This window comes from Kribbella sp. NPDC050459 (assembly GCF_040655315.1).
Classification (GTDB): domain Bacteria; phylum Actinomycetota; class Actinomycetes; order Propionibacteriales; family Kribbellaceae; genus Kribbella.
In genome coordinates this window covers 395,659-452,783 of record NZ_JBFAJQ010000001.1, presented here as the reverse complement: position 1 = coordinate 452,783, position 57,125 = coordinate 395,659, and the positions used below count along the sequence as shown (strand labels likewise).

Here is a 57,125-nt window from a genome sequence, read left to right as displayed (position 1 = left end):
GTAGAACTTCTTCGCCCGGTCCACGTCCGTCACCGGCACGATCACGAGCTCCAGTTTCCAGTCCATCTGCGTCATCTCGGGGCCTCCGCGGTCAGGTCGGTCCCAGTCTGACCGACGTTCAATGACCGTGTAACGACGCCCGGGCCGAAAACTCATCGGTCGATCGATGACTACTTTCCGGACGCCTCGAAGACCTTCGCGAACCAGTCGAGCTGCGCGAGCTGCTGGTATGTCTGGCCGCCCTCGTGCTCGTTGTAGTGGTACACCTCGATGTCCTTCTGCTCGCTGCCGGTGGCGCCGTAGTGGTTGAAGGCGGCGAACACCGTCGAGGGCGGGCAGATCGGGTCCATCAGCGCGACCGAGAACAGCGCCGGCGCCGTGGCGAGCCGGCCGAGGTTGACGCCGTCGAAGTAGCCGAGCGTGGTGAGCGCCGCGTCGACGTCCTGGCGGAACCCCTTCAGGTACCGCGTGATCTCGCCGTACGGGTCCTTGTCGGTGATCTGCAGCGCCCGCTGGAAGTGGCACAGGAACGGTACGTCGGGGGCGCAGCCGAGCAACTCGATCCCGGCGATCGGCGCCAGGCCGGCCGCCGCGATCGCGATGCCGCCGCCCTGGCTGCCGCCGGTGACGACCATCCGGTCCGGGTCCACCAGCGGCGACGTCCGGGCCGCGTCGAGCGCCCGCACCGCGTCGATGAAGACACGGCGGTAGTAGTACGTCTCCGGGTCGGTGATTCCCAGCGTCATGAACCCGGGCGTGTGGTTGAGACCGGCGTACGGCGTGGCGTCCGGCGTCCCGTCGACGCCGCCGGCGCTGTACCCCTGGCCGCGGGTGTCCATCACGAAGTGGGCGTAACCGGCCTGCGCCCACAGCGTGGTCGCGTGCGGGAAGCCCCGGCCTCCGGAGTACCCGTGGTACTGCACGACGGTCGGCAACGGACCGGTTGCGCCGGCCGGAACGTGCAGCCAGCCCTTGACCGGCGAGCCGTCGAAACCGGCGTAAGTGACGTCGTAGGTGTCGATCACCGCAAGCTTGTTGTCGATCAGGGTGAACGTGGCGGACAGGTCGTCGGTGCGCGCCTTCTCGATCGAACGGCGCCAGAAATCGACCAGGTCGGCGGGCGCGGCCACCTCGGGCCGGTACTCGCGGAGCTTGTCGAGGGAAAGGTCGAACATGGCCATAACCGGCAAACCTACGCCCACCGGCGGTCCGGCGGTAAGCGATGTCCAAATCCGGCCGCGGGTGACCTAGGGTGAGGTGATGCCGACTCCGAACATCGTCTTCGTGATGTCCGACGATCACGCCGCGCACGCGATCTCGGCGTACAGCAACAACACACGTAGCAAGGTCAACAGCACGCCGCACCTGGACCGGCTGGCCCGCGACGGAGTGCGGATGGACGCGACGTACTGCACGAACTCGATCTGCTCCCCCTCGCGGGCCTCGATCCTGACCGGGACGTACAGCCACGTGAACGGCGTCGCCTCGATCTTCACCGAGATCGACTACCGGGTGCCGACGTTCGCCGAGGTGCTGCAGGACGCCGGCTACCAGACCGCTCTGTTCGGCAAATGGCATCTCGGTGAGCGGCCGGAGTCCGCGCCGCGGCATTTCGACGACTGGCGGGTGTTCCCCGGCCAGGGCGACTACGTCGACCCGCTGATGATCGGGCCGGACGGCGCGGCAATCGTGCCCGGGTATGCGACGGACATCGTCACGGACCAGAGCATCGACTGGATCCGCCGGCGGGACCCGGACCGCCCGTTCCTGCTGCTCCTGCACCACAAGGCGCCGCATCGGCCATGGGTGCCGGACGAGAAGCACAAGCACCTCTACCCGGTCGGTTCGATCCCGGAGCCGAGCACGCTGTTCGACGACCACAGCACGCGCAGCCAGGCGGTTCGCGGCGTGCGCATGTCCGTCGCGGACGACCTGGCCGCGGACGAGCTCGGCGAAGAGCTGCCGGACGAGCTGCGCGGCCCAGGGAACCGGGAGGCGCGGATGCGCTGGAAGTACCAGCGCTACCTGCGCGACTACCTGCAGTGCGTCCAGTCCATCGACGACAACGTCGGGCGGCTGCTCGACGTCCTCGACGAGGAGGGCGTCAGTGACAACACGGTCGTCGTCTACACGTCCGACCAGGGGTTCTTCCTCGGCGACCACGGCTGGTTCGACAAGCGGCTGATGTTCGACGAGTCGCTGCAGATGCCGATGATGATCCGCTGGCCGTCGGTGATCCCGGCCGGCGGCACCTGCGACGCGATGGTCACCAACGTGGACTTCGCAGCGACATTCCTCGACATGGCGGGGCTGGAGCTGCCCACGTCCCAAGGCCGCAGCTTCCTGCCGCTACTGCGTGGTGAGCAGGTCCCGGATTGGCCGACGGCGATCTACTACCGGTACTGGGAGCACGACGACCCGTACCACCACGCCCCCGCGCACTACGGGATCCGCACGAAGGACTTCAAGCTCATCCACTACTACGGCGCCGGCCTCGGTGTACCGGGCTCGTCGGAGCGTCTGTTCGAATCCGAGTGGGAGCTGTACGACCTGCAGAAGGACCCGGAGGAGCTGGTCAACGTCGCCGAGGACCCGGCGTTCGCCGAGACCCGCGCTGCGCTGACCGCCGAACTGGCAGAACTCCAAAGGCACTATGCCGACCTGCCGTACGACGGCCCGTCGACCCCGGCACCGAAGTGGTCGTGGGCGGACGAGAGGTCACTGGAGCATGCAGCCGAGCACAGGCAACGCGTGGAACAGGACCCGGAGGCCAACAGGTCCCACTGACTCGGGACCTTCGGCCCTCTACACCCCCCGTTCTGGTCCAGGACGGTTGACCCAGGGGCAACAAGGGGGTGGGGGGAACATGTCGAGAACAGTGCAACTTCTCGCGGCGCTCGCCGCGGCGAGTCTGGCATTCGGAGCCGTAACAACCCAGCCGGCGTCGGCCACGGCATCGGCCGTCTGCTCGGTGGGAGTCGGTGCGGTCACTGGTAGCGGCGAGTCCGGCAGTGCCGTCTTGGCGACCATGCCGCCGACCTGGTCGTCCGGACTCTTCGTGAACAAGCCGTATCCCGCCCCAGTTCGGCTGAGCAGCGCGATTGCTTCCTCGAAGAACGGGGAGGGCGACTACGACGTCAGCGGTTACGTCGTACTGGGCGACACGTTGTACAACACCTACTCCATCGTCCACGAGGACGGGGAGATCATGGCCCGAGCGCTCGTGCGGATCGGTGGCGGCTGGAGCAGCTACGTCGCTCTCCACCGTTCGTCGTACTCGGCGCCGGGCATGTTGCCGCGCAACACGGTCTACGGGCTGCGTCGCGACGGTGTGCTGTTCCGGTGGAACGCCGCCAACTGGGGCCAGAAGACGTCGTACCCGGGATTCTCCGCCGTCAAGTCGATGGCCCTGATCAGTGCGACCGCGACGTACGACACCTTCCTGGCCAACACCCGGGGCGGTGCGCTGTACACGATCCACATTCCGGTGACGTCGCCCATGAAACCGGTCGTCAAGCTGGTCCGCCGGTCGGGCTGGCAAGGTTACGAGGCGATGCTCGCGCAGAAGTGCGGCATCTACGGAACGCTCCTGATCGGAATTGACACCGACACCCACGCCGGATACCTGTACGCCGTCGGGCACGCCGTCGGAACGTCGACCGTCATCGAGCCGCGTGGCAAGGTCCCCGGATCGTTCGGCTCCGCCGTGTACTTCCGGTGGATCTCGCAACCCGAACCACCGCCCTTCGGTGAATAGGGGGCCGAGATGAGAATCCGCACCACTGCGCTGATGGCGGCGATCGGACTGGCGGGCAGCCTGCTCGCCTGGCCGGCCGATGCGGCGCCGAACCGTGTGACGGCGACCTGTTCGGTCACGGCCGGCTCGGTCACGAGCAACGGTGACCACCGCGCCCAGGTGGTCACAAGCACTGTGCCACCCACGCTGACGAGAGACTCCAAGGTCGCGCTGGAAGTGTTCGCGCCCGGTCTGGTCGGGCTCAGCACCTCCCTGCGTGCCGAACCGGACCCAGGCGGTTCCCACGTGTCCGGCTACGTCGTGATCGGCTCAGGGCTGTACCTCACCCGGTACCACGCCGGCTTGACCGCCGAGGTCCACCACGCGCAGCTGACCCGGATCGGCGGCGGCTGGCGGGACTTCGTCGCCGTCGAGCAGTCCGTGTCCTCCGAGGACGCTCCCTGGCGGATGAACACCTACGGGCTGCGTTCCGACGGCGTCCTGTTCCGGTGGACCGTCGACCCGAACGGCGTCTGGCGCGGCAAGACGTCGTACCCGGGGTTCGCGGCGGTGAAGGCGATGGCGCTGATCAGCAAGACGCGGACCTACGACACCTTCCTGGCCACCACTCACGGCGGTGCGCTGTACACGATCCACATCCCGACCGGCACGCCGATGAAACCAGTCGTGAAGCTCGTGCGGCGCGCGACCTGGCAGGGCTTCGAGTCACTGGTCGCGACCAGCTGCGGCAGCTACGGCACACTGCTGCTCGGAATCGACAAGGCGGCCGGCACGGGCTACCTGTACGCCGTTGGGCACGCCAATGGACCGGCCACGATCATCCTGCCGCGCGGCAAGGTCCCGGCCACCTTCGGCGATCCGGTCGACTTCCGCTGGTTCCTCCCGATCGACCGTCTGTTCGGCGAATGAGAGCCGGCTCGGGCAGTGCCCGGGCCGCGGGGGCGCGAGATGATGTCGGCGGTGACCTCTCGGTGGAGGAGCTGTCCGGATGAGTGAAGCGACTGTGGTGTCGGTGAACGTCGGTCTGTCGAAGGACGTCGAGTGGAACGGGAAGACCGTCTACACCGGCGTGTGGAAGGGGCCGGTCGACGGGCCGGTGATGGTCCGTCGGTTGAACCTGGACGGCGACGGCCAAGGCGACTTGGCCGGCCACGGTGGCGAGCAGCGTGCGGTACTGGTGTACCAGCTGGATTCCTACCGCTACTGGGCGCAGCACTTCGGGCGGGACGACTTCGGCTACGGACAGTTCGGCGAGAATCTGACGGTCGACGGGCTGCCGGACGACGAGGTCTGCATCGGTGACCGCTACCGGATCGGCGGCTCCGAGCTGGAGGTCACGCAGCCACGCGTGACCTGCTACCGGGTCGGACTGCGGATGGGTGAGCCGGAGCTGCCGGCGCTGCTCGTCAGCCACCACCGGCCGGGGTTCTACTGCCGGGTGATCACCGAAGGCGAGATCGCTGCCGGTGATCCGATCGTCAAGACGGCTACCGGACCGGGTGCCCTGAGCGTCTCCGACACGGATGCTCTGCTGTACCTACCCGACCGCGACATCGAGAAGCTGCGGATCGCCGTACGCATCCCGGCGATGAGCCCGGGGTGGCAAGGATCGTTCCACGAGCTTCTGGACAAGGAGAACGCACCAGGGCCGGCGTGGGACGGCTTCCGGCAGCTGCGCGTCACCGATGTCGTCGCTGAGGCCAAGGACGTGTTCTCCATCAAGCTCGCTGCACCCGACGGCGGTGAGCTGCCGGCGGCTCAGGCGGGTCAGTACCTGACGTTCCGGATGCCGGAGGCTGTGCGCAGCTACTCGCTCTCCACCTCGCCCGGCTACCGCGTGAGCGTCAAGCAGGAGCCGCACGGGATCGGCAGCGCCTACATGGCTCAGCTGTCGTCCGGCAGCCTGCTGGAAGTCGCGGCAGCACGCGGTGAGTTCTTGCTCGAGGACGGCACCGGACCGGTGCTGCTGATCTCCGCGGGGATCGGAGTGACGCCTGTCCTCGCGATGCTTCACAGCCTGGCAGCTAGCAGTCGCGAGGTGTGGTGGATCCATGCGGCGCGCGGACCGACGGAGCACGCGTTCGCCGCGGAGGCACACGACTTGCTCGCCCAGCTCCCGAACGCTCACGAGCACATCTACTACAGCTCCGTCGAGGGGCGGCTGACCAAGGACAAGCTGCTCGAGCTGGGCCTGCCGCCAGATGCCACGGCGTACGTCTGCGGTCCTGAGAGCTTCATGGCGGACATGCAGGCAGCACTGACCGCAGTAGGGGTAACTCGGGTCCGTACGGAGCTGTTCGGCGCGCTGGCATCGCTGAATCCCGGTGTCGTCGGCCAGACGCTCAGGCCGCCGCATCAGCCGGACGGTGTCGCCGGCAATGGGCCGCTGGTGACGTTTGCCCGCAGCGGCATCTCGACAGCCATGCGCGACGGCACCCTGCTCGAGCTGGCCGAGGCCTGTGACGTGCCGGCGCGGTGGAGCTGCCGCACCGGCGTCTGCCACAACTGCATCACCCCGGTGCTGTCTGGCGACCTCACGTACTCCCCCACCCCACTGGAACCGCCGCCGAGCGGGCAGGCACTCCTCTGCTGCTCCCGCCCGGCGACCGACCTCATCTTGGATATGTAGCGGCCGCCGCGCTACGGCAGCTTCAAGCCGAAGCCGGGCTGGTCGGTGAGGGTGATATGGCCGTCCTCCAGCGTGTAGAAGCCGGGGCCGGGGACGCCTTCGACGATCGGGATGTTGCCGAGGCCGGCGGCCAGGTGAGCGGCGTACAGGGTCTTGAGCGGCTGGCCCCAGGCGTGCGGTGAGGCTTCGGCGGACAGGTCGGGCATGGTGCGGCGCCAGGCGGTGAGGCCGTGGCCGGTGACGTCCATCAGGGCCACGTCCACGAGACCGTCGCGGGCCAGCTGGAGGACGTGCTCCACGTTCGGGTCGTACTCGCCGTCGGCGACCTTGGGCCGGACCGGCAGTTTCTGCAGGTACTCGTGGAGCGCCTCCAGGTCGGGGCGTCGCTCTGCGAACGGCTCCTCGATCCAGTACAGGTCGCAGTCCGCGACACCGTCCAGGTACTCGAACAGGGTGTTCACGCTGAAGCCGTCGTTGCCGTCGACAAGGATCCCGGCGTCGGGGTACAGCTCGCGGGTCAGCCGGGTCACCTCGATGTCCCGCTGCAGACCGCCGTCGGAGTCCATCCAGCGATGCCCGCGGCCGATCTTCAGCTTGAAGTCGCGGAACCCGAACTCGTGGTCCTGGGCGAGGTTCGCCCGGATCGCGTCCAGCCCGCCGTCGAGGTCGTCGAGGTAGATCCCGCCGCTGTAGCAGCGCACCCGGGGCGATCCGGCGCCGCCGAGCATCGCGTACACCGGCACGTCGAGGACCCGCGCCGCGAGATCGTGCAGCGGGTAGTCGAGGAACTCGGCCGCCGGGTCGATCACCCCACGGTCCGGGTCGATCAGTTCTGCGAGGTTCCGTCCGACGAGCGAGCCGGGGTCCGCGTCGTACAGCGGCAGCCCCCAGCCCGTCGCGCCGCGGTCGGTCTGCACGACGTACGCCGTGGTGCTGCCGCCGCTCCCGTGGCTCCCGAGGAACGAGTTGCGGCCGATCGTGCGGAGGTAGTCGTAGCGGATCTCGGTGGTCGTGACCGAGCTGATGACGTGCCTGGCGAGGGTCATCGGTCAACGATAGACAGAGACCAGCCGTCGGAACGCCGCCGGATTGCTGAGCACGTCGGTGTTGTCCGCGAACTGGTCGATCGACCCGATCAGCCCGTGCCGCGCCACCGCTTCGTCGGTCACGGTCGCCAGGCACGCCTGCACGAACCGGTCCGCGCCGAGCACCATCGCGGGCCGGTCGAAGTACGGCCGCGGGGCCGGGTCGAGCTCGTCGGTGATCCCGAGCGCGTTGTGCCGCCGGGCGACCAGCTCGTACGCCGTGACGAGCGCCCGCTCGCGCTCGGCGTACGACGTGGCCGCGACCGCATCGGCCAGCGCGACGTCGAGCCCGTCCGGGTGGTCGAGCCGCGCGAACGCCGTACCGAGCCACTTGCTGTACGGCGCGTAGGCCCTGGCCTGCAACAGGGCCAGGCGCATGAGGTCCCGCACCAGCCGGGCAGCCACGACCCGCGACCCGAGCTCGTCACCTACCTCGTGCGTGCGCTGGACGAACGCCTCCTCCTGGGCGACACGGGACCACTGGCAGGCCAGGGTCCACCACCAGATCTGGTCCGGGTACCAGGCCAGTGCCTCACGAACCCGGGCCAGCCGTCCGTCGTCCGTGTACACCCGGCCGGCCGCCACACCGAGGAGCTGCTGCTGCGGAGTCACCAGCCAGTCGTCGATCCCGATGCCCTGTGACGCGTCGAACCCGAGCTGCCCCCGCAACCAGTCCCCCAGCGTCGCAACGGTCACGTGGTGCCGCGGCGCGTAGCTGTCCCAACCGAAGCGCACCGGATACCCGTCGTACTCGTCGGGCAGCCCGTCGTCGACCGCCTTCCGTACCCGCTCGACGTCGGCCGCGTCCACCAGTACGGCGAGCCGCGGTCCCCAGCCGTGGTCCATCGACCGCTCGGTGTCGTACCCGAGAACGTCCGACCCCCACCCGAGGAGTCCGGCCGCGTAGCCGATGTCTCCCACGAGCGGCGCGACCACCTCGGCGTGAAACCTTTCCGCGACCTCAGCCGCCGGCCTGAACTCAGCCTTGGAACCCACTGGGCCGCCTTTCGGTTCGGTCTGCCCGTTTACAGTTGCCCAGTGCGACATGTGGTGTGGGACTGGAACGGAACGCTGCTCAATGACAATCACGCCGTCCTGGCTGCCGTCAACGAAGTTTGTGCCGGGTTCGGGCGGGCGGAGCTGAGCTGGGGCGAGTGGCAGGCGGCCTACGCGCGGCCGATGCGGCTGTCGTACGAGCAGATCCTGCGGCGCACCCTGGACGAGGCCGAGTGGGAGCAGGTCGACAAGCTCTACCACGATCAGTACGACGCGCTGCTGCACACCTGTGAGCTGGCCACCGGGACGCACGAGGTCCTGCGGTCCTGCACAGCGAGCGGGCGGACGCAGTCGTTGCTGTCGATGTGGTTCCACTCGCGGCTCACGCCGACGGTCGAGCACTACGGGCTGACGACCTACTTCACCCGGATCGACGGGCTGCCCGGCGAGATCGGCGGCGGCTCGAAGGCCGACAGCCTGGTCCGGCATCTGGAGGCGCAGCAGCTCGATCCGGCCGACGTCGTCCTGATCGGGGACGTCGTCGACGACGCAGAGGCGGCCCAGGCGGCCGGCGCCCGCTGCGTGCTCGTCACCACCGGCGCGATGACCCCGCAAGCCCTGCACTCGACGGGTGCCCCGGTCGCCGCTTCGATCACGGAGGCGCTCCAACTGCTCGACGCCTGAGACGAGAGCCGCCATGATCCCCAGGGGTACAGGCCCGTGGTTCTCCCTGGTGTGATGCACCTGCCTGCGACGAGACGGTGGTTTCACACCGAAGAGCGTCCAGGGAGGCACCCCGATGAAGCAGTACTACGGCCCAGTGGTCGTCCTACTCGACAGCCAGGACACGCTGGAGTGGGCTGCGGCCGAAGCCGCGGCCCGGAGCGCCGAGCTGCGCATCGTGCACGTGTTCCGCTGGCCCCACCTGCTCGACCCGCTCGGTGAGCTGACCGTCGACGAGCGGGACCTGAAGGCAGCCGAGGAGGTCGTCGACGAGGCGGCCGACCACGTCCGGCAGATCTTCCCGAGCCTGCGGATCTCCACCACGGTCTTCCCCGGCCGCCCGGCCACCGCGCTGCTGAACGAGGCCCGCGAGAGCACCGGCGCACTCGTGGTGATCGAGCACGGTCGCAGCTTCGAGCGGAGCGTGGCCCGGCGGTTGGCCCGCCGTACGACGGGGTCGCTGGCAGTCGTCGGGCTGACCGCGGACCACGCGGCCGGACCGTCCACGGGTCGTGTGGTCGTCGCCGTCGACGGTCACGACCGGTCGGATGCGCTGGGGTTCGCGTTCGGCGCGGCGCGGCGGCGGGGCACTGGTCTGACCATCCTGCAGACCGGTCCGGCCGACGTTACCGCGTGGCAGACGGCGTACCCGGAGGTCGACGTACGGCGGAGCGCGGTCACCGGCACCGTCGCGAGCGCCGTGCTCGCCGAGTCCGCCGCCGCGGCCCTGACCGTCCTGACGGCCGACCGGACCTGGCTCCAGCAGACCGGCAACGCGACAGTCGCCCGGCTCGCGCGCGGTCCAGTAGTACTGGTCTGACCAGTGGACCCGGGCCGGCCCGGCTAGGCTGACCGGCGTGGGGATGGGAGATCGCGAGCATCGAGAGCTGAGGGGCCGGCAGCGGGAGACCGAAGTACTGAGAGGGCTCGTCAGCGAGGCGAAGGCCGGCCGCAGCCAGGTGCTGCTGCTGACAGGCGAGGCCGGTGTCGGCAAGTCCGCCTTGCTGGACACCCTGGTCGCCGGCGCCGACGGCTGCCGGATCACCCGAACCGCAGGGGTCGAGTCCGAGATGGAGCTCGCATACGCGGGCCTGCACCAGCTCCTCCAGCCGTTCCTGGAACATCTCGAGCGACTGCCGGCACCGCAGCGCGAGGCGCTCGGTACGGCGTTCGGCCTGGTGAGCGGCCCGACGCCGGACAAGTTCCTGATCGGTCTCGCGGTCCTGAACCTGCTCTGCGACGCCGCCGGCGACCGGCCCGTGCTGTGCGTGGTCGACGACGCGCAGTGGCTGGACCTGATGTCCGCGCGCATCCTCGCTTTCGTCGCCCGCAGGCTCGCGGCCGAATCCGTGGTGATGGTCTTCGCGGTCCGCGACGGCATCGACCACGCGTTCACCGGCCTGACCGAGCTGGCGATCCGCGGCCTCGACGAGAGCGAGGCGCGAGCACTGCTCGAATCCGTGCTGCCCGGACCGATCGACCCGCGGGTCCGCGACCGGATCGTCGCCGAGACCCACGGCAACCCGCTCGCCCTGCTCGAACTCCCGCGCGCCTGGACCGCCGCGGAGCTGGCCGGCGGTCTGACTGCGGGCAGCCTGGCCGGCCGGATCGAGGACAGTTTCGTCCGGCGCCTCGAAGTCCTCGAGCCCGGCACCCGGCTGCTCCTGCTCACTGCGGCCGCGGAACCGCTGGGCGACCCGACCCTGCTGTGGCAGGCGGCCGAGCGGCTCGGGCTCGGCGCCGACCCGGCGGCCGGCGCGATCGAGTCCGGGCTGATCACCTTCGGCCGGCAGATCCGGTTCCGGCATCCGCTCGTGCGCTCCGCGGCGTACCGGATGGCGACACCGCAGCAGCGGCTGGCCGTTCATCGGGCCCTCGCCGACGTCACCGATCCCGGGACCGACCCCGATCGCCGGGCGTGGCACCGGGCGCAGGCGACCATGGCGCCCGACGAGGATGTCGCTGCCGAGCTCGAACGGTCCGCGCAGCGCGCCCGGGCCCGCGGCGGGTTCTTCGCGGCCGGCACATTCCTGGAGCGAGCAGCCGCACTGACCATCGACCCGGGCCGCCGGGCCGACCGTGTGCTGGCCGCCGCGACCGCCCAGCGGAGCGCCGGCGGGCTCGACGCCGCGCTGGACCTGCTCGGCGCGGCATCCGCCGGGCCCGCGGACGCCGTACGGGACGCGCAGATCACGCGGTTGCGCGGCGAGATCGCATTCGACCGCGGACACGCGACCGAGGCCGCGCGGACGCTGGTCGACGCGGCGCGGCAGCTCGAGCCGCTCGACCACGACCAGGCCCGGGTCGCGTACCTGGAGGCGATGTCGGCCGCGATCTGGGCGAGCGGCCCGGACGCGCCCGGGATCCTCGGTGAGGCGGCGGCCGCCGCACCGGCGCCGGCGCCGTCGGACCCGCCGGGCGACCTGCTCCTGCAGGCGCTCGCGTTGCGCTTCACCCGCGGGTACGCCGACGCCGCGGCCCAGCTGGTCAGAGCCGTCGACCACGCCCGGCAGAGCGCCGGCGAGGCCGAGGACGTCCGCGGCTGGCTGTGGCTCGCGGGCAGCCGGTCCAGCGGGATCGTCGCGATCGACGTCTGGGACCTCGACGCGGCGCTCGAACTGGCCGCCCGCCACGAACGGATCGCCCGCGACAGCGGCGCCCTCGTCCAGCTCCAGTGGGCGCTGAACTTCCGCGCCAACGTGGTGTCGATGACCGGTGACCTCGCGGCCGCGACGGCGTACGTCGAGGAGGAGCGGCAGATCGGCGCCGCGACCGGGAACCGGGTGCTCGGGATCGGCCGGATGCAGCTCGCCGCGCTGCGCGGGCACGAGGCCGAGGCGACCGGACTGATCGACGCGATGATCCGCGAGGCACGCGCCCAGGGCCAGGGCCGGATGACGGCGATCGCGACGTACACGAGCGCGCTGCTGAACAACGGCCTCGGACGGTACGAGACCGCCTGCGACGCGGCGCGGCAGGTCTTCGAGCAGGACGTGGTCGCGTACAGCGCGCTGGTGATCGGCGAACTGGCCGAGGCCGCCTCGCGGACCGGTGACACCAAGCTCGTCGAGACCGCGCTGGCCTGGCTCGACGAGCGCGTCGCCGCCGCGCCGACGGACTGGGGCCGCGGGATGCAGACCCGCACGCGAGCGTTGCTGGCCAACGACGAGGACGCGTATCGCGCGTCGATCGACCACCTGAGCCGGACCGGTCTGCGCATCGAATCGGCCCGCGCCGAGCTGCTGTACGGCGAATGGCTGCGCCGCGAAGGCCGCCGGCAGGACGCCCGCGAGCACCTGCGGACCGCCCACGAGCAGTTGGCCGCGATCGGCGCCAAGGCGTTTGCCGAACGCGCCCGCCACGAGCTGCTCGCCACCGGCGAGACCGTCCGCAAGCGCACGCCCGAAACCACGAACGACCTGACCGCGCAGGAGTCGCAGATCGCCGGCCTGGCCAGGGACGGCCTGACCAATCCGGAGATCGCCGCCCAGCTCTTCATCAGCCCGCGCACCGTCGAGTGGCACCTCCGCAAGACGTTCTCCAAACTCGGCATCACCTCCCGCCGCCAGCTCCGGACCGCCTTCGCCCGCGCCTGACCAGGGTGTTTCACGGGTGCGGCCGACCTCGCCGGTCGCGGCGTCGCGATCAGCATCCTTGCCGCGGGTCGCCGGATGCAGTTGGGTTGTCCGCAAGCCGAGAGTGAGGAGAGCCCGTGACGAGCGAGGTCCTGGAAGGCCGCACCGCCGCCGGCCGCGGTGTACGGGTGCGGTTCTCGGCCGACGGCATCGAGGAGATCACCGACCACCCGTCGGCGCCGGACCTGCTGCTGATCCCGGGGCTGGTCGACATCCAGCTGAACGGGTACGGCGGCCTGGACGTCAACGACCCGTCGCGCCCGGCGGGCGAACTGTCCGACCTCGTCCGCGCCCTGTGGGGACAAGGCGTGACGACGGTCTACCCGACGATCATCTCCGCGGACGACACGACCACGCTCACCCTCGTCAAGCGCGCTGCCGCCGCCCGCGCGGCCGACCCCGACGTCGCGTACGGCGTACCGGGCCTGCACCTGGAGGGTCCGTACATCTCGTCCGCGGAAGGTGCCCGCGGCGCGCATGACCCGGCGGTCATCCGGGACCCCGACGCCGACGAGTTCGACCGCTGGCAGGCCGCGGCCGACGGCGCGATCGCGATCATGACGCTGGCTCCCGAACGCAAGGGAGCCATCGAGTTCACCCGACACCTCCGGGCAGGTGCGCACCCGTTGGCGAGGCGACCGGTCCTCGCCTCGGTCGGGCACTCGCTCGCGACCGCCGACGACATCCACGCCTTCGCCGCCGCGGGCGGACGGCTGTCCACCCATCTCGGCAACGGACTACCGGCCCAGATCGACCGTCACCACAATCCGATCTGGGCTCAACTCACCGAAGACGCCCTGACCGCCGGACTGATCGCCGACGGCCATCACCTGCCCGCCGACACCTTCGCCGCTCTCGTGCGCGCCAAAGGTCCGCAGCGATGCGTTCTCACCAGCGACGCGGCCGCCCTGGCCGGATGCGCACCGGGCGACTACCGGACCGCGGTCGGCGGTGCGGTCACCGTGGGGCCTGACGGAAGCCTCCGCCTCCAGGGCACGCCGTACCTGGCCGGTAGCGGCGCCTCACTGCTCGACTGCCTGCGGTGGGCGACCGGTCCCGGCGGACTTCCCCTCGACATCGCCGTCACGATGGCCACCCGGACACCGGCCGACCTGCTCGGCCTGCACGATCGCGGCCGTCTGGAGGTCGGCGCCCGTGCCGACCTCGTCCAGCTGACCAGCACCCGGGACAGCGCCGCCGGCGCCGTCGGCGACGTCGCGGCCGTCGTTGTCAACGGCCGCGTGGTTGCTTGTAGCAACAGTTAAGTATTGGATCTTGCCGCCCGCAATCACTTGGCTGGCGGACCAATGCTTGCCGGTGAACCGCACCTTCCCGTATAAGCCTTACATGACGGCGATCCGGCTCGACGCGGTGTCCAAGGTGTTCGAGGGCGAACACCTGGCCGTCGACGAGCTGTCGCTGGACATCGCCGACGGCGAGTTCATGGTGCTGCTCGGGCCGTCCGGCTGCGGGAAGACCACGCTGCTGCGGATGATCGCCGGTCTCGAGCGGGTGACGGCCGGCGAGGTGTGGTTCGGGCGCACCAACGGCACCCGGCTGGCGCCGCGCGAACGCGGCGTCGCGATGGTCTTCCAGACCGGCGCGCTGTACCCGAACCGGACGGTCCAGGAGAACATCATGTTCCCGCTGCAGGTCGCCGGGCAGAACGACGTCCAGGCCGGATCCACCGCGGCGGGCCTCGCACAGATCCTCAGCATCGAGTCGGTGCTCGACCGGATGCCGCGCACGTTGTCGGGCGGTCAGCGGCAGCGGGTCGCGATCGGCCGCGCACTGGTCCGCCGGCCGCAGGTGTTCCTGCTCGACGAACCACTGTCGAACCTCGACGCCACGATGCGCACCGAGCTCCGGCAGGAGATCGGCGCGATGACGCGCGACCTGAACGTGACCACGCTCTACGTGACCCACGACCAGGTCGAGGCGCTGACGCTGGCCGACCGGATCGCGGTGATGCGCGACGGCCGGATCGAGGACGTCGGTACGCCGACGCAGGTGTACAACGATCCCGCGACCGCGTTCGTGGCCGGCTTCCTCGGCACGCCGCGGATCAACCTGCTGGCCGCCACCGTCCGCGTCACCGCGCACCACCGGGTCGCCCTGGACCTCGGTAACCAGTCGATCTCCCTCGACCCCACCGACCGCCGGTCGCTGATCCTGCGGCACCACGACGGCGCCGACGTGATCGTCGGCGCCCGCTCGAACGCGTTCAGCCTGACCGACGACGCCCCGAACCAGCTGACCGGCACCATCCGCGCCTTCGAGTTCCATGGCCAGCAGTCGATCGCCTTCGTGCACTGCGGGATCGAGGTCGTCGACCCCGACCGCGTCGGCCGCGCGGCTCCGGCCCACGCCTCTCCCGCGGCCGACCGTACGCCGTCCTTCCTGAGCAGACTCCGCTCGCGCGCCGGGCTGGGCGCACCCACGCCTCCCGCGCCCGAACCGCACGGCGCCACGCACCGCCGCGCCGACGTGGTCGTCGAACTCCCGGTCGACACCGAACTGGCCCGCGGCACCCGCGTCCACCTCGCCCTCGACACCTCCCGCATCCACATCTTCGACCAGACCGGCCACCGCGTGGACCGCATCACCCGCTGACCCGCCGCCGCGCTCAGCCCTTCAGGCCGGTGGTTGCGACGCCTTCCACGATGCGTTTCTGGAAGATCAGGAAGATGACGACGACCGGGATCAGCGCGATCACGGACATCGCGAACATCGGGCCCCACAACGAGTTGCCGCCCATGTTGTCCTGGAAGCCGCTCAGGGCCACCGGGACGGTCTGCTTGGCGGGGTCGGTGAGGTAGATCAGCTGGCCGAAGAAGTCGTCGTACGTCCAGACGAAGGTGAGGATCGCGGTCGTCACCATCGCGGGGCGCAGGAGCGGCAGGATGATGTGCCAGTAGATGCGGGCGGGACCGCAGCCGTCGATCACCGCGGCCTCGTCGAGTTCGCGGGGCAGGCCGCGGACGAACTGGACCATCAGGAAGATGAAGAACGCGTCGACGGCCAGGAACTTCGGCACCGTGAGCGGCAGGAACGTGTTCACCCAGCCGGCCCGGAAGAACAGGTAGTACTGCGGGATCAGCAGCACCTGGTGCGGCAGCATGATCGTGCCGAGCATGACGGCCATCGCGGCGCCGCGGAACCGGAAGCGCAGCCGGGCGAACGCGTACGCCGCCATCGAGCAGGACAGCACGTTGCCGATCACGCAGACGACCGCGACCAGGAACGAGTTGACGATCGCCGCTCCGAACGAGTTGCCCGCGCCCTCCCACCCGGTCGCGTAGTTCGACAGGTCCCACGATCGCGGGATCAGTGAACTGGTGGTGAAGATGTCGCCGGCCGGCTTCAGCGAGCTGCTCAGCATCCAGGCGACCGGGTAGAGCATCAGCACCACACCGGCGAGCAGGACGACGTGCTTGCCGATCCGGAAGGCGCCGCGGTCAGTGTTCGTCGTCATAGAAGACCCAATACCGTGAGAAGAGGAAGTTGACCGCGGTGAGCGCGGCGATGCCGAGCAGGAACACCCAGGCGATCGCGGACGCGTAGCCCATCTTGAACTCGACGAACGCCGCCTTGTAGAGGTACAGGCTGTACACCAGCGTCGACTCGGCCGGACCGCCCTGGCCGTCGCCGACGACGTACGCCTGGGAGAACGCCTGGAACGAGCCGATCACCTGCATGACCAGGTTGAAGAACAGGATCGGCGTCAGCAGCGGCAGCGTGACGCGGAAGAACCGGCTGACGGTTCCCGCGCCGTCGACACTGGCGGCCTCGAGCAGCGTCCGCGGGATCTGCTGCAGACCGGCGAGGAAGATCAGCATCGGCGTACCGAACTGCCAGGCGGCGAGCGCGACCAGCGTGTAGATCGAGTAGTCGGGGTTCGACACCCAGCTCGGCGCGTCGATGCCGAGGACGGCGAGGAAGCGGTTCACCACGCCGTCGCCGGTGAACAGCTGCCGCCACATGATCGCCACCGCGACGCTTGCCCCGAGCAACGACGGCAGGTAGAACACCGCGCGGTAGAAGGACAGCCCGCGCAGCTTGGTGTTCAGCACCATCGCGACCAGCAGTGCGATCGCGAGTTTCAGCGGCACCGACAGCCCGACGTACACCAGCGTGACCTTGATCGACTGCAGGTACGTCGGGTCGTCGGTCAGGAGCTCGGCGTAGTTCTTGCCGCCGACCCAGTGCGGGCTGCCGAGCAAGCCGAAGTCGGTGAACGAGAAGTACACCGACGCGGCCATCGGACCGAGGGTGAGCAGCACCAGCCCGAGCAGCCACGGAGCGAGGAACACGCCACCCCAGCGACCGTCGGCAGTACGTCGCCTGGCCGGCGGCGCCGGGACGGGGCGAGCCGGCACCTGGGTGTCCGGCTCGCGGGCAACTGCGGTCGGCATCAGCCCTTCAGCGCCTTCGTCGCGTCGGCGATCAGCGCACGCGCCGCCTCGGAGACGGACAGCTTGCCGAAGGCCACCTTGTCGGCATACGTCTGGAACGCACCTGACACGTCACCGCCGCCGGCCGGGAACACGACGTTCGCCAGCGGTGTCTGGTGCTGTTCGACCAGCTTCAGATGGGTGAACTCGCGCGCCTGGTCGGATGTCGCGGCCGCCTCGACCGCGGCCAGGTTCTTCGGGTTGTTCGGTACGCCGAGCTGGGTGCGGATCAGCATCGCCGCGTCCGGATCGTTGACCAGCCCGTCGAGGACCTGCGCCGCCTTCTCCGGGTTCTTGCTGCGGCCGTACACCGCCCACACGCGCGACGGCCGGATGTAGGCGCCCGGGCGATCGCCCTGCGGGTACGTGGTGGACCCGAGCGGCCGGCCGGCCAGGGTCTGGTTCGACAGGATCCGGTTCGAGAAGTCGAAGTTCATCGCAGCCTTGCGCTTGACCAGGTTGTTGTTGTTGAAGTCCGCGGCCGCGGTGACCTCAGCGGGTACGGCGGCGCCGGTGTCGCGGAGACGCTTCCACAGGTTCCAGAACTCCGCGACATGCTCCTCGGTGAAGCCGATCGCACCGTCCGGCGTGAACAGCTCGGCGCCGTTTCCGCGGATGTAGACCTGAAACGTCTGCAGGTCGCGCCCGGCGTCGCTGGTGCCGTACGGCTTGCGCGCGTTCGCCTTCGACACCTCCGCCGCGATCCCGGCGAAGTCGTCCCAGGTCCACGCCGGGTCGAGCTTCGTGACGCCCGCCTTGTCGAAGGCGGCCTTGTCGTACAGCAGGCAGAACGAGTTCACGCCGGTCCCGATGCTGTACTGCTTGCCGTCGACCTGCGCGCCCTTCAGCAGCTGCTGGTCCCAGTCCCCCGTCTTGATCGTGTCCGGCAGGTACTTGCTCAGGTCCAGCGCCGCGTTGCTCTTCACGTAGTTGCCGAGGTCAATGGTGTTGGCGAGGAAGATGTCCGGGCCGTCGCCGCTCGCGATCTGGGTCCGCACCTTGGTGAAGAACGCGTTGTCACCCCCGAACTCGGACTGGATCGTGACCCCGTCCAGCTTGGACTGGATCTTCTCCAGCGCGAGACCGACCTGCTTGGTGCGCTCCGCGTTCCCGTCGTACGCGACCCGGATGGTCGCCGCCTTGCCGCTGCCCGTGCCGGAGCCGCCGCACGCGGCCAGGACGCCTGACCCCAGCGCGAGTCCGCCGAGCTGGAGCACTCGCCGCCGGGAGATGTGGGTTGCCATGTCTGAAGTCCTTTACGTGAGGTGGAGGTACGGCGGGTTGCTCGCCGCTTCTTTGCTGTTGAAGGTCGTGAACGGGCCGTAGGCAGGCACCGTCGAGGCGATTGCGAGGCCGATCGGCTCCCCGTTCGCGAGCTGGGCACGGACGTACTCGGTGACGTCGACCGTGCGCCAGCCCGGCGTGTTGTCGAGGGTCATCGCACCGAGCTGCTCACCGAGCGCGGGCCGGCTGTTCCAGGTCAGGGCGGACTCGGTCCAGCCCGTCCCCGTCGCGTAGACGCCGTTGACCGTCGGCGTCGTCGAGCCGTCGGCGATCCCGCCGTACACCCGCAACGTCGCCGACTGGATGGACGCCGGGACTGTTTTCGGGTCGAACCTGAGGTAGGTGATCCGGTCGTATCCGCTGTTCAGCCCGGGATTGTTCCGGACCTCGAGCGCGGCCGCGTTGCCGTACGGCGTACCGGCGAACGAGCCGTTGCGGACGAAGCCGTCGGCCATCACGTCGATCCGCGACGGATCCACCACCGTGACCGGTACGCGGGCGACCTTCACGATCGGCGGGATCGTGACCATCGCCGCCACCGACGCCGAACCTCCCGCGGCCGCGGTCAACAGACCGCTTCCGTCGACCGTCGCCGTGGCCGGATCGCTGCTCTGCCACTCGACGGCTGCCGCTGACAGGTCTGCGTGGTTGCCGTCCGTACTGGATGCGGTCAGTGAGAGCTGCCGGCTGCTGCCGACGGACAACTCCGGCGGCTGCGAGAGGGTGACGGACCCGAGGACGACGGGCCGCGGCGGAGCGTCGGCCTTCGCGTCGGCAGGGCTCGCGTACAGCCGCACCTCGAGGATGCTGTTGAAAGTGCTCGCGGAGTTTCCGTGCCCGACGATCCGTACGTACCGCGCCGCCGCGGCCGGCAGCGCGAACACCTCCAGATCGTCGGTCGTGCCGGACGACACGATCCCGGCCCGCGCGGCACGCCACGTCGTACCGTCCGTCGACGTCAGCACGTCGAACTTCGCCGTCCGGCGGGATCCGTTGTAGAAGGCAACCGCCGCCGCACCGATCGTGCGGGTCCGGCCGAGGTTGTAGGTGAGGTACTCGCCGTCACCCGGGGCCGACCACCGCGTCGACAAGCTGCCGTCGACCGATCCCGTGGCGCCGTTGCCGTCGTCGCTGGACGCATCAGCCGACGCGATCGGGTACGACCGCCCGGCCTTCCCCGGCTGATGGAAATGGATCTCGTACGTCGGCCCGCGCCGGCCGGCCCGGTAGGTCGCGATGGAGGCGACACCGGACACTCCCGTCGCCTGGGACACGACCGCGGACGTCCCGCCGGCCGCGACACCCGCGACCCTCGGCGCGTCGGATGCGGTCCACGGCAACGTCACGTCGTACCGGAACCGGCCGGACTCGAAGCCGGCCAATTGCTTGCCCCCAACCACGATGTCGCTCAGGGCCGAAGCCTGCGTGCTGGTCCCCCACGACGCGAGCGGGACGATCGCGGGCGTGGTCGTCGGCGGCTGCTCCCCCGTCGCGAGCGGTACCGCGCGGATCGCGACCGTCGTGGTGCTGATGTTCGGGCGGTTGACCATCAGCTTGCGGACACCGGGTTGCGTGCTCTGCCCGGCCGGGCTCGGGCTGCCGGGGAGCGGCGTCGCGTCACCGACGAGGAGTTGCGCACCGGACGGACCGAGCAGCTGCACCCACAGACGCTGCCCGCCGCGGTACAGCATCGCGGACTTCCCGTCGGCGGCCACGACGATGTCGGCGCGGGTGTGCAGGAAGGACCAGTAGGAGATCGCCTGGGTCGACTCCACCTCGTCCTGGATCAGCACCTGGCGGCGATCGTCGAACAGCTGGACGCCGCGCTGCGCCCGCTGCACGCGCCCGCCGTACATCCCGGTCAGGTCGGTGATCTCGTAGAACTGCTGCGCCGACGATCCTGTCTCGACGACCGGCGCGCCGCTCGTGAGCGCGGTCTGCGGCGTCGGGCCGGAGCCGAGAACCATCGTGTTCTGTCCCTCGGGCCGCGCGACGTAGTAGTCCCAGCGGCCGCCGGAGTTCTTCTGCCAGTCGAAATACCCGGGCAGGCTGTAGCTGTCGGCGCCGAGGTCGTCGAACCAGCGGACCCCGTTCGCGTCCATCACCAGGTCGCCGGCGTCGAGGTTCTCGTGGGCGACGACCTGGTCGTACCCGGCGCGCAGCCCCTTGGTTCCGACGGACACGGCGTACGGGTCGTCCCAGGCGCTGCGGGCCGTCACCACCTCGGTCCCGCGGAACAGCCAGTCGGTGTACGCCGGGTGGGTGGTTCCCGTCGTACGGGCGGGGTCGTACCAGAGGATGTCGAGCGGACTGGCCGAGCGATCGGCGCGGGCCGCCTCCCAGGCCGCGAGGTACGAGCGGTCGAAGCGGCTCGCGAGCCACATCATCGACGGCAGGTGCCAGCCGGACGTGACCGCACCGGCCAGCTCGGTGCCGCCGTCGCCGAAGTTGAACAGCTCGCCTCCGGCACCGGACACCTGGATCGGGAAGTCTCCGGTGATCGACAGCCCCGGCAGCGCCGACAGGCCGAAGTCGGTGCCCACCGCGGTCTTGAACGCGGCGAGGTACGTGACCAGGTACTCCGTGCCGTACGCCCAGTACGTCGGGCTCTCCGCATAGCCGCCGCCCGGGTTGTACTCGCTGATCCCGTTCTGGATCGAGGTGATGCTCTTGCGCAGGATCTGGTCGGCGAGGTCGGGGCTCTCGTCACCGATCGCCAGCGCTCCGAGCGCGACCGCGTTGCAGACCAGGTTCCAGTTGTGCGACTGCGTGTAGAAGCTCGTCTGCTGGTTGTAGATCGCGAGCGCCGGCTGCAGCGCCTTGGTCTCGATCGCCTGCCGGATCGTGGTGCGCTGCGCCGCGGTCAGGTAGTCGTACAGCCAGTCGTAGCCGATGGCAACGGCATTGGCCATCTCGCCGACCTCGAGGAAGTGCGACGGGTTCCAGTCCGGGTACGCCGAGACCGCGAGCAGTTCCTGTGCCGCGCGGGCGGCGTACCGGCTGTCACCTGTCAGCCGGTACACCAGCGCCAGCGAGTAGATGCGGCGTTTCACCTCGCGACTGTTGTCGAAGTTGTTCGGCGGCGCCTTCGGTGCCGTACCGAGCATCGCGTCGGCGTCGGCGCGGACCTTGGCGAACCAGGCCTGCAGCCGGGTGTCGGACTGCAGGCGCTGGCCCGCCGTCGTGAAGTCGCCCTGGCGGGCGAGCAGGCGCGGGTGCTGGCTGGTCAGCATCGAGACCACGCTCGCCGGCGGCTCGATGGCGGCGGTTGTCCGCTCCCCGGCTGCCGCGAGGCCGGGAGTGAAGGTGATCAGGGCGGCAGCGGCTGCTGCCAATCGGGTCAGGTGGGACCGCATGGGCACGACCTTTCGTCGAGGGATCGGGCGACTCTCCATCCGCGATCTGACGAGAAAGGTAAAACGGTTGCACACCCTGGTCAAGAGGTTGCCTACGCTTGGAGCAAGCGTTTTCCGCTCGCTGAGCCTGAGGTGCTGCTACGATGTCGTACAACGCTTTAACCGATCGGAGGACGGCGTATGAGCGATGGGCGGCCGAGCATCCGGGACGTCGCGGCCCGGGCCGGCGTCTCCGTGACGACCGTTTCCCGCATCCTGAACGGCAGCTATCCCCCGGCCCCGAAGACCCGGGACAAGGTGCTGCGTGCGGTGCAGGAGCTCGACTACGTCGCGAACCCGCACGCCCGCGCACTCACCCGGCAGGGCACCGGCACGATCGCGCTGGTCGTGATGATGCTCGACGACGGGTTCCTGATGAGCCTGGTGGAGAGCATCGCCACCGGCGTCGCCGAGGCCGGCAAGCTGTGCCTGATCGGCACCAGCGGCGGCAACCTCGAGCGTGAGCTGGCCGTGCTACGGCAGATGCACGCCCAGCACGTCGAGGCGATCATCCTGGTCGGCGCCGTCGTGGAGAGTGCCGAGTACCGCGAACAGATGGGCGCGTTCGCCGCCCAGCTCCGGCAGTCCGGCACGCGTCTCGTGCTGTGCGCGCGGCCGCCGATCGACACCGGATTCCAGGACGCCTCGGTCGAGTACGACAACGAGGGCGGTGCGTACGCCGCGACCAGCCACCTGCTCTCGCGCGGCCATCGCCGGATCCTGCTGCTCGGCGGACCGGACGGCCAGAGCATCACGACCCGGCGGACAACGGGCTACCGCAAGGCGCTCCGCGACCTCGGCGGCGACCTCGACCCGGACCTCGAGATCCACCCCGCCTGGAACCGCGAGACCGGCTACGCCCGCGTCCGCGAACTCCTCGACGCGGGGCCGCCGACGTTCACCGGCATCCTGGCCCACAACGACCACGTCGCCGCCGGCGCCATGCAGGCCCTCCGTGAAGCCGGCCTCCGGGTGCCCGGCGACATCTCGGTCGTCGGTTTCAACAACGACTCGTTCGCCGCCGACCTGCAGCTCACCACGGTCCACATCCCCGCCCGCGAGCTGGGCCTCCGCGCCGCGGCCCTCGCCCTGGACCCCAGCCCGACCGAGCACCACACCACCCTCGGCACCCACGTGGTCGTCCGCGAGACCGTCGCTCAGCGCTGACTCACTGCACAGCGTTCACGAACCAGGTGGTGATCGTGGTGGGGTGAGTGATTGCCGTGCCGACGACGACGGTCCAGGCGCCGGCCGCGATGGCCTGGGCGGCTTGGTCCGGGGTGTGGATGCGGCCTTCGGCGACGACCGGAGTACGGATCGCCGCGGCCAGCCGGGCCACGAGGTCGAGGTCGGGCCCGTCGGTCTTCGTGGTGTACGGCGTGTAGCCCGAGAGCGTTGTACCGACGAGATCGGCGCCGGCCTCCGCGGCCGCGACACCCTCCTCGAAGGTCGAGCAGTCGGCCATCACGAGCTTGCCGGTGCGGTCTTGGATCGCCTCGATGGTCTCGGCGAGACTGCGTCCGTCCGGACGCGGGCGCTGCGTCCCGTCGAGTGCGACGACATCGGCGCCGGCCTCGGCGACCGCGAGCGCATGATCCAGAGTCGGGGTGATGAAGACGTCGTCGTGGCCGTCCTTCCACAGTCCGATCAGCGGCAGCTCGACCGCCGAACGGATCTCGGCGATGTCCGCGATGCCCTGCACCCGCAGACCGGCGGCCCCACCGGCTGCAACGGCCTCCGCCACCGCCCGCATGGTCGCCGGCGAGTTCATCGGCTCCCCCGGATACGCCTGACACGAGACAACCAGCCGCGCCCGGACAGCCTCCAGTACGTCACTCATCCAGCACTCTCCCCTGCAACCGTGGCGGCCAGTCTAGGCAGCACCTCACGGGCCCGGACCTGACCGCCTGAGGAGGGGGATTCAGGCGGTGAGGACTGCGACGACTGCTTCGGCGGTCGAGGTGGCGGACTGCGGGTTCTGGCCGGTGACGAGGCGGCCGTCGGTGACGGTCTGCGGGGTGAAGTTCGCGGCCGGGTGATGGATCGCGCCGCGAGCGGTCAGCGCGTCGGCGAGCAGGAACGGGACGACCTCGGTCAGACCGACGGCGGCCTCCTCGGCGTTGGTGAAGGCGGCGACGTTCTTGCCGTCGACCAGGTGGCGGCCATCGGACAGGGTCAGGTTCACCAGCGCCGACGGGCCGTGGCAGACGGCCGCGACCACGCCGCCGTTCTCATAGATGCCCGCGGCAAGCGATGCCAGCGCCTCGTCGTTCGGGAAGTCCCAGACGGTGCCGTGCCCGCCGGCGAAGAAGATCGCGTCGTACGCCGAGGCGTCGAGGCCGGCCGCGGCCGGGGTGTGCTCGAGGTCCACGGACGCGAGGAACTTCTGCTGGATCGGGTCGTGCTCGTCCAGCCCGTCGATCGGCGGACGGCCGCCGGCGACGGAGACCAGGTCGACGTCGAAGCCCGCCGCGGTGAAGACGGACCACGGCTCGGCCGCCTCGGAGGCGTAGAAGCCGGTGGTCCGGCCGGTGTCGCCGAGCTGGGAGTGACTGGTGAGAGCGATCAGTACGCGTGTCATGGCTTCATGATGCGAGCGCCGAGGCATCGGAGACCAATAGGAATCTGCGCGGTGTGCCATAGGATTTCTGATATGAGCCCGTCCCTCGACCTGCTTCGGACGTTCCTGGCCGTGCACCGCGCCGGCTCGATCACCGCCGGCGCGGAACTGCTCGGACTGTCCCAGCCGACCGTGACCGCGCAACTGAAGACGCTCGAAACCATGCTCGGCCGGCCGCTGTTCGAGCGGCTCGCCCGCGGCGTCCGGCCGACCGGCGCCGGCGACGAACTCGCCCGCCGGGTCGCCGATCCGATCGACGCCCTGCACGGCCTGCTGCTCGACGAACTCGCCGCGCCCACCGCGACCACCGTCCATCTCGGCGGCCCGTCCGACTTCCTCTGCACGATGGTCCTGCCGGCGCTCGCCGGCCGCCTCGCGGACGGACTCCAGGTCCGCGCGACGTTCGGCCTGCCGGACGATCTGCTGGACCGGCTCGTCGACCGCAGCCTCGACCTGGTGATCAGCTCGACCCGGCCGCGGCGCGCCGGCGTCCGCGCAACACCCTTCTACGACGAGACTTTCGCGCTCGTGGCCGCGCCGAACTGGTCTGCCGGTACGCCGACCAGCTCGCCGGAGCCGCTGCGGAAGATCCCCCTGATCGCGTACGCCGAGGAGGCGCCGATCATCCGCCGCTACTGGCGAACCGTCTTCTCCACCCGCCTGACCCGGACCGCCGACCTCGTCGTACCGGATCTGCGAGGAGTCCTCGCCGCGGTGCGCGCCGGCGCTGGCGCGAGCGTGCTGCCGACCTACCTGTGCGACGAGGCGCTGGCCGCCGGCGAACTGGTCCTGCTGTCCGATCCCGAACTGCCGCCGCTCAACACCCTCTACCTGGCAACGCGGTCGGCCACCGGACCGAACAACCCGGCCGCCGCGGTGCGCGACCGGCTGCTGCGAACTACCGGAGCATCAGGACCGCGGCAGTGACGCCGGCCACCACGATCAGGGCGCGGAGCAGGCCGCTCGGGAGCCGGCGGCCGATGTGCGCGCCGACGTACCCGCCGGCGACCGACCCGGCCGCGAGCAGCACGATCGCGGTCGGGTTCAGGTCGGCGACGAACACGAAGATGATGCCGGCCACGAGGTTCGCGGCCAGCAGGGACAGGGTCTTGAGCGCGTTCGCGACACGCAGCTCGAGGTCCAGGCCCAGGCCGAGCACCGCCATCATCATCACGCCCGCACCGGCGCCGAAGTACCCGCCGTACACACCGGTCAGCGCGGCGAAGAACGTCGTCGCCGGCGTCATCGTCGCCCGCGCTTCCGGCGGAGTCCCGTGCCGCGACCGCAGCCGGCGGGAGATCCACGGCTGGACGCCGACGACCAGGCAGGTGAACAGGATCAGCCACGGCGCGGCCGCCGCGAAGACCCCGGGCGGCAGGGCGAGCAGCAGCGCCGCGCCGCCGATCGCGCCGATCGCGCACGTCAGCACCACGGCGATCGTCGTCGGCCGGGACACCTCGCGCAGCTCCCGCCGGTACCCGAACGAGCCGCTGAGCGCGCCGGGCAGCAAGCCGATCGTGTTCGAGGCGTTCGCCACCACCGGCGGGATCCCCAACGCGATCAGGGCCGGGAAGCTGACCAATGACGCGACACCGACGGTGGATGTGAGCACGCCGGCGCCGAGACCGGCCGCGACGATGGCCAGATGCTCCGCACCGGTCACGTCCTGTCCCGCACGACGCCGGCATCCAGCATGATCTCGGGCGACTCCATGGCACCAGCTTATTGACGACCGGCAGCAGCCGGACAGATGGTCGGTCCGGGACGCTGTTTACGCAAACAGATCGACTCGGCCCGATCATGGGCCCACGACGGTACGGACGTCAAGAGGCCGGCACCTCCGCGCCGCGAGCACGCGCGCCGATCCGCCCAAACACCAGCAAATCAAGGGCTTCTCGAACTGAACCGGATCAGTCGAAATTCCCGGGCACGGGCTCTTGACGCCGGATCGACAGGGGCGCTCTAATCATCGGCACCTTCTGTTCACGTAAACATTCCTGGCTTTCCGGAGGTAACAATGACCCCGCCCGCCAACGTCTCCCGCCGCGCCGTGCTCGGCGGAGCACTCGGTCTGGCCGCCGCAGGGGTGCTGGGCGCCTGCGGCTCCAACAAGGGAACCGGAGCTGCTGCCACTGGTGGTGGCGGCAGCAAGGTCTCGCTCAGCCAGTGGTACCACCAGTACGGCGAGAAAGGGACGCAGGAAGCAGCGAAGAAGTACGCCGCCGAGTACACCGACGCGACCGTCCAGATCCAGTGGATCCCCGGCGACTACCCGGCGAAGCTGTCCAGCGGCCTCTCGTCCGGCAACGGGCCCGACGCCTTCGAGGGCCACCTCGAGCGCTCACTGGTCAGCTCCGGCCAGGTCGTGCCGCTCGACGACCTGATCGCCGACGTCAAGGACGACTACGCCGAGGGCGACTTGGCCGCCAACTCGATCGACGGGAAGCTGTACTCGATCCCGATGATCAACGACCCGCAGATGCTCTACTACCGCAAGAGCCTGTTCGAGGCGAAGGGCATCAAGCCGCCGCAGACTCTCGACGACCTGATCGCGGCCGCGAAGGAACTCACCGACAAGTCGGTCAAGGGCCTGTTCGCCGGCAACGACGCCAACAACACCGGCGGCGGCCTGACCACGGCGGCGATCTACTCGACCGGCGGCCGGTTCCTGACCGCCGACCACAAGATCGGCTTCGACCCCGCCAAGGTCGCCGAGGTGCTGCTGAAGCTGCGGAAGTTCGCCGCGGACAAGAGCCTGCTGCTCGGTGCGCCGACCGACTGGTGGGATCCGTCGGCGATCAACCAGAACCTGTGCGCGATGCAGTGGATCGGCATGTGGGCGGTGCCCGGGATGTCGACCGCGCTCGGCGCGGACGAGATCGGCGCGTTCCCGTTCCCGGCCGCGGCCGGCGGCAAGCCGGCGGTCGTCTCCGGCGGCTGGTCGGCGTTCGTCAGCGCGAAGTCCAAGAACATCGACGCCGCGAAGGCGTTCACCAAGTGGCTGTGGGTGGACAAGACCGACCTGCAGGAGGACTGGTCGCTCAGCTACGGCTTCCACATCCCGCCGCGGAAGAGCCTGGCCGCGAAGGCCTCGAAGCTCCAGTCCGGCCCCGCGGCCGAGTCGGTCAAGCTCAACACCGACTACGGGGTCCAGGGCGACCCGAACTGGACACCCGCGATGAGCACCGCGCTCACCGACGCCGTCACGCGAGTGATCGGCAAGGGCGGTGACCCCGAGACCGAGCTGGCCGGCGCGGTGAAGAAGATCAACACCGAGCTCAGCAAGATCTTCGGCTGATGTCGCAGCAGACCACCACTGCCCCACAGGTGCGCCCGGTCGGCGGGCGCACCTCGAGCGCGCGGAGAACGCGGGCGATCCACGGGCAGCGGCGCGCGTTCTGGCTGTTCATCGCGCCGTTCCTGATCGGGCTCGCGGTCTTCGTCTACTTCCCGATCGCCTGGAGCGCGTTCCTCAGCTTCTTCGACGCCCAGGGCACCGTGACGCCGACCAAATTTGTTGGCCTCGGCAACTACACCGCGATGTTGAGCGACAAGGCGTTCGTCTCCTCACTGGTGACGTTCACCGCGTTCGCCGTCCTCATCGTTCCGACCACCTTCGCGCTGTCGCTGTTCCTGGCGGTGCTGGTCAACCGGGTCCGGGTGGCGCGGGCGTTCTTCCGGTCGGTGTTCTTCCTGCCGACCGCCTGCTCGTACGTCGTCGCGTCGCTGATCTGGAAGCTGTCGATCTTCAACGGCGTCCGGTTCGGGATGGCGAACACGTTGCTCGGCTGGATCGGCGTGGAACCGGTCAGCTGGCTGGCCTCGCTGGATCCGCCGTGGTACTGGCTGGTCATCGTGACCGCGCGGCTGTGGCTGCAGGCCGGCTTCTACATGATCCTGTTCCTGGCCGCGTTGCAGAACATCAACCCCGAGCTCTACGAGGCCGCGTTCGTGGACGGCGCCAAGCCCGGCTGGCAGGTGTTCCGGCACATCACCCTCCCGCTGCTGCGGCCGACCTCGATCTCGGTGCTGCTGCTGTGCCTGATCGCGGCGTACCAGGCCTTCGACGAGTTCTACAACCTGCTCGGCGCGGTCGAGTACGCGCGCCCGCCGCTGGTGTACCTCTACCACCTCGCGCTCGGCAGTCAGCAGAACTTCGGCCTCGGCAGCGCGGGCTCGCTGATCCTGGCCGCGATCATCGCCGTCGTCACCGTGCTGCAGGGCAAGCTCCTCGGCTTCGGCAGACCCAGCGACTAGGAGATTCCCATGGATTCCCATCAGCCGCAGGCCGTCGGCTACCGGCGGACTCTGGCCGACCGGATCGCCAATGGCGCCGGGATGGCCGTGCTGCTCGTGATGACGTTGCTGTTCCTGGTCCCGTTCTACCTGCTGATCAGGAACGGACTGGCCAGCACCAAGGACATCACCGCCCCGGGCTGGACGTTCTTCCCCAAGGACATCCAGTGGCACAACCTCGCGGACCTGTTCAACGACCCCGAGATCCCGATGCTCAGCTCGCTGCGGAACTCCGCGGTCGTCGCCGTCCTCACCACAGCCGGCACCCTGCTGGTCAGCTCGCTGGCCGGATACGCCCTGGCCCGGATCAACCACCCGCACAGCAACAAGATCTTCTACGCCGTGCTAGCCACGCTGATGATCCCGGGTGCTGTGACGTTCGTGCCGAGCTTCGTGATCGTCTCGTGGCTCGGGTGGGTCTCGGACTACCGCGGCCTGATCATCCCGTCCCTGTTCAGCGGCTTCACCGTCTTCCTGTTCCGCCAGTACTTCCTCTCGTTCCCGAAGGAGCTCGAGGAGGCGGCCCGGATCGACGGCCTCGGGTACGGCGGCACGTTCTGGCGGATCGTCGTACCGAACTCCGGGAACTTCATCGCGGCGATCGCCGTGATCACGTTCATCGCGAGCTGGAACTCGTTCCTCTGGCCGCTCGTCGTGGCCCAGGACGAGAGCGCCTGGACCGTGCAGGTCACGCTCTCGACCTTCGTCACCGCGCAGACCATCAACATCCCGCAACTGTTCATGGCGGCAGCCGTCTCGATCCTGCCGCTCGTCCTGGTCTTCGTCTTCCTGCAGCGGTATCTCGTGCAGGGTGTGGCCCAGACAGGCCTGAAAGGTTGAGAACCCTGTGAAACGAAGAACTCTCTGGGCGGGTGTGCTGCTGGCGACGGTCGGGCTCAGCCTCCTGACGTCACCGGCCAATTCCGCCGAACCCACCGCGAACACCTCGTTCCGCCCCGGTCAGCCCTGGCTGGACACGAGCGGCAAGGTGATCCAGGCCCACGGCGGTCAGGTCGTGCCGGCGAAGGACGACGACGGCCGGCGCGTCTACTACTGGTACGGCGAGGACCGCAGCAACGGGTACTACGACAGCCCGGGCGTGCACCTGTACTCGTCGTACGACCTGTACAACTGGAAGGACCAGGGGCTCGCCCTCCGCGCGATGAACTCCCCCGACCAGTTCGCGAACGATCCGTACTTCGCGAAGCTCTACAAGAAGTACACGCCCGCGCAGAAGGACGTCGTCTGGCGCGACCTGTCCACCAACAGCGTCCGCACCGACGGCTGGGCCCGCCCGTCGATCCTCGAACGCCCGAAGGTGATCTACAACCAAGTGACCGGCAAGTGGGTCATGTGGGTGCACTCCGACGGCCCGTCGTCGCCGACCAGCACGTCGACGTACGCGCGCGCCGAGGCCGGTGTCGCGATCGCGGACTCGCCGAAGGGCCCGTTCCGCTGGATCGACTCGTACCGCCTGAACCGGGTGCCGAGCGACTCGGTGCCGTGGTGCGGCAGCGGGTCGGCGTTCGACCCGGCCGGCGGGATGGCGCGGGACATGAACCTGTTCGTGGACGACGACGGCACGGCGTACATCATCTACTCGTCCGAGGAGAACCGGACGATGTACATCTCCAAGCTGAACAGGTCGTACACGTACCTGTCCGCGGCGCCGGAGAACGCCGTCCAGGGCAAGGACTTCGTCCGCACGCTGGCGTGCAACCAGCGCGAGGCGCCGGCGATGTTCAAGTCCGAGGGCACCTACTACCTGGTGACGTCAGGTGCCACCGGCTGGGATCCGAACCCGGCACGCTACGCGACCTCGCAGAACGTCCTGGGGCAGTTCACCGATCGCGGCATCCCGATCAGCGGTGACGGCGCGGCGACCACGTACCACTCGCAGAGCACCAATGTGATCCCGGTCGACCAGAAGCAGAACAAGTTCGTGTTCATGGGTGACCGGTGGACGCCGAACGACCTCGCCAACGCGCCGTACGTCTGGATGCCGATGAGGTTCGGCGAAGGCGGCGCGCTCAGCATCGGCCCGGACACCGAGTGGACGCTGCGTGACCTCACGCCGTACACGCGCTGGACCGTCACGAGCACGATCCCGGACCACGTCTGGCTCGGCGACACCAGCACGCTGCCCGCCGCCGTCACGGTGACGACGGCTTCGGGATCCCAGCAGGTCGCGGTCACCTGGGACGCGGCGAGCATCGCGCAACCGGGACCGGCCACGCTGCGCGGCACACTCGCGGACGGCAGGACATTCACCCGATCGGTCGTCGTCGTACCGCACGGTCTGCGGTACGCCGTGAACGCCGGCGGCACCGCGACGCCCGACTGGACCCGCCTGACCCAGGTCGCGTCGACGGAGCAACCACTGCTCAACTCGGCGCCGGAGCAGCCGCTGGGCACCGATCCCGCGACCGGCACGCAGTGGGGCTACACCGGATCGAGCGCCCCGGCCGGCACCGGTGACCTCTACACCACCTTGCGGTACGCGAAGAACCATGAGCCGCTGGTCTACACGTTCGGGAACCTCGAGCCCGGCACGTACACCGTCCACGCGGGCTACTACGACCCGTGGCCGTGGGCCAACCGCGCGGCCGAGGTGTCCGTCAACGGTTCGGTCGTCGACCAGCAGCGCTTGTTCACCGCGACCGGTGTGGCGGCGACGTACGGCGGGATCACGGTCGGGGCCGACGGAAAGCTCACGGTGACGATCACTCCGACCCGCTCCCCCGACATCCAGGTCAGCTGGCTGATGGTGGCTCGCGGTAACTGACGCCCGCCTATGCTGATGCCATGTCGAGCGAGGTCAAAGGCGCGCGCCGCGGCGCCAAAGGACACCCGAAGTCGGGACCGTCCATCGGCGACGTGGCGCGGCTGGCCGGGGTGTCGTCGCAGACCGTGTCCCGCGTCTCCACGGGCTCGGAGCCGGTCCGGGCCGAGACCCGGGAGCGGGTGCTCGACGCGATGAGGCAACTGGGCTACGCACCGAACCTCGCCGCCCGGGCCCTGCGCCAGGGCAACTTCCGGTCGATCGGCCTGATCGCTCACCAGGTCATCCGCACGGGTGAGTCGAAGACGATCGAGGCAGTGATCGAGGCCGCTCGCCGGGAGGGTTACTCGGTGAGCCTCGTCGACGTCGAGACCCCGTCGTCGAGCGATGTCAGCGAGGCGGTCCAGCACCTCAGTCACCAGGCGATCGACGGCCTGATCATCATCCGTGCCGAGACCGCGACACCGGCCGCGCTGGCGCTGCCGCCGACGCTGCCGGTCGCGGTGTCGGACTCGCGGTTCGTCGGGCACCATCCGGCCGTCGGCGCCGACCAGGCCGGCGGCAGCCGGGCCGCGGTCCAGCACCTGCTGGATCTCGGGCACCCGACCGTGCACCACATCGCGGGACCGAGCGACTCCGGCCCCGCGGACCTGCGGGCGACCGCGTGGCGGCAGACCCTGACCAGCGCCGGACGCGAGGTGCCGGAGGCGTTCGTCGGCGACTGGTCGGCGGAAGCGGGCTACCGGATCGGCAGCAGCATCGCCGGGCGCGACGACGTGACGGCGGTCTTCGCGGCGAACGACGAGATGGCCGCCGGCCTGATCCACGCGCTGCACGAGGCCGGCCGCCGGGTGCCCGACGACGTGAGCGTGGTCGGGTTCGACGACATCGACCTCGCCGCCCACCTCTGGCCGCCGCTGACCACGGTCCGGCAGGAGTTCCACCAGATCGGCCACGACCTGGTCGAGGTGATCATGCGGCAGCTCGGCGGCCGGGAACAGCTGACCGGCTACCACGGAACCGTGCCGGCGCCGCTGATCGTCCGGCAGAGCACGGCCGCGCCGCGCCCGCGCCGACGGACCCGGCGCTGAGCACGGCACCGATCCACGGTGGACATTCGTGACGTCTTCAAGTTACCGTCGCTGACGACAATGTTTACGTAAACAACGTCGCCAGCACGGCTCGACAAGAGATGAGAACCCATGCCTGACTTCGCCATCGGTGAGTCCGACTTCCTCCTGGACGGCCGGCCCTTCCAGATCATTTCCGGCGCGCTGCACTACTTCCGGATCCACCCGGACAGCTGGGCAGACCGGATCGAGAAGGCCCGGCTGATGGGGCTCAACACCATCGAGACCTACGTCCCCTGGAACCTGCACAGCCCGCGTCCGGGCGTCTTCGACACCTCCGGCCTGCTCGACCTCGGGCGCTTCCTCCGCGAGGTCGCGGACGCCGGGCTGTACGCGATCGTGCGGCCGGGCCCGTACATCTGCGCCGAGCTGGACAACGGCGGGCTCCCGGCGTGGCTCTTCCGGGACAGCAGTGTCGGCGTCCGCCGGTACGAGCCGGGCTTCATGTCCGCGGTCACGCAGTACCTGCAGGACGTGCTGGAGATCGTCCGCCCGCTGCAGATCGACCAGGGCGGCCCGGTGCTGCTCGTCCAGGTCGAGAACGAGTACGGCGCCTTCGGCGACGACCAGACCTACTTGAAGGCCGTGGCCGAGGTCATCCGGGGCGCGGGCACGACCGTTCCGCTCGTCACCGTGGACCAGCCGACCGACGCGATGCTCGCCGCCGGCGGACTGGACGGCGTACTGCGGACCGCGTCGTTCGGGTCGCGGGTTCCGTCGCGGCTGGAAGCGCTGCGCAAGCACCAGCCGACCGGGCCGCTGATGTGCATGGAGTTCTGGGACGGCTGGTTCGACTACTGGGGCGGACGTCATCACACGACGTCGGCGGCCGAGGCCGCGGCGGAGCTGGATGCGCTGCTCGCGGCCGGGGCGTCGGTGAACATCTACATGTTCCACGGAGGCACGAACTTCGGGCTGACGAGCGGGGCCAATGACAAGGGCGTGTACCGCGCGACCGTGACGTCGTACGACTACGACGCACCGCTCGACGAGGCCGGGAACCCGACCGAGAAGTACCACGCGTTCCGCGAGGTGATCTCGCGGTACGCCCCGGTGCCGGACGAACTGCCGGCGATCCGGCCGCCGGCCCGCGAGTTCGGTGTCGCGCTGGCCGATCCCATCGGGCTCCTGCAGGGCTGCGGCGGCGCCTGGTCAGAGCACGCCGCGCTGCCCACGCTCGACGACCTCGAGGCGCGGCTGGCGATCTTCCGTACCGAGCTGCGCGGGGCCGGGCCGGCGTTGCTGACGTTCGGCGAGGTCCGGGACCGTGTCCAGGTGTTCCTCGACGGTGCGCCGGTCGGTGTCCTGGAGCGGGAGCGGCACGAGCGGGCGATCATGCTCCCGCACACGCGCGGCCGGCTCGAGCTCGTCGTCGAGGACCAGGGACGGGTCAACTACGGTCCGCGGATCGGCGAGCCGAAGGGGCTGATCGGCCCGGTTCGTCTGGGCGCCGACGAGCTCACCGGGTGGTCGGCGTGCGTGATCGACCTCGACAATCTTCCGCGGCTGTGGGATTCCGCCGGCCCGACACCGTCCGCTCTCGGCATCGGGCCGACCGCGTGGCGCGCGACGTTCGAGACCGGCGGCGAGTCCGACCTGTTCCTGCGAACCGATGCCTGGGGCAAGGGTCTCGCCTGGGTCAACGGCTTCTGCCTCGGCCGGTACTGGCGCCGCGGCCCCCAGGAGACGCTCTACGTACCGGCGCCGCTGCTGGCGCAGGGGACGAACACCCTCGTCGTCCTCGAGCTCGACGTTATGGACACGCCCACGGCGACCTTCACGGGCTCCGCGTCGCTCGGGTTCACCGACCTCTAGCCGGTGTTCCGGACGGTGAGCTCGAACGTCGTCAGCGCCGACGCGTCGATGGTGAGCCGGTGGACCTCCGGCCCCCACACGGCACTGAGCAGGTCGTCGTCGACAGGGCGGCGTTCGAGCGTTCCTGCGCCGAGTTCCGCGTTCCACGTCAGCGTCGCCACGGCACCGGACAGGGCCCGGATGACGAGTTCTCCGGGCCGCTGTCGTTGCGGCGTACCGGCGATCACGAAGTGCTCCACGATCTCGTGCCCAGCCGGCCATGTGTCGGCGACCCGTACGGCGCCCGCGTCGAGCGAGGCCTTCCGCCGTACGGCGCCGTCCGGCAGCGTCAACGCCAACGAGACCCCTTCCTGTACGTCGATGTGCGTGGCCTTCGAGTCCGCGCCGGGTGACTGCTCCTGCCCGTCGACCAACGGGACGTTGTGCCAGGCGCTGCGCACGACCCACTGCTCGTAGCGCCGCGGCGAGAACGAGATCGCCGTGTAGGTCGGCTGACCGAGATCGATCAGTACCGGCGACGAATCGACCGCCGCGATGAACGAGCCGACGTCGTTGTGGTTGTGGTTCTCGTCGTTGTGGCCGCCCTTGACGGCCAGGGCCAGGCCGGCGTCCCGGGCGACGAACAGCTGCGTCTCCGGAAGCCAGGTCGAGCGCGGAAGCCCTGTGGCACCAGGCTTCGCGGCCCACCAGTCGCGGTCGAACAGAGCTAGGACCAGTCGTCCTAGGCCGGGCTGCGGCGTCGGCAGTTCGCTGCCATGGGTCGCTGCGAACGCCGTCACGTCGTCGTCGCCGATCCGGCGGCCCCAGCGATGCAGGACATGCCATGGCTGCTGTGTACTCGGTCGCGCGGGACCGTCGCCGACGTTCACGAACCAGCCGTCGCCGAGCGCCATCCGGCCCGGGTACCGCGCCAGCTCGGCGAGCGGCGGAACACCCCACGGGTCGAACGCGCCGGCGGTGATCCGGTCGAGGAGTTCGAGAGCGGTCGCCAGACGGGCCGGGCCGTTCCACCAGTACGCATAGCCTTCGTCGCAGCCGCCGTCGGACGGCATCGCGTCGAGGTACCGGCTGAGGTCTTCCACGACCAGATCGACGAGCCCCAGTTGCCGGTCGGCGTCGGGTTCGAGCAGCAGAGCGGCACTCAGGATGTGGCCGTGGATCCACGGGTTCCAGTTGTGCAGCCGGCCGTCCAGCCCGAGCCAATGCCAGTCGCGGCGCTGCAGGAACGGTACGAAGACTCGGACCCGTGCCTCGCGCCGCAGGCGACGACGCAGGCCGGGCACGCGATCGTCGAGGGCAGGTCCGAGGACAAGATCGGCCCAGGCGAGGACCTCGACGGTCTCGGCCGCGCCCAGGTCGACATAGGGATCGTCCGGATCGGCGACGACCTCGTTGCGTGCCGAGGCGAACGACTCGTGCGCTGCCCAGCACCAGGTGGTCTGCTCACACAGCAACTGCAGTCCGTCGGCGGCGTGGTCGACCCACGACTCCTCACCGGTGACAGCAGCCGCCGCGACCGCTGCCGCCGTACGGCGACGCAGCTCACCGACCGGCTCCTCGTAGGCGACCCGCACGCCGTCACGCCAGTAGCGCGCGTAGTCCGAGAGCAACGTGTGCGGCCAAGGCTGCGCGCGGTCCTTCTCCGCCTCCCCCAGCAGGGCGGCGACAGCCTCGTGATCCAGGGCCTCCCACGCGGCCCGCTCGCTGATGTCAGGTACGCCGAGCCGCGCCGCGGCAGCCCCGACGGCCGTCCGGCGTACCTCGTCGGACAGGGACCGCCACCGCTGCATCAACGACGTCACCAGGACACCGTATTAGGCGACCCCACGGTGGTGGGTGGCTCGGTAGTGGGTGGGCGGCATGGTTTTCTGTTCGCGGAAGCGGCGGTTGAAGTTGGCGAGGTTGTGGTAGCCGCTGCGGGTGGCGATCTCGGTGATCGGGAGCGAGGTGGTGGTGAGCAGGCGGCAAGCGGTCTCGACGCGCAACTGGTTGACGTAGTCGGTCAACGTGCAGCCGAGTGCGCGGCGGAAGAAGCGGCTGAACGACGTCGGCGCCATGTGGACGAGCGCGGCGACCTCGTCGAGTACGACGGGCTCGGTGTGCGCCTGCTGCAGGTGCCGGCACACCACGTCGACCCGATCCCGTACGGCGGTGCTCGGCGCGGCGGCGTACCCGGCTCCGGTGATCGGTGTCGCTGCCGTACCGGCGGCGAGACGCTGCAGTACGTCGAGAAGCCGCACCGTCTGGTCGGCCGGCGCGAGCCGGGGAAGAGCAGCGATGTCGGCGTGCAACTCGTGGCGGCCGAAGTACAACCCGCGGGCCGAGCGGCTCAGCAGACTCTGGACGGCGGCGAACTGCGGGAGCTCGAAGAAGCCGGCGCCGAGGAAGTCGTGCCGGAACTGTGTCACGGCGGCCTCGGACTGTTGATCCGACGCGTACGTGTGCGGCAGATCGGGGCCGAGCAGCACGAGATCGCCCGGCAGGTACCCCTCCACATCGGTACCCACGTACCTCGTCCCGGATCCCGCCGTGATGAGCGTGAGCTCGTACTCCCGGTGGAAGTGCCAGGCGAAGCCGAACGACCGCTCGCGCCTGGTGAAGCACGTGAACGTCGTACCGCTCGGGACTCCCGGCCGCTCGTAGCGCGGGTTCATCGGCACAGTCTAGGAGGACAACTGAGTACCGGAACCGGTCATCAGCGGCGTAGCACCCCGAGGGCCGGGGTTGGAATCGTGGAGGCCATGACGACCACCGACCTCTCCGTCGACGAGCTCGACCTGCCGTACGACGGTCTGCCGCCGACCGCCACCGCCGACTTCAACCGCGACGGGTTCGCCCACCTGTCCGGCGTACTGAGCCCGGACACCATCGCGCGGTACGAGCCGACGATCACGTCCGAGGTGATCCGGCTCAACACCCAGCACCTGCCGCTCGCCGAGCGGGACACGTACGGCAAGGCGTTCCTGCAGGTGACGAACCTGTGGCAGCAGAACGAGCTGGTGAAGGAGCTCGTGTTCTCCCGTCGTCTGGCCGGTATCGCGGCGCAACTGCTCGGGGTGCACGCCGTCCGGCTGTACCACGACCAGGCGCTCTACAAGGAGCCGAGCGGCGGCATCACCCCGTGGCATGCCGACCAGTACTACTGGCCGCTGTCCTCCGATCGGTGCGTGACGATCTGGCTGCCGCTGCAGGAGACGCCGCGGGAGATGGGGCCGCTCGCGTTCGCCCGCGGCAGCCACAACTTCGCCTTCGGCCGCGAGCTCCCGATCTCCGACGAGTCCGAGGAACAGCTGAAGAACGCCGTGGCCGAGCAGAACTTCGAGGACGTCGTCGAACCGTTCGCTCTCGGCGACGCGTCCTTCCACCGCGGCTGGACCTTCCACCACGCCGGCCCGAACCGCGGCACCGAGCCCCGGCGCGTGATGACCGTCATCTACATCGACGCCGACATCCGCGCCGCCGCCCCCACCAACGACAACCAGCACGCCGACCTGGCCAACTGGATGCCAGGCACGACCCCCGGCCAAATCCCCCGATCCCCCCTCAACCCGATCCTCTACGACAGCCGGCCATAGCTTGGTCAGTCGAGGAGGTTGTCGACGATGGTGGTCATGCGGTCGACCGGGATGGCGAAGCCGATGCCGATGTTGCCGGAGCGGGTGGTGCCGAGGGTGGCGATGGCGGTGTTGACGCCGACGACCTGACCGGCGGCGTTGACGAGCGGGCCGCCGGAGTTGCCAGGGTTGATGGCGGCGTCGGTCTGGATCGCGGTCTGGCGGGTGCCGTTGTCGCCGAAGCGGGCCTGGCGGTCGACGGCGCTGACGATGCCGGCGGTCACGGTTCCTTCCAGGCCGAGTGGGGATCCGACGGCCAGCACCGGGTCGCCGACCTGGAGTTGTGCGGACCGGCCGAGCGGGAGCGCGCGCAGGGCCGCGGCGTCGGCGGACGCGACCTGGAGTACAGCGAGGTCGTTGTCCTCGTCGGCGCCGACGACTCGCGCGTCGACGGTACGGCCGGTCGACAGGACCAGTGACACATCACTCGCTCCTTCCACGACATGGGCGTTCGTCACCACATGGCCTTGCTGGTCGACCGCGAAGCCGGAGCCGGTCGCGCGACCTGCCCGGACCGAGACGACGCCCGGCAGGACACTCGCGGCGGCCGCGGTGATGGAACCCTGGGCGGCCGCCGGAGGTGCTGACGACTGCTGGAGATCCGTCGCGGGGTCACCGCCGGTGAAGGCGCCGGCGAGTCCACCGGCGGTGATGGAGAGGGCGAGCGTGCCGATGACGAGCCCCGCTCGACGCCGACCGCCGCCGGACCGAACGCCTGGCGGAGCAACCGGCGGCGCAGCTGGCGGGAGGAGTGGTGGGGCCGTCACCCCGGCCTGAGGTGCCGCTGCCGGAGAGGGGGATGCCGGAGCGAGGGCCGGGGTGACGGAGCTGGGGGGCGGACCGGGGACGTAGTCCGGTCCGCGGAACGGGTGGCCGAGATGTGGAGGCATAGGTAGCTCCTGATCAAGGAAGGCGGGAGAACCAGAGCAGCGAGGCCAGCGCGGCCAGCAGCGCCGCCGCCAGGGCGATCCCGGCAACGAGGCTGGTGATCTCGCGCGGCTCGGTGGTCCAGCCGATGGAGGACTGGAGGTCGGAGTAGACGTCACGCAACTGCTCGTCGCTCTCGGCCTCGTAGAAGGACCCGTCGGTCGCGTCGGCGAGACCTTGCAGTGCCTCGGTGTCCGCGGGAACCGGGATCTCACGTCCTTCCAGGTTCACGGTTCCGTCCGGCGTGCCGTAGGCGATCGTCGACACCGGTACGCCGGCCTGCGCGGCCGCCTCGGCCGCCTGGTCGACCGGGCTGCCCGCGGTGTTGCCGCCGTCGGACAGCAGCACGATCCGGCTGGGCGGCGGATCGTCGGGATCGATCGTCCGCACCGCCTGCAGGCTGGTGAGGACGGCGTCCCCGATCGCGGTCGAGTCGCTGAGCTGCAGGCTGTTGATCGCGTCGACGGTCGCCTGGTGGTTCGTACTCGGCGCCGACACCACGGTCGCGGTCCGCGCGAACGACACCAGCCCGACGTTGAACTTCTCCGGCAGGTCCCGCACGAACTGGACCGCGGCCTGCTTCGCGACCTCGAACCGGTTCGGCGCGACGTCGGTCGCCGCCATCGAGTTCGAGATGTCCATCGCGACCAGGACGGTGGCGCGCTCACGCGGGACCCGGAGGTCGGCGACCGGCCGGGCGATCGCGATCGTCAGCACGGTCAGCGCGGCGAGGAAGGCCGCGGCCGGCGCGTGCCGGCGCCAGCCGGGCCGCTTCGGGGCGACCTTCTCCAGCATCGGGAGGGTCGCGAACCGGACGGCGTACTTCGTCCGGCGGCGCTGGGCGATCAGGTACGCCGCCACGAGCGCGGCGACCAGCACCAGCAGCCAGAGCCACAGCGGTTGCTCGAATCTCATCTGGTCCTCACAGCAGTCGGGTTCCGCCGGACGCCGGCCCGCCGGCGCGCGGTGGTGAAGGCGGCGACGTCCCGGACCCAGTCGGTGTCGGTGCGCAGCACGAGATGCGCCGCACCGGCGGCCCGGATCGCCTGGGTGGTCTGTTCGCGGTGTGCCGCCATCGCGTCGGCGTACCGGCGGCGGAGTTTGCGGCTGGACGTCTGGACCTCGCGACGTCGTCCGGTCTCCGGGTCGACGAGGGTGAGCAGGCCGACCTCGGGGAGTTCCAGTTCGCGGGGGTCCAGCACTTCCACGGCGATCACCTCGTGCCTGGCGGCCAGCCTCCGCAGGGGATCCGCCCAGCCGGTTTCGTGGAAGTCCGACACGATCAGGCGCATCCCCGGCCTGCGATGTTCCCGGTCGAGGCGACTGATCGCACGACCCAGATCTGTCCCGGGGACGGCACCCGGTTCGGGTCTCGGGAGCGTGAGGAGAGTACGGAGGGTACGGCGGAGTTGGACCGCGCCCGCGGCGGCCGGGAGACGGCGGAGGTCGTTGCCTTGGGCAATCCGTACGCCCAGGCGGTTGCCGGGGCGGTCGGACAGGAGCCCCACCGCGCCGACGATCGCGACCGCCAGATCGCGTTTCTCGCTCAGCGCGGTGCCGAAGTCCATACTCGCGGACGCGTCCAGCAAGGCCCACGTCTCCAGCTCGCGCTCCGCCAGCGGTGCCCGGACATGGGGTTCCACCGAGCGGGCCGTCACGTTCCAGTCCATCCGCCGTACGTCGTCCTGGCCGGGCTGGTACGGACGCGCCTCGTTCGGTTCGCTGCCGGGACCGCTGCGCAGGCCGGTGATCTCGCCGTGCAGGAAGCCTTCCAGCTTTCGCTTCACCGTCAGCTCGAGCGCGCGCAGGGCCCGCTCCCGCCCGGTCAGCAGGTCGGTCATGCCGCCGATCCCTGGGCGTCGTCGGAGGGCACCACGTGCGGCTGCTCGATGGTGTGCAGGATCCGCGTGACGACCGACCGCGGATCGACCCCGTCGGCGAGCGCGTCGAACGTGAGCACCAACCGGTGCGCCATCACGTCCAGCGCGACGTCGTACACGTCGGCCGGCAACACGTAGTCGCGCCCGCGCAGCAACGCCAGCGCCCGCCCGGCCGCGACCAGTCCCAACGTCGCCCGCGGGCTGACGCCGAACTCGAGCACGCCGGCCAGGTCGTGGATCCCGTACTGCGTCGGCACCCGGGTCGCGTGCACGAGGCGGACGACGTACTCCGCCACTGCGTTGTGGACGAAGACCTCATCCGTTGCCTCCTGCAGCTGCGCGACCTGCTCCGGGGTGAGGACGGCGCTCGCGTGCGGCCGGTGCGCACTCATCCGCTGCAGGATCGTCAGCTCCTCCATCGGGGTCGGGTAGTCCACCGTGATCTTCAGCAGGAACCGGTCCCGTTGCGCCTCCGGCAGCGCGTACACGCCGTCGGACTCGACCGGGTTCTGGGTCGCGAGCACCAGGAACGGCTCCGGCAGCCGGTACGACGTACCGCCGATGCTGACCTGGTGCTCGGCCATCGCCTCGAGCAACGCGGACTGCACCTTGGCCGGCGCCCGGTTGATCTCGTCGGCGAGGACGAGGTTCGCGAACACCGGGCCGAGCTCGGTGTCGAACCCCTCGGTGGACGGCCGCCAGATCCGGGTCCCCATGATGTCGCCGGGCACCAGGTCCGGGGTGAACTGCAGCCGGGCGAACCGGCCACCGATCACCTCGGCCAGGGTGCGCACGGCGAGCGTCTTGGCGACGCCCGGCACACCTTCCAGCAGACAGTGGCCGCGGGCAAGCAACCCGACGAGCATCCGCTCGACGAGCTGGTCCTGGCCGACGACGACCCGTTTCACCTCGAACAGCGCGTGCTCGAGCGACGCGGCTGTCGCGGCGCCCCGCGGAAGGTGCGGCTCGGTCATGCGTTACCGGCCGGGTTCTGCTCGGACTGCGAAGGCTGCTGCGAAGGCTGCTGCGACGGCTGCTGCGATGGCTGCTGCGATGGCTGCTCGCCCTGGCCCTGCCCACCCTCGCCCTGACCGCGCTGCCCGTTCTTCTCGGGGCAGTCCTGCGACCGCTGCGACGGCGACGGTGTGGTGTCGCCGTCCTCCACCGTCACGTACCCCTGCTCCGGCGCGGGGTCGTTTCCGGCGGCGTACGCGATCCCGCCCGCACCGAGCGCCGCAACCGCCACCGCACTGCCGAGGACCAGCCGTTTGACCGGGAGCTTCATCAGGTTCTCCTTCGATTCGCCTGGCCACAGCTCATCAAGCAGGCGCGAAAACGACCGGAAAGCGGACCGAAAGCGCGCCGAAAGCGCGCACCGGACCGGCGCGGGTTCCCGGCTACCTTGGGGGCGTGCGACTACTTGTGGTGGAGGACGAGGAAGGCCTGGTCAGCGCGCTGCGCTCGGGACTCGGCCGGGCCGGGTACGCCGTCGACGCGGCCACCACCGGCGCGGAGGCGATGGACAAACTCGCGAGCACGCCGTACGACCTGGCGATCCTGGACATCACGCTGCCGGACACCAGCGGCCTCGACCTGTGCCGCGCGGTCCGCCGCGGCGAGATCGAGGTGGCGTCGGGACGGGAGCTGCGGGTGCTGATGCTGACCGCGCGCGCCTCGCTGGCCGACCGCGTCCGCGGCCTCGACGAAGGCGCCGACGACTACCTGACCAAGCCGTTCGCGCTGGTCGAGCTGCTGGCCAGGATCCGCGCCCTGCTCCGCCGCGACGTCACCAACAGCACCACCCAGCTGCACGTCGGCGACCTCGTCCTGGACTCCTCCCGGCACCTGGCCACCCGGGCCGGGCGCGAGCTCCCACTGACGCTGAAGGAGTTCGGCATCCTGCGGTACCTGATGTCGCGCCCCGGCCACGTGATCTCGGCCGAGGAGCTGCTCGAACACGTCTGGGACGAGAACGCGGATCCTTTCACCCAGACCGTCCGGGTGACCGTCGGCACCCTGCGCCGCAAACTCGCGCGCGAGGGCGAGGAACCGATCCTCGAGACCGTCATCGGCCGTGGCTACCGCCTCAGGGGTGACACATGAAGCTCCCGCTCTGGGCGCAGACGATCCGGTTCCGCCTGACCCTGACCTATTCCGCGGTGCTGATCGCACTGTCGGCGCTGCTGCTCGGCGGCGTGTACCTCGCGCTGTCGCAGATCCTCGAGCCCAAGCCGCTGGACTCGATCGAGGTCCAGAAGTACTACAAGGACGCGCACGGCGAGTTCCACCTCAAGCCCGGCCAGGTGATCCAGGCCGCCGAGCTGTCGAGTGTGCAGTCCGCGGTCAACTACCAGACGCTGCAAACCCTGCGGAACTACTCCGCGGCCGGCATCGGCGCGCTGTTCCTGGTCAGTCTCGGCACCGGCTGGTGGCTGTCGGGCCGGGTCCTGCGTCCGGTCCGGCGGATCACCGCCACCGCGCAGGAGATCTCCGCGACCGACCTGTCCCGCCGGATCGCCCTGCAGGGACCGCACGACGAGTTACGCAATCTGGCCGACACTGTCGACGGCATGCTCGGGCGGCTCGAGACGGCGTTCCTGGCCCAGCGCCAGCTCGTCGACGACGCCTCGCACGAACTGCGCAATCCGCTCGCCGTGATCCAGGCGAACGTCGATGCCGTCCTCGCGCACGACGACACCCCGCCGGACGACCGTGCGCAGGCCACCGCGATCGTCGGTCGCGCGATCCAGCGGATGACGCGGCTCGTCGAGGACCTGCTCGCCTCCGCGCGCCGGTCGTCACCGGCGTTCGTCGACGCCGACGTGGACCTCGCCACGATCGCGGGCGAGGCCGCCGAGGAGTACGAACTGCTCGCCGCCGACCGCGAGCTCCGCGTCGTACGGCGGCTCGCGCCCGGCCCGGTTGCCGCCGGGGACGCGTCGGCGCTGCGCCGGGCGGTCGACAACCTGCTCTCGAACGCGGTCCGGCTGGCGCGCGGCGGCAGCGAACTGGTGCTCGCGGTCGGAAGCCGCAACGGCTGGGCGTGGATCGCGGTCCGCGACGAGGGCCCGGGGATCGCGGCCGACGACGCCGACCGCGTGTTCGACCGGTTCTACCGCGCCGGCCAGCAGCAGTCGCCCGCGACGGTACCGTCGACCGGCCAGCGGCGGGCCGGCCTCGGGCTCGCGATCGTCCGCCAGATCGCGGAGTCCCACGGCGGCACCGTCACGCTGCACTCCGAGCTCGGCGTAGGCAGCACGTTCGTCATCTGGCTCCCCGAACGGTCCCTCACCAACACCACCCGCCGCTCCCCCACGCCGCCGGCCGACGACCCGCTCGGCCCCCGCCGCTGAACCCCGGCGCCCCCACGCTCGGCCGAACCTACGGCGCATGCGAGGCCGGGCGCTGGGCACCAGAAGCTGGTGGCGCACCGTGAACGCTCTGTTTCCGGATCGTGGATCTCGCCGATGCTCGCGACGCTGACCGGTGAGCGGTTCTCCGACGCGGAGTGGATCTACGAGCGGAAACTCGACGGCATCCGGTGCCTCGTCCATCGGTCGGGCGGCAGGGTGTCGTTGTACTCGCGGAACCGGCTCGAGCTGAACAACAGCTACCCGGAACTGGTGGACGCTCTCGCGGCCCAGAAGGGCGACTTCGTCCTCGACGGCGAGATCGTCGCGTTCGCGGGCCACGCCACGAGTTTCGCGCGGCTGCAGCAACGGATGCAGGTGAACAACCCGGACAAGGCACGCCACAGCACCGTCGCGGTGTACCTCTACCTCTTCGATGTCCTCCGTCACGACGGCCGCGACCTGACCGGGGTCGAACTCCGGCAGCGCAAAGCCGCGCTTCGGGAGCTTGTTTCGTACGCCGACCCGCTCCGCTACACCGCGCATCGCAACCGCGACGGCGTCGCCTACTGGGAACACGCGTGCCGCCAAGGCTGGGAAGGCGTGATCGCCAAACGGGCGGACTCGGCGTACACCTCGGGCCGGTCCAAGGACTGGCTGAAGTTCAAGTGCGTCACCGCGCAGGAGTTCGTGATCGGCGGCTTCACCGATCCCCAGGGCACCCGGTCCGGGTTCGGCGCGCTGCTCGTCGGCTACTACGAGGGCGACGAGCTCCGGTACGCCGGGAAGGTCGGCACCGGCTACGACCGGCGCACGCTCGACGAGCTCGCCCGCAAGCTCCGCACCCTGGAGCAGGACGAGCCGCCCTTTGCCGACGGCAAGCTTCCCCGGCGGCGGGTGCACTGGGTGAAACCCCAGTTGGTCGGCCAGATCGCCTTCTCCGAATGGACCCGCGACGGCATGCTCCGGCATCCCCGGTTCCAGGGCCTCCGCCTCGACAAGTCCGCCGCCGACGTCATCCGGGAGCGTCCGCGATGAGGGCCAGCCACCGGGCAGTCGGCCTAGCGGGGGTGGCGGGAGCGGGGTTCGGGCAGTGGCGGGAATGGGTTGTGGGGTGGGAGTTGGTACCAGTACGCCGTGGTGGCGATGTCGTCCTGGCGTTCGAACAGGCCGTGGTCCCAGGCGCCGATCTGCTGGACGGTGACCTTGAGGCGTTCGGTGAAGTGGATCGGGTCCGGCAGGTGCCAGCGGTACAGGCCGTGCATCGGCAGGGCCTCGGTCGAGAACGGCGACGCCTTCGTCCGATCGCGCGCCGAGTGGAACGGGTACCCGCAGTACGGCGCGCTGAAGGTGACGATCTCCGGTTCCGGGTCGGTGCGCAGCGCGTCCTGGAAGGCCCACGCGCCGCCCGCGTAGTCCTCCAGGCCGGTGCTGCACAACGTCGGGAACTCGTCGTCGCCGTCGACGAAGAACTTGACCTCGCCCTCGCCCCACCAGTAGCGGTGCAGTGACGTCAGCGCGAGATACGTGCCGACGTACGTGCCGCGGCCCTCGACCCCATCGAGGATCACGTGGTCGGTGCCCAAGGCCGCCGTACCGTCACAATGCCGCCATTGCGCGTGGAAGTACGGCGTACCGGGGCTGAGGTCGTCGCCGAGCGTGTAGTCGATCTGGAAGTACACCCCGGGCAGCTCGCCGGCGTGCTGGTTCTCGAGCGTGAGGCGTGCGCCCGTACGGAACGGCATCGGGAAGTAGCAGTTCATCCCACCCGTCGGCGCGACGACGATCGGGGCGGAGGTGACCAGTGCGCGCGTGCCGAAGCCGTTGCAGAAGAAGTCGCCGAGCGGCACCTCGACCGACGGCAGGTCCGACCCGTCCCAGTACGCCCGCAGCACGAGGTCCCGGAGGACGAACGGACCGTGCTCGGTGCGGTCTGGAACCGTCAGCCAGATGTGCCGGATCACGCCCGGGCCGTCGATGTCGGCCAGGACAGCCGTCTCCCCCGCGGGCAACACGAGGGCGGGCGAACCCTTCCGGGACGGACCGAGCGCCGACGCGGCCCGCGCGGCCGCACCGGGCGCGCCAGTCCGGTTCTCGGCGTTGATCGACCGGCTGACCACGCCATCGGGGAGGACAGGAACAGTGAACGTAGGGAACACAGGCTTCCTCTCAGGGCAGGAACGACTCGGTGACCTGGGGTTTCGGGAGGTTGCCGTGGAGTGCGCGGTAGAACGGGTGGGCCGGGGTGAGGTCGGTCCGGTGGATCGGCCCGCCGGTGATCGACGACGCGTAGAGGGCCGTGACGAACTCCATCGTCGGCCGGGTGCTCGCCAGCGTGGTCTCGTGGGTGCGACCGCTCAGCAGATCGTCGACCAGCCGGGTGATCTGGGCTTCGTGATTGCTCGGCACGTCTTCGCCGGCCGACGCGGCCCAGGGGTCGGCCGCGGCCCCGGACTCCGCCGTGCCGACGAGCAGGCCGTCTGCTTGCCGGACACCGGGATCGAGGCCGAGCGTGGCTGCCTTGGCCGCGTCAGGTGCCGGATGGAACGTCCAGTCCCGGTCGGAGTAGCCGTAGACGTGGTTCACCTCGAGCGTTCCACCGGACGTGTCGATCCGGATCCGGCTCAGCTCCCGGGGCGACAGCAGGCTGTTCACCACGGTCGCGACCGCGCCGCTCTCGAAGGTCACCAAGGCCGTCGAGACGTCCTCGAACTCGACCGGACGCTCCAGCCGGACCGCGGACGCGGTGATCGTCCGCCACGGTCCGAGCAGATGCAGCAGCAGGTCGATCTGGTGGATGCCGTGACCGAGGGTCGGTCCGCCGCCCTCGCCGACCCAGGTGCCGCGCCACTCCGGATCGAAGTAGCTGCGCGGCCGGAACCACAGCGTCTCGCAGACCGCGACCAGCGGACGGCCGAGCGCGCCGCGGCCGAGCAGGTCCGCGGCACGGACGGCCCCGGACCCGTGCCGGTGCTGAAACACCACCCAGACCGATCCCTCGCTCGCCTCCTCGGCCCGCGCGACCTCGTCCAGCTCGGCCAGGCTCAGCACCGGCGGCTTCTCCAGGAGCACCGACTTGCCGGCCGCCAGGACCTCGATCGCGATCTCGGCGTGGCTGCCGGGCGGCGTCGTCACCGAGACCAGGTCGGGAGCCTCCGCCGCCAGCAGCTCCGTCACGCTCGGGTACGGCGTCGCGCCGTACTTCTCCGCCGCCGCCCGCGCCTTGGCCTCGACGACGTCGGCGACCCCGACCAGATCGGCCCGGCCCGCCTTCGCGTACGCCTCGGCGTGCCGGTGGCTGATGTTGCCGCAGCCGACGATCGCGACCTTCATCGGGCCGCTCCGCGGACGGTCGCGTTCTGCTGCGCCGTCAGGGCCAGCCGCATCGTCTCGAACGTGTGCTCCTGCGGCGCGGCCGTCGTGGTCCGGTCCCGTACGTCGCGCAGCACGTCCGGGAAGTAGGTCAGCTCGACGTCCGAGCAGTCGATGTAGTGCGTGCCCTTGTTGTCCACCAGGAACAGGTGGTTGCCGCCCGGGCGGCCTTCCAGGTCGACGTACTTGCGCATCTCGATGTAGCCCTCGGTGCCGAGCACCGTCAGCCGGCCGTCGCCCCAGGTCGGCAAGCCGTCCGGGGTGTACCAGTCGACGCGGATGTAGCCCTGGGCGTTGTCGCTGCGCAGCAGGATCTCGCCGAAGTCCTGCAGCCCGGGCTCGTCGGGGTTGGCGAAGTTCCCGACCGAGCTGGTCACCACCTCGCCGGTCCGCGCACCGGTGAACCAGAGGAACTGGTCGATCTGATGCGAGGCGATATCGGTCAGGATGCCGCCGTAGCGGGCCTTGTCGTAGAACCAGTCCGGGCGGCCGCCGCCACCGGCCAGATGGCCGCGGTCGCCGATCCGGTGCGGGCCGACGCCGAGCGTCTGCACCACGGTGCCGATCCGGCCCTCGCGGACCAGCTCACCGGCCTTGACGACGCACGCGACCTCGAACCGCTCGGAGAACGTCACCGACCAGAACCGGCCGCTCTGGGCGACGGCCTTCTCGACCTCTTCGAGCTGCTCGAGGGTGACGCACCCGGGTTTGTCCGCGACCACGTCCTTGCCGGCCCGCAACGCCGCGACCGCGATCGGCCCGCGCCGGTCCGGTACGGCGGCGGTCACGATCAGGTCGATCCCGTCGGCGGCGATCAGCTCGTCCGGGTCGTCGACGAACGGTACGTCGGGGTACCGCTCGCGGACCGAGACCGCGACCGCCGCCGACGGGTCGTCGGTGGCCATCCCGGCGAACGTCGCACCGGCTTTGATCAGGCCGGCAACCTGGCCGAAGATGTGCGCGTGGTCGAGTCCGACGGCGGCGAAGCGGATGGGTTGGCTGGAGTTCAAGGGTGTTCCTTCCGATGTCGGCCGACGACGCCCGGGTCGTGGTCCGACCAGGTGTCCCAGTTCGGCAGGGCAGGTAGCTGGAGCTGGACGGAGTCCGTCCCGCTGGTGAGGGTCATGGTCTGTGTGGTGCCGACGCCGTCGGCGGCGTCAGGCGGACGTCCTGAAGGGCCGGCAGACGGCCGGCCGTGTTGGTTTTGCGGAGTTCTGCGTCCGCTGTGAGGATCCCTCGCTGCAGCAACTGCATCGCGTCCGAGGTTACCTCGCCGGCCTTCCGCAGGTCGCGGACAGTCTCAACCAGTGAGTGCCCCTGCGGGACCGCAACAGATCGGCCGCGCTCCCCGACCGGGACGCGGACCGGCCGTGCAATCGGGTTCTCGTGGCAGCTCAGCGCGAGGCCTTCAGAGCCTGGGCGAGTTCCTCGGCGATCTTGTCGCCGCCGTCGCTCTTCCACTTCTTCACTGCCGTGGTCCACGCCGACACGGGCTTGCGGCCTTGCACGATGTCGTCGGTGACCTGGTTGATCGCGTCGTTGAGCTGCTTGTTCTTGCGGTTGCTGGTTTCGGAGTACACGCCGGCCGCCGGGTTGGCGAGTGCCGTCGGGCACACCGTCTTCATCGCGTTGAACTGGTTCTCGGCACTGCCTTCCTTGCCGGGCAGGAAGATCGTCCAGGGCGCGTCGGCCTGGTACATCAGGCCGAGCTGGGTCTCGCTGAAGCCCTTCGCGTTCAGCACCGGGCTGCCGTTCTGCATCGTGTGGTGCACCCCGGCCAGACCGAACTTGCGGAACAGGTACTCCTGCGTGCCGAACGGCGCCGCCAGGAAGTTCAGGTAGGCGAGCAACGTCTCGACCCGGCCCTCGGCCTTCTTGCTGATCGCGGTGACACCGATCGCCGGCGCGCCCAGCCAGGTCTTGCCCTGCCCGGAGCCGTCGTGCTTCGGCGGCGCGATGATCGCGATCTCGGCCTTCGGGTCGGTCATCATCTGCAGGTACGTCGGCCAGCCGCTGAACGTGTCCTGGACGAGCGGGCTGGAGCCGTTCGAGAACCGGGTCTTCAGGTCCAGGTTCTGCCCGGCGTACGCGTCCGGGTGGATGTAGCCCGACTTCCAGAGCTTCTGCAGGATGCCGAACACCTCCTCGTGCGCAGGGTGCTCGAGATTGCTGACCAGCTTGTCGCTGTCCTTGCTCCAGGTGTTCGGGATCTCGAACATGTTCCGGACGAACTGCGTCGGCGCGGAAGCCAGCGCGAAGCGGTTCAGCTTCTTGTTCGTCAGGCCCTTGCACAGCTCGACGAAGTCGGCGGCGCTCTTCACCTCGGCCTTGAGTCCCTCGGCGGCGAGGATGTCGCCGCGGCTGTACATCACCTGGGAGCTGATCGCACCGCGCGGGATCGGGACGCCGTAGATCTTGCCGTCGAAGATGCCCGAGTTCCACGCCACCTCGGGCAGGTTCGCCAGGAACGGGTACTTCTTGATGTTGTCCCCGGACAGGTGCGGCGTCAGGTCGACCGCCTTCGCGGCCAGCATCTGCGGCGTCTGCGCGATCGCGCCGACCACGAAGAGGTCGCCCAGCTGGTCGCCGGCGACCGCGGTGGCGAACTTCTTGTCGTAGTCCACCGACGGGGTCAGGTTCACCTGCACCGGCGACCCGACCCGCTTGTTGAACTCCTGCCAGAACGTGTTCTGCTCGAGCTTCGGCGGGATCGGCGTGTTCGTGTACGTCGTCACGGTGATCGGCTTGCCGTCGCCGGGCGCCGCGTCGATCGCCCGCACCGGATCAGCCGGGTACTTGTTGAACGCGTCCGGGATGTTGTACTCGGCGCCGGCCAGATCGGGCTTGACCCCGGTGTACCGCTCGTACGTCGGCCGGATCTTGGACCGCGCCGCCTCGTCGTTCCCCGCGCCCGACGCCCCGCGGCCGTCGTTCGAGCAGCCGACCGCACCGGCCAGGCCCAGCGCCGCCCCGCCGGCGAGGACCGCCCGGCGCCCCAGCGGCCGTGCATCGTAGACACTCATGGGTGTTACCTACTTTCCAGGTCTTGTGGATCAGCCCTTGACGGCGCCGGTGAGGACGCCCTTGGCGAAGTGCCGCTGGATGAACGGATAGACGCAGAGGACCGGGACGATCGAGATCATCAGGATCGCCATCTGGATCGAGGTCTGCGGCGGAACCGCCTCGCCCGCCAGCCCGAGGTCCTGACCGCCGAGCTCGACGCCGTTCACGACGTACGTCCGCAGCACCAGCTGCAGCGGCCACTTGCTGCTGTCGTTGAGGTAGAGCAACGCGTTGAAGAAGCTGTTCCAGTAGCCGACGCCGTAGAACAGGCCGACGACGGCGACGACCGCCTTGGACAACGGCAGGCCGATGTGCCGGAACAGTTTCCATTCGGAGGCGCCGTCGATCCGGGCCGCGTCGATGATCTCGGCGGGCAGCCCGACGAAGAACGCCCGGACGACGATGACGTTGAAGGCACTGACGCTGACCGGCACGATCACCGCCCACAGGCTGTCGAGCAGCCCGAACTGCTGGACGACGAGGTAGGACGGGATCAGCCCCGGGTTGAACAGCAGGCTGATCAGCACGAGCAGCAGCAGCGGCCTGTTGCCGATGGTGCCGCGGCGGCTCAGCGCCCATCCGAGGGTGCAGGTCAGCACCAGCGCGAGCGCCGTGCCGACCGCCGTCACGAAGCCGCTGATCAGCAGCGCCTGGGTCACCGTCCCGCCCGACAGGATCGAGCGGTACGCCGTGAAGTCCAGCCCGTGCGTCGGGAACAGCACGAATCCGCCGGCCTTGGTCACCTCCTCGGCGGGCGCGAGGCTGGTCGAGATCACGCCGATGAACGGGAACACGACGACCCCGCAGATGACCGTGAGGAAGACCGCCTTGACGATGCGCTCGGCCACCCCTGGCATCGGCATCCCGCCGACCATCGTCGGAGCTGGTTTGGCCTTCATCCGCGGTAGACCCCTTCCTCGCCGAAGCGGTGGGCGATCTTGTTGGCGGACAGCACCAGAGCGAGGGCGACGGCGCTCTTCACCAGGCCGACCGCGGCCGCCACTCCCCAGTTCCCGCCGAGAATGCCGTTGTTGTAGACGTAGGTGTCGAGCACTTCACTGGCATCGACGCCGACGGCCTGCTGCTGCAGGACGATCTGCTCGAAACCGACCGTCAGCGAGTCGCCGAGTTTGAGGATCAGCAGCAGGATGATGATCGGCTTCAGCCCGGGCAGCGTGACGTGCCAGGTCTGTCGCCAGCGTCCGGCGCCGTCCACCGCCGAGGCCTCGTAGAGCGCGCGGTCGATCTGGGACAGCACGGCGAGGAACAGGATCGTCGCCCAGCCGGTGTCCTTCCACAGCACCTGCGAGGTCAGCAGCGCCCGGAACGCCTCGACGTTCCCGATCACGTGGATCGGGTCGTACCCGTGGCCGCGCAGCCAGTTGTTGATCATCCCGGTCCCGCCCAGCACCTGCTGGAACACCGCGACCACGATCACCCAGGACATGAAGTGCGGCAGGTAGATGATCGTCTGCACGAGCTGCCGGAGTTTGTTCGACAGCAGGCTGTGCAGGACGAGCGCCACGACGATCGGCGCCGGAAAGACGATCACGGTCTGGATAGCGGTCAGAATCAAGGTGTTCCGGACCGCATTGAGGAATTCCGGATCACCATTGAAAATGACGGAGAAATTCTCGAACCCGGACCACAGACTCTTCGCCGTTCCCAAAAAGGGTTGATAGTCCTGGAAGGCGATGACGTTGCCCCAGAGCGGGTAGTACTGGAACGCCAGCAGGACGAGCAGGCCCGGAATCGCCAGCAAAAGCACGGGATAGTCGCGTCTCAGCCGGGACAGCAGGGATCGCTTGCGCTCCTGGCTGCGAACCCCGGAATCCGCGTCCACGCGCACTGGATCACGCACCCGAGAAGCAGTGTCAGCTTCGGCCACAGGCACTCCTTCGATACTCGGATAAAAAAAGTGATCGATCCACTTCTGAGCCGGTAGCTAACCGCAGCGCACTTTTGGTGTCAAGGCCTCGCCGCGCTATTCGGACGAGCGCTGGTGATAAGCTGCCCGGCCTGAGACGGCCTGGCACGAGGAGGGGAACGTGGCGGACGCGGCGTCCAAACGGCCGGCGACCATCCACCAGGTGGCCAGCCTGGCCGGGGTGTCGCACACGACGGTGTCGCGGTACCTCCAGGACAAGGACAGCCTGAAGCCGAAGACCAGGATCAAGGTCGAGTACGCGGTCAAGGCCCTCGACTACCGCCCCAACCTGGTCGCCCGGTCGATGCGGACCCGGCACACCAACCGGCTCGCGATCGTGCTCGCGTCAGGCGCCCACTTCCCGGGCCGGCTGCTCGCCGCGGCCTCGCGGACGGCGCACGAGGCGGGGTACCAGGTCGAGATCGTCAGCGTCGAGGGCGGATCACAGGAACGGTCGGCGCGCATCGACGAGCTGGCGCGCTCCGGCCAGGTCGAGGGCATCCTGGCCCTGTCCCCGATCAGCCTCAAGGGCAAGAAGTCGAACCGGGTGCCGATCGTGGTCAGCGGCTCGTACGACGACAAGCTGCACGGGCTGGCCGAGCTCGCCGACGCCACCGAGATCCGCGACATCGTCGAGTACCTGGTCTCGCTCGGGCACCGGACCTTCCTGCACGTCGCCGGCGCCCAGAACTTCGCCTCGGCCCGCAACCGCAAGAGCGTCTACCTGGAGACGATCGAAGAGCTCGGGCTGCGCTCGGTCGGCGCGGTCGACGGCGACTGGTCGGCACAGTCCGGCTTCGACGCGATCACCAGCCTGCCGGACGACTGCGGCGTGACCGCCGTCGTGGCTGCCAACGACGTCGTCGCGATGGGCGTGATCCGCGGCGCCCTCTCGCGCGGCTGGAGCGTGCCCGGCGACCTCAGCGTCTTCGGGTGGGACGACGAGGAGATCGGCCGGTTCGCCACCCCGTCGCTGTCGACCGTGGCCGTCGATCGCGAGGCGCAGGGCCGCGCGGCGGTGCACCGGTTGGTCGCCGAGATCCGCGGCGAGCCGATCCCGGAGCCCACCACCCGGACCATCAACCACCTCATCTTTCGCGAGTCGACGGCCCCTCCGCGAGCAGGGGCGCCATCGTGAGGGCAAGATGCAGGACCAGCCGATCTTCTCCACGCCGCAGGTCGAAGCCGGTCACGGCTTCGATCCGCCGCAACCGGTAGTACGCCGTCTGACGGTGGATCGCCAGCTCAGCAGCCAACTCCTGCACGTTCCCGGCCTTGTCGAGAAACACCTGAGCCGTACGCACCAGCTCGCCGCCCTCCGCGATCAGCCGTCGCGCCCGCGGATCCAGTACGGCGTCCACCAGCGCGGCATGCGGACCGCACGAAACCAGCCGCCGCACACCGAGCTCCGACCAGCGCGCCACCACACCTGACCCCGGAACCGCGGCCAGGACCTGCACGGCACGGCGTGCCTGTTCATGGCTGGTCCGCACCTGGGCCGGCCCGCGCTGCGGATCCCCCACACCTACCAGCAAGCGGCTCGCGGCCTGCTCTCCCAGCCGCTGGGCATGCAGCTGCCGGAGCCGGTCGATCGCCTGGTCGATCCGCGACGACCGGTCGACGCCGAGGTCGAGCAGCAACGTCGTGAATCCCTCGCCGGACAGCGCGATCACGTGCCGCGGTAGCGACCAGAGATTCAACGGGATCACCTCCCGCGGTTCGCCCGGCGGCTGCTCCGCGTGCACGACCACGACCGTCGCCGTACGCCGAATCAGCCCGCGGCCGTCGAGCTCGTCCGCTGCCCGCCGCGACACCTCGTCGTCGGGCGCCAGTAGGTTCGTCAGCAGCAACGAAGCGTCGCGACCGCCACGGGCCCGCTGAGCGAGCACGGCACCCGCTTCCCGCGCGACCGCCGCAGCCGCCTCGAGCTGCTGCGCCGTACCGAGTCCGGCCTCGGGGTCGAGGAGCCAGAAGTACCCGTAGGTCACACCGTTCCACCGCACCGGCAGGCACAGCCGGGGCAGGATTCCGAGGCTCGGCTCGGCCGGCGTCCGGACCGGGCCGGTCGCTCCGGCGATACCGAACTGCTCGAACCAGCTCCGGACCTCGGCGGTCGACCGGCGCCGCAGGATCGAACCGGCCCGGACCGCGTCGATCTCGTTGGGCTGCGTGTTGTACGCGACCAGGTTGAAGTCGCGGTCTTCGAGGACCGCCGGGGTCCCGAACACGTCCGAGATCGCACCGACCAGCTCGTCGAGGTCCATGACAGTAGCTTAGACACAGTTTAGACAGCTGTATGAAGATTCGCTCCAGCTTCCTGCCAACTGGATGAGGCTTCGGGCGGGCCGGGCTCCTTACAGTGCCGCCATCCGACCTCGAAGGAGCCACCCATGCTCGGTACCGCTCTGCTCGCCGCCTCCCGGAGCCGCCGCGTCCGGGCGGTGGTCACCAAGTCCCGTGTCACCCGCCGGGTCGTGACCCGCTTCATCGCCGGCGACGACGCCGACGCGGCCGTCGAGGCCACCCGCCGGCTGACCACGGGCGGTTTCGCCGTCACCCTCGACCGCCTGGGTGAGGACACCGTCGACCGTGCGCAGGCCGAGGCTGCCCGCGACGGTTACCTCCAGCTCATCGCGCTGCTCGCGGATCACGGTCTCGCGGCCGGTTCCGAGGCGTCGCTCAAGCTGTCGGCGATGGGCCAGGCGCTGCCCGGCGGCGGCGAGGAACTGGCCGCCGACAACGCCCACGCGATCTGCGCGGCCGCGGCCGGCGCCGGTATGACGGTCACCCTCGACATGGAGGACCACACCACGGTCGACTCGACCCTCGGCATCCTCGGCGACCTCCGCAAGGACCACCCGTGGGTCGGTGTCGCGCTGCAGGCCATGCTGTACCGCACCGAGGCCGACTGCCGCGACCTGGCCGGAGCGGGGTCGCGGATCCGGCTGGTCAAGGGCGCGTACGCCGAGCCGAAGTCCGTCGCCCACGCCGCGAAGAGCGATGTCGACGCCGCGTACGAACGCTGCCTCGGCATCCTGATGGGCGGGCTCGGCTACCCGATGGTCGCCAGCCACGACCCGCGGATGATCGCCGCCGCCCAGCGCCTGGCGGACCAGCACGGCAAGGGATCGGACGACTTCGAGTTCCAGATGCTCTACGGCATCCGGACGAGCACCCAGGAGCAGTTGCGCTCCCAGGGCTCGCGGATGCGGATCTACGTCCCGTACGGCGACGACTGGTACGGCTACTTCATGCGCCGGCTCGCGGAACGGCCCGCCAACGTCGGGTTCCTCCTCCGTTCACTGGTGACGAAGTAGGTCAGAAGCCTCCGTTCGTCGTACCGCCGCTGCCGGTGGCCGGTGTGGTGAACGAGATGTTCGGATCCGGACCCCACTGGTCGGCCGTCGCCGGATAGTTCGCCTCCTGGCGTTTGATGCACTTCCACTCGACGGTGGTGCTCGGCGGGAGGTTGCTGATCGTGCCGGTCCAGGTCGGGTAGGCGGTCGGCGACAGCTTCACCGCACTCGCCACCGACCAGGCGCCGAGCTGCGGCGCGCTGCCGACGACGTACACCGACTGGCCGGACGTCGTCGTACCGTTCGCGCAGCTGAACGTCTTCGAGACGACCGCCTGTCCGAGCGTGAAGGCGAAGGTCTTCGCCGAACCGACGGAGAGCGACGCCGACTTGGCGACGACCAGGTTGCCGCCGGCGTTGTACCAGCCGCTGGTCGCGGCGTCGAACGCCGCCTTGTTCGCGTACTGCGTCAGGGCGCTGCCGTTCAGCGTCACCGCGGACGCCTGGGTGTCGGCGACCAGTTCGACGACGTTCGACCGGGCGGACGGCGCTCCGGTATAGGTGCCGGAGGACGCCGCGATCCCGACGGTCGCCGTGCTGCCCGAGAGCTGCTGGGTCAGGTCGGTCGTCCGCTTGGATCCGGCCTGGTACCCGACCGTCGTCCCGTCGTCCTCGGCCAGCGTGAACGACGACGCCGTACTGTCCGCATAGACCCGCGCGACCAGCTCGTTGCGCGTGGTCCCGTCGGCGCGTTTGCCCAGGACGTTCATCGTCTGGTCGTCGACGGTCATCTTCGGGATGATCGCGCCCGCCCGCGCGTACGCCGGGAGCTGGAACTTCCCGTTCCGCCAGAGCGGGACGTTCGTGAGTGTCTGACCGGTGCTGACGGTCTTGCTGTTGGTGTAGTAGTCGTACCAGGTGCCGGCCGGCAGGTAGACGTCGCGCTGCCGTTGGTTGGCGCCGGCAACGACCCCGACGAGCAGGTCCTTTCCGATCAGCTTCTCGTGGCCGATCTCCCGCACGTTCGGGTCGTTCTGGTACTGGTAGACCAGCGGCGGCATCAGCGGGTCGCCGGTCGTGTAGGCCTTGTGCGCGA

The 57,125-nt window shown here is 69.7% G+C and carries 49 protein-coding genes (2 of these 49 only partly in view); 23 read left to right on the top strand and 26 right to left on the bottom strand.

Annotated features, from left to right (window positions below; translation table 11 throughout):
* On the bottom strand, nucleotides 1-66 hold the beginning of the coding sequence (locus AB0I12_RS02130; RefSeq protein WP_359923285.1) for a glyoxalase superfamily protein. Its footprint begins 351 nt before the window's first position; 66 of the gene's 417 nt are visible here — the first part of the coding sequence; its start codon is at nucleotides 64-66; the stop codon falls past the left edge of the window.
* Nucleotides 67-170: 104 nt separating this feature from the next.
* Nucleotides 171-1,175, bottom strand: coding sequence for an acetylxylan esterase (locus AB0I12_RS02125; RefSeq protein ID WP_359923283.1), 1,005 nt, complete (start codon nucleotides 1,173-1,175; stop codon nucleotides 171-173).
* Between the two features lie 85 nt (nucleotides 1,176-1,260).
* On the opposite strand from AB0I12_RS02125, the gene AB0I12_RS02120 reads away from it, so the two are divergent.
* The 4 genes from AB0I12_RS02120 to AB0I12_RS02105 all read left to right on the top strand — a co-directional run bounded on the left by AB0I12_RS02120 (nucleotide 1,261) and on the right by AB0I12_RS02105 (nucleotide 6,386).
* Nucleotides 1,261-2,787: a sulfatase gene (locus tag AB0I12_RS02120; RefSeq protein ID WP_359923280.1), complete on the top strand. Its 1,527-nt coding sequence runs from the start codon at nucleotides 1,261-1,263 to the stop codon at nucleotides 2,785-2,787.
* A gap of 79 nt (nucleotides 2,788-2,866) precedes the next feature.
* Nucleotides 2,867-3,757 carry a hypothetical protein gene (locus tag AB0I12_RS02115; protein WP_359923279.1) on the top strand — a complete coding sequence of 297 codons (891 nt, stop codon included), beginning with the start codon at nucleotides 2,867-2,869 and terminating at the stop codon, nucleotides 3,755-3,757.
* A gap of 9 nt (nucleotides 3,758-3,766) precedes the next feature.
* On the top strand, nucleotides 3,767-4,666 hold the full coding sequence (locus AB0I12_RS02110; RefSeq protein WP_359923277.1) for a hypothetical protein: 900 nt from the start codon (nucleotides 3,767-3,769) through the stop codon (nucleotides 4,664-4,666).
* Nucleotides 4,667-4,745: 79 nt separating this feature from the next.
* A complete protein-coding gene (locus AB0I12_RS02105; RefSeq protein WP_359923274.1) occupies nucleotides 4,746-6,386 on the top strand; it encodes an MOSC and FAD-binding oxidoreductase domain-containing protein in 1,641 nt (546 codons plus the stop codon).
* 11 nt (nucleotides 6,387-6,397) lie between these two features.
* Here the strand turns inward: AB0I12_RS02105 and AB0I12_RS02100 are convergent, their stop codons facing one another.
* Together AB0I12_RS02100 and AB0I12_RS02095 are read right to left on the bottom strand one after the other, a co-directional pair.
* Nucleotides 6,398-7,432, bottom strand: coding sequence for an enolase C-terminal domain-like protein (locus tag AB0I12_RS02100; protein ID WP_359923271.1), 1,035 nt, complete (start codon nucleotides 7,430-7,432; stop codon nucleotides 6,398-6,400).
* 3 nt (nucleotides 7,433-7,435) lie between these two features.
* Nucleotides 7,436-8,467 (bottom strand): DUF4037 domain-containing protein, encoded by a 1,032-nt coding sequence (locus AB0I12_RS02095; protein ID WP_359923268.1) that lies wholly within the window; start codon nucleotides 8,465-8,467, stop codon nucleotides 7,436-7,438.
* Nucleotides 8,468-8,509: 42 nt separating this feature from the next.
* Here AB0I12_RS02095 and AB0I12_RS02090 point away from each other — a divergent pair, with 42 nt between their 5' ends.
* The 5 genes from AB0I12_RS02090 (at nucleotide 8,510) to AB0I12_RS02070 (ending at nucleotide 15,438) form a co-directional block, all read left to right on the top strand.
* The gene (locus tag AB0I12_RS02090; RefSeq protein ID WP_359923265.1) at nucleotides 8,510-9,151 is read left to right on the top strand and encodes an HAD hydrolase-like protein; all 642 of its coding nucleotides are present in this window, start codon (nucleotides 8,510-8,512) and stop codon (nucleotides 9,149-9,151) included.
* 115 nt (nucleotides 9,152-9,266) lie between these two features.
* Complete coding sequence (locus AB0I12_RS02085) at nucleotides 9,267-10,010, top strand: universal stress protein (protein ID WP_359923262.1); 744 nt, start codon at nucleotides 9,267-9,269, stop codon at nucleotides 10,008-10,010.
* Nucleotides 10,011-10,053: 43 nt separating this feature from the next.
* Nucleotides 10,054-12,786 carry an AAA family ATPase gene (locus AB0I12_RS02080; protein WP_359925105.1) on the top strand — a complete coding sequence of 911 codons (2,733 nt, stop codon included), beginning with the start codon at nucleotides 10,054-10,056 and terminating at the stop codon, nucleotides 12,784-12,786.
* 116 nt (nucleotides 12,787-12,902) lie between these two features.
* A complete protein-coding gene (locus tag AB0I12_RS02075; RefSeq protein WP_359923260.1) occupies nucleotides 12,903-14,090 on the top strand; it encodes an amidohydrolase family protein in 1,188 nt (395 codons plus the stop codon).
* Nucleotides 14,091-14,172: 82 nt separating this feature from the next.
* The gene (locus AB0I12_RS02070; RefSeq protein WP_359923257.1) at nucleotides 14,173-15,438 is read left to right on the top strand and encodes an ABC transporter ATP-binding protein; all 1,266 of its coding nucleotides are present in this window, start codon (nucleotides 14,173-14,175) and stop codon (nucleotides 15,436-15,438) included.
* Between the two features lie 13 nt (nucleotides 15,439-15,451).
* On the opposite strand, the gene AB0I12_RS02065 is transcribed toward AB0I12_RS02070, so the two are convergent.
* From AB0I12_RS02065 to AB0I12_RS02050, 4 genes are read right to left on the bottom strand one after another with little or no spacing between them, the layout of a single operon-like run.
* Complete coding sequence (locus AB0I12_RS02065; RefSeq protein WP_359923254.1) at nucleotides 15,452-16,300, bottom strand: carbohydrate ABC transporter permease; 849 nt, start codon at nucleotides 16,298-16,300, stop codon at nucleotides 15,452-15,454.
* Nucleotides 16,284-17,240 (bottom strand): sugar ABC transporter permease, encoded by a 957-nt coding sequence (locus AB0I12_RS02060; RefSeq protein WP_359923252.1) that lies wholly within the window; start codon nucleotides 17,238-17,240, stop codon nucleotides 16,284-16,286. Before AB0I12_RS02060 ends, AB0I12_RS02065 begins: the two co-directional genes overlap by 17 nt.
* On the bottom strand, nucleotides 17,240-18,523 hold the full coding sequence (locus AB0I12_RS02055) for an extracellular solute-binding protein (RefSeq protein ID WP_359923249.1): 1,284 nt from the start codon (nucleotides 18,521-18,523) through the stop codon (nucleotides 17,240-17,242). Before AB0I12_RS02055 ends, AB0I12_RS02060 begins: the two co-directional genes overlap by 1 nt.
* 12 nt (nucleotides 18,524-18,535) lie before the next feature.
* A complete protein-coding gene (locus AB0I12_RS02050; RefSeq protein WP_359923246.1) occupies nucleotides 18,536-21,919 on the bottom strand; it encodes a DNRLRE domain-containing protein in 3,384 nt (1,127 codons plus the stop codon).
* 180 nt (nucleotides 21,920-22,099) lie between these two features.
* Here AB0I12_RS02050 and AB0I12_RS02045 point away from each other — a divergent pair, with 180 nt between their 5' ends.
* Complete coding sequence (locus AB0I12_RS02045; RefSeq protein WP_359923243.1) at nucleotides 22,100-23,125, top strand: LacI family DNA-binding transcriptional regulator; 1,026 nt, start codon at nucleotides 22,100-22,102, stop codon at nucleotides 23,123-23,125.
* A 1-nt stretch (nucleotide 23,126) separates the two neighbouring features.
* Here the strand turns inward: AB0I12_RS02045 and AB0I12_RS02040 are convergent, their stop codons facing one another.
* Both AB0I12_RS02040 and AB0I12_RS02035 read right to left on the bottom strand, forming a co-directional pair.
* Complete coding sequence (locus AB0I12_RS02040) at nucleotides 23,127-23,798, bottom strand: N-acetylmannosamine-6-phosphate 2-epimerase (protein ID WP_359923240.1); 672 nt, start codon at nucleotides 23,796-23,798, stop codon at nucleotides 23,127-23,129.
* Between the two features lie 81 nt (nucleotides 23,799-23,879).
* A complete protein-coding gene (locus AB0I12_RS02035; protein ID WP_359923237.1) occupies nucleotides 23,880-24,539 on the bottom strand; it encodes a type 1 glutamine amidotransferase domain-containing protein in 660 nt (219 codons plus the stop codon).
* A gap of 72 nt (nucleotides 24,540-24,611) precedes the next feature.
* On the opposite strand from AB0I12_RS02035, the gene AB0I12_RS02030 reads away from it, so the two are divergent.
* Entirely contained in the window at nucleotides 24,612-25,505 is an 894-nt protein-coding gene (locus AB0I12_RS02030) for a LysR family transcriptional regulator (protein ID WP_359923234.1), read from the top strand.
* Here the strand turns inward: AB0I12_RS02030 and AB0I12_RS02025 are convergent.
* A complete protein-coding gene (locus tag AB0I12_RS02025) occupies nucleotides 25,477-26,241 on the bottom strand; it encodes a sulfite exporter TauE/SafE family protein (RefSeq protein ID WP_359923231.1) in 765 nt (254 codons plus the stop codon). The genes AB0I12_RS02030 and AB0I12_RS02025 overlap by 29 nt on opposite strands.
* A gap of 354 nt (nucleotides 26,242-26,595) precedes the next feature.
* Between AB0I12_RS02025 and AB0I12_RS02020 the strand changes: the two genes are divergently transcribed.
* The 6 genes from AB0I12_RS02020 (at nucleotide 26,596) to AB0I12_RS01995 (ending at nucleotide 34,601) form a co-directional block, all read left to right on the top strand.
* Entirely contained in the window at nucleotides 26,596-27,876 is a 1,281-nt protein-coding gene (locus AB0I12_RS02020) for a sugar ABC transporter substrate-binding protein (RefSeq protein WP_359923228.1), read from the top strand.
* On the top strand, nucleotides 27,876-28,835 hold the full coding sequence (locus tag AB0I12_RS02015; protein WP_359923225.1) for a sugar ABC transporter permease: 960 nt from the start codon (nucleotides 27,876-27,878) through the stop codon (nucleotides 28,833-28,835). Before AB0I12_RS02020 ends, AB0I12_RS02015 begins: the two co-directional genes overlap by 1 nt.
* Nucleotides 28,836-28,844: 9 nt before the next feature.
* Nucleotides 28,845-29,714: a carbohydrate ABC transporter permease gene (locus AB0I12_RS02010; protein WP_359923222.1), complete on the top strand. Its 870-nt coding sequence runs from the start codon at nucleotides 28,845-28,847 to the stop codon at nucleotides 29,712-29,714.
* Nucleotides 29,715-29,721: 7 nt separating this feature from the next.
* Nucleotides 29,722-31,659, top strand: coding sequence for a family 43 glycosylhydrolase (locus tag AB0I12_RS02005; protein WP_359923220.1), 1,938 nt, complete (start codon nucleotides 29,722-29,724; stop codon nucleotides 31,657-31,659).
* 20 nt (nucleotides 31,660-31,679) lie between these two features.
* Entirely contained in the window at nucleotides 31,680-32,747 is a 1,068-nt protein-coding gene (locus AB0I12_RS02000; protein WP_359923218.1) for a LacI family DNA-binding transcriptional regulator, read from the top strand.
* 111 nt (nucleotides 32,748-32,858) lie between these two features.
* On the top strand, nucleotides 32,859-34,601 hold the full coding sequence (locus AB0I12_RS01995) for a glycoside hydrolase family 35 protein (RefSeq protein ID WP_359923215.1): 1,743 nt from the start codon (nucleotides 32,859-32,861) through the stop codon (nucleotides 34,599-34,601).
* Here AB0I12_RS01995 and AB0I12_RS01990 read toward each other — a convergent pair.
* Nucleotides 34,598-36,403: a heparinase II/III family protein gene (locus AB0I12_RS01990; RefSeq protein ID WP_359923213.1), complete on the bottom strand. Its 1,806-nt coding sequence runs from the start codon at nucleotides 36,401-36,403 to the stop codon at nucleotides 34,598-34,600. The genes AB0I12_RS01995 and AB0I12_RS01990 overlap by 4 nt on opposite strands.
* Nucleotides 36,404-36,415: 12 nt before the next feature.
* Nucleotides 36,416-37,255 carry an AraC family transcriptional regulator gene (locus AB0I12_RS01985; protein WP_359923210.1) on the bottom strand — a complete coding sequence of 280 codons (840 nt, stop codon included), beginning with the start codon at nucleotides 37,253-37,255 and terminating at the stop codon, nucleotides 36,416-36,418.
* Nucleotides 37,256-37,342: 87 nt separating this feature from the next.
* On the opposite strand from AB0I12_RS01985, the gene AB0I12_RS01980 reads away from it, so the two are divergent.
* Nucleotides 37,343-38,176: a phytanoyl-CoA dioxygenase family protein gene (locus tag AB0I12_RS01980; RefSeq protein ID WP_359923207.1), complete on the top strand. Its 834-nt coding sequence runs from the start codon at nucleotides 37,343-37,345 to the stop codon at nucleotides 38,174-38,176.
* 5 nt (nucleotides 38,177-38,181) lie between these two features.
* Here the strand turns inward: AB0I12_RS01980 and AB0I12_RS01975 are convergent, their stop codons facing one another.
* From AB0I12_RS01975 to AB0I12_RS01955, 5 genes are read right to left on the bottom strand one after another with little or no spacing between them, the layout of a single operon-like run.
* Nucleotides 38,182-39,105 carry a trypsin-like peptidase domain-containing protein gene (locus AB0I12_RS01975; protein WP_359923204.1) on the bottom strand — a complete coding sequence of 308 codons (924 nt, stop codon included), beginning with the start codon at nucleotides 39,103-39,105 and terminating at the stop codon, nucleotides 38,182-38,184.
* Nucleotides 39,106-39,118: 13 nt separating this feature from the next.
* Nucleotides 39,119-40,057, bottom strand: coding sequence for a VWA domain-containing protein (locus AB0I12_RS01970; protein ID WP_359923202.1), 939 nt, complete (start codon nucleotides 40,055-40,057; stop codon nucleotides 39,119-39,121).
* A complete protein-coding gene (locus tag AB0I12_RS01965) occupies nucleotides 40,054-40,983 on the bottom strand; it encodes a DUF58 domain-containing protein (RefSeq protein ID WP_359923199.1) in 930 nt (309 codons plus the stop codon). Before AB0I12_RS01965 ends, AB0I12_RS01970 begins: the two co-directional genes overlap by 4 nt.
* Nucleotides 40,980-41,996: a MoxR family ATPase gene (locus tag AB0I12_RS01960; RefSeq protein WP_359923196.1), complete on the bottom strand. Its 1,017-nt coding sequence runs from the start codon at nucleotides 41,994-41,996 to the stop codon at nucleotides 40,980-40,982. Before AB0I12_RS01960 ends, AB0I12_RS01965 begins: the two co-directional genes overlap by 4 nt.
* The gene (locus AB0I12_RS01955; protein ID WP_359923194.1) at nucleotides 41,993-42,307 is read right to left on the bottom strand and encodes a hypothetical protein; all 315 of its coding nucleotides are present in this window, start codon (nucleotides 42,305-42,307) and stop codon (nucleotides 41,993-41,995) included. Before AB0I12_RS01955 ends, AB0I12_RS01960 begins: the two co-directional genes overlap by 4 nt.
* 125 nt (nucleotides 42,308-42,432) lie before the next feature.
* On the opposite strand from AB0I12_RS01955, the gene AB0I12_RS01950 reads away from it, so the two are divergent.
* The 3 genes from AB0I12_RS01950 to ligD all read left to right on the top strand — a co-directional run bounded on the left by AB0I12_RS01950 (nucleotide 42,433) and on the right by ligD (nucleotide 45,410).
* The gene (locus tag AB0I12_RS01950) at nucleotides 42,433-43,125 is read left to right on the top strand and encodes a response regulator transcription factor (protein ID WP_359923192.1); all 693 of its coding nucleotides are present in this window, start codon (nucleotides 42,433-42,435) and stop codon (nucleotides 43,123-43,125) included.
* Entirely contained in the window at nucleotides 43,122-44,375 is a 1,254-nt protein-coding gene (locus tag AB0I12_RS01945; protein ID WP_359923190.1) for a HAMP domain-containing sensor histidine kinase, read from the top strand. Before AB0I12_RS01950 ends, AB0I12_RS01945 begins: the two co-directional genes overlap by 4 nt.
* A 114-nt stretch (nucleotides 44,376-44,489) precedes the next feature.
* Nucleotides 44,490-45,410 (top strand): non-homologous end-joining DNA ligase, encoded by a 921-nt coding sequence (gene ligD / locus AB0I12_RS01940; protein ID WP_359923187.1) that lies wholly within the window; start codon nucleotides 44,490-44,492, stop codon nucleotides 45,408-45,410.
* A 23-nt stretch (nucleotides 45,411-45,433) separates the two neighbouring features.
* Here the strand turns inward: ligD and AB0I12_RS01935 are convergent, their stop codons facing one another.
* The 6 genes from AB0I12_RS01935 to AB0I12_RS01910 form a co-directional block, all read right to left on the bottom strand.
* Complete coding sequence (locus tag AB0I12_RS01935; protein WP_359923184.1) at nucleotides 45,434-46,531, bottom strand: glycoside hydrolase family 172 protein; 1,098 nt, start codon at nucleotides 46,529-46,531, stop codon at nucleotides 45,434-45,436.
* A 10-nt stretch (nucleotides 46,532-46,541) separates the two neighbouring features.
* The gene (locus tag AB0I12_RS01930; protein ID WP_359923182.1) at nucleotides 46,542-47,705 is read right to left on the bottom strand and encodes a Gfo/Idh/MocA family oxidoreductase; all 1,164 of its coding nucleotides are present in this window, start codon (nucleotides 47,703-47,705) and stop codon (nucleotides 46,542-46,544) included.
* The gene (locus AB0I12_RS01925; RefSeq protein WP_359923180.1) at nucleotides 47,702-48,754 is read right to left on the bottom strand and encodes a Gfo/Idh/MocA family oxidoreductase; all 1,053 of its coding nucleotides are present in this window, start codon (nucleotides 48,752-48,754) and stop codon (nucleotides 47,702-47,704) included. Before AB0I12_RS01925 ends, AB0I12_RS01930 begins: the two co-directional genes overlap by 4 nt.
* A gap of 384 nt (nucleotides 48,755-49,138) precedes the next feature.
* Nucleotides 49,139-50,767: an extracellular solute-binding protein gene (locus tag AB0I12_RS01920; protein WP_359923177.1), complete on the bottom strand. Its 1,629-nt coding sequence runs from the start codon at nucleotides 50,765-50,767 to the stop codon at nucleotides 49,139-49,141.
* 30 nt (nucleotides 50,768-50,797) lie between these two features.
* Nucleotides 50,798-51,706, bottom strand: coding sequence for a carbohydrate ABC transporter permease (locus AB0I12_RS01915; RefSeq protein WP_359923174.1), 909 nt, complete (start codon nucleotides 51,704-51,706; stop codon nucleotides 50,798-50,800).
* Nucleotides 51,703-52,668, bottom strand: a complete 966-nt coding sequence (locus AB0I12_RS01910) for an ABC transporter permease subunit (RefSeq protein ID WP_359923172.1) — start codon at nucleotides 52,666-52,668, stop codon at nucleotides 51,703-51,705. Before AB0I12_RS01910 ends, AB0I12_RS01915 begins: the two co-directional genes overlap by 4 nt.
* Before the next feature lie 187 nt (nucleotides 52,669-52,855).
* On the opposite strand from AB0I12_RS01910, the gene AB0I12_RS01905 reads away from it, so the two are divergent.
* The gene (locus AB0I12_RS01905) at nucleotides 52,856-53,872 is read left to right on the top strand and encodes a LacI family DNA-binding transcriptional regulator (RefSeq protein WP_359923169.1); all 1,017 of its coding nucleotides are present in this window, start codon (nucleotides 52,856-52,858) and stop codon (nucleotides 53,870-53,872) included.
* Here AB0I12_RS01905 and AB0I12_RS01900 read toward each other — a convergent pair.
* The gene (locus AB0I12_RS01900; RefSeq protein WP_359923166.1) at nucleotides 53,823-54,998 is read right to left on the bottom strand and encodes a helix-turn-helix domain-containing protein; all 1,176 of its coding nucleotides are present in this window, start codon (nucleotides 54,996-54,998) and stop codon (nucleotides 53,823-53,825) included. The two genes, AB0I12_RS01905 and AB0I12_RS01900, sit on opposite strands and share 50 nt — an antisense overlap.
* Before the next feature lie 126 nt (nucleotides 54,999-55,124).
* Between AB0I12_RS01900 and AB0I12_RS01895 the strand changes: the two genes are divergently transcribed.
* A complete protein-coding gene (locus AB0I12_RS01895; protein WP_359923164.1) occupies nucleotides 55,125-56,051 on the top strand; it encodes a proline dehydrogenase family protein in 927 nt (308 codons plus the stop codon).
* Between the two features lies 1 nt (nucleotide 56,052).
* On the opposite strand, the gene AB0I12_RS01890 is transcribed toward AB0I12_RS01895, so the two are convergent.
* Nucleotides 56,053-57,125, bottom strand: the 3' portion of a protein-coding gene (locus AB0I12_RS01890) for a TIM-barrel domain-containing protein (RefSeq protein ID WP_359923161.1). The gene runs 1,777 nt beyond the window's last position; the window shows 1,073 of its 2,850 coding nt (coding positions 1,778-2,850); its start codon lies off the right edge, out of view — the gene reads right to left on this strand; the stop codon is at nucleotides 56,053-56,055.

Bases quoted from the DNA above. Each gene is read 5' to 3' on its own strand.
- AB0I12_RS02125 (WP_359923283.1), bottom strand. From the start codon at position 1,175: ATGTTCGACCTTTCCCTCGACAAGCTCCGCGAGTACCGGCCCGAGGTG.
- AB0I12_RS02120 (WP_359923280.1), top strand. From the start codon at position 1,261: ATGCCGACTCCGAACATCGTCTTCGTGATGTCCGACGATCACGCCGCG.
- AB0I12_RS02115 (WP_359923279.1), top strand. From the start codon at position 2,867: ATGTCGAGAACAGTGCAACTTCTCGCGGCGCTCGCCGCGGCGAGTCTG.
- AB0I12_RS02110 (WP_359923277.1), top strand. From the start codon at position 3,767: ATGAGAATCCGCACCACTGCGCTGATGGCGGCGATCGGACTGGCGGGC.
- AB0I12_RS02105 (WP_359923274.1), top strand. From the start codon at position 4,746: ATGAGTGAAGCGACTGTGGTGTCGGTGAACGTCGGTCTGTCGAAGGAC.
- AB0I12_RS02100 (WP_359923271.1), bottom strand. From the start codon at position 7,432: ATGACCCTCGCCAGGCACGTCATCAGCTCGGTCACGACCACCGAGATC.
- AB0I12_RS02085 (WP_359923262.1), top strand. From the start codon at position 9,267: ATGAAGCAGTACTACGGCCCAGTGGTCGTCCTACTCGACAGCCAGGAC.
- AB0I12_RS02080 (WP_359925105.1), top strand. From the start codon at position 10,054: ATGGGAGATCGCGAGCATCGAGAGCTGAGGGGCCGGCAGCGGGAGACC.
- AB0I12_RS02070 (WP_359923257.1), top strand. From the start codon at position 14,173: ATGACGGCGATCCGGCTCGACGCGGTGTCCAAGGTGTTCGAGGGCGAA.
- AB0I12_RS02065 (WP_359923254.1), bottom strand. From the start codon at position 16,300: ATGACGACGAACACTGACCGCGGCGCCTTCCGGATCGGCAAGCACGTC.
- AB0I12_RS02060 (WP_359923252.1), bottom strand. From the start codon at position 17,240: ATGCCGACCGCAGTTGCCCGCGAGCCGGACACCCAGGTGCCGGCTCGC.
- AB0I12_RS02055 (WP_359923249.1), bottom strand. From the start codon at position 18,523: ATGGCAACCCACATCTCCCGGCGGCGAGTGCTCCAGCTCGGCGGACTC.
- AB0I12_RS02050 (WP_359923246.1), bottom strand. From the start codon at position 21,919: ATGCGGTCCCACCTGACCCGATTGGCAGCAGCCGCTGCCGCCCTGATC.
- AB0I12_RS02045 (WP_359923243.1), top strand. From the start codon at position 22,100: ATGAGCGATGGGCGGCCGAGCATCCGGGACGTCGCGGCCCGGGCCGGC.
- AB0I12_RS02040 (WP_359923240.1), bottom strand. From the start codon at position 23,798: ATGAGTGACGTACTGGAGGCTGTCCGGGCGCGGCTGGTTGTCTCGTGT.
- AB0I12_RS02035 (WP_359923237.1), bottom strand. From the start codon at position 24,539: ATGACACGCGTACTGATCGCTCTCACCAGTCACTCCCAGCTCGGCGAC.
- AB0I12_RS02030 (WP_359923234.1), top strand. From the start codon at position 24,612: ATGAGCCCGTCCCTCGACCTGCTTCGGACGTTCCTGGCCGTGCACCGC.
- AB0I12_RS02020 (WP_359923228.1), top strand. From the start codon at position 26,596: ATGACCCCGCCCGCCAACGTCTCCCGCCGCGCCGTGCTCGGCGGAGCA.
- AB0I12_RS02015 (WP_359923225.1), top strand. From the start codon at position 27,876: ATGTCGCAGCAGACCACCACTGCCCCACAGGTGCGCCCGGTCGGCGGG.
- AB0I12_RS02010 (WP_359923222.1), top strand. From the start codon at position 28,845: ATGGATTCCCATCAGCCGCAGGCCGTCGGCTACCGGCGGACTCTGGCC.
- AB0I12_RS02000 (WP_359923218.1), top strand. From the start codon at position 31,680: ATGTCGAGCGAGGTCAAAGGCGCGCGCCGCGGCGCCAAAGGACACCCG.
- AB0I12_RS01995 (WP_359923215.1), top strand. From the start codon at position 32,859: ATGCCTGACTTCGCCATCGGTGAGTCCGACTTCCTCCTGGACGGCCGG.
- AB0I12_RS01985 (WP_359923210.1), bottom strand. From the start codon at position 37,255: ATGAACCCGCGCTACGAGCGGCCGGGAGTCCCGAGCGGTACGACGTTC.
- AB0I12_RS01980 (WP_359923207.1), top strand. From the start codon at position 37,343: ATGACGACCACCGACCTCTCCGTCGACGAGCTCGACCTGCCGTACGAC.
- AB0I12_RS01975 (WP_359923204.1), bottom strand. From the start codon at position 39,105: ATGCCTCCACATCTCGGCCACCCGTTCCGCGGACCGGACTACGTCCCC.
- AB0I12_RS01970 (WP_359923202.1), bottom strand. From the start codon at position 40,057: ATGAGATTCGAGCAACCGCTGTGGCTCTGGCTGCTGGTGCTGGTCGCC.
- AB0I12_RS01965 (WP_359923199.1), bottom strand. From the start codon at position 40,983: ATGACCGACCTGCTGACCGGGCGGGAGCGGGCCCTGCGCGCGCTCGAG.
- AB0I12_RS01960 (WP_359923196.1), bottom strand. From the start codon at position 41,996: ATGACCGAGCCGCACCTTCCGCGGGGCGCCGCGACAGCCGCGTCGCTC.
- AB0I12_RS01955 (WP_359923194.1), bottom strand. From the start codon at position 42,307: ATGAAGCTCCCGGTCAAACGGCTGGTCCTCGGCAGTGCGGTGGCGGTT.
- AB0I12_RS01945 (WP_359923190.1), top strand. From the start codon at position 43,122: ATGAAGCTCCCGCTCTGGGCGCAGACGATCCGGTTCCGCCTGACCCTG.
- ligD (WP_359923187.1), top strand. From the start codon at position 44,490: ATGCTCGCGACGCTGACCGGTGAGCGGTTCTCCGACGCGGAGTGGATC.
- AB0I12_RS01930 (WP_359923182.1), bottom strand. From the start codon at position 47,705: ATGAAGGTCGCGATCGTCGGCTGCGGCAACATCAGCCACCGGCACGCC.
- AB0I12_RS01920 (WP_359923177.1), bottom strand. From the start codon at position 50,767: ATGAGTGTCTACGATGCACGGCCGCTGGGGCGCCGGGCGGTCCTCGCC.
- AB0I12_RS01915 (WP_359923174.1), bottom strand. From the start codon at position 51,706: ATGAAGGCCAAACCAGCTCCGACGATGGTCGGCGGGATGCCGATGCCA.
- AB0I12_RS01900 (WP_359923166.1), bottom strand. From the start codon at position 54,998: ATGGACCTCGACGAGCTGGTCGGTGCGATCTCGGACGTGTTCGGGACC.
- AB0I12_RS01895 (WP_359923164.1), top strand. From the start codon at position 55,125: ATGCTCGGTACCGCTCTGCTCGCCGCCTCCCGGAGCCGCCGCGTCCGG.